This window comes from Pseudomonas mohnii (assembly GCF_900105115.1).
Taxonomy (GTDB): domain Bacteria; phylum Pseudomonadota; class Gammaproteobacteria; order Pseudomonadales; family Pseudomonadaceae; genus Aquipseudomonas; species Aquipseudomonas mohnii.
Genome location: NZ_FNRV01000001.1, coordinates 6,431,708 through 6,476,037, shown reverse-complemented (window position 1 = coordinate 6,476,037; position 44,330 = coordinate 6,431,708). Strand labels below are relative to the sequence as shown.

General features: G+C 61.0%; 31 protein-coding genes, 1 tRNA gene and 1 pseudogene (1 of these 33 cut by a window edge). 12 read left to right on the top strand and 21 right to left on the bottom strand.

Going from position 1 to position 44,330, the window contains the following annotated elements; genetic code table 11:
* The 3 genes and pseudogenes from BLV61_RS30065 to BLV61_RS30055 form a co-directional block, all read right to left on the bottom strand.
* A pseudogene (locus BLV61_RS30065) lies at positions 1-465 on the bottom strand (AI-2E family transporter); the annotation flags it as partial.
* A gap of 78 nt (positions 466-543) precedes the next feature.
* Positions 544-1,170, bottom strand: coding sequence for a response regulator transcription factor (locus BLV61_RS30060; protein ID WP_047528875.1), 627 nt, complete (start codon positions 1,168-1,170; stop codon positions 544-546).
* A 4-nt stretch (positions 1,171-1,174) separates the two neighbouring features.
* Positions 1,175-3,451 carry a PAS domain-containing sensor histidine kinase gene (locus BLV61_RS30055; RefSeq protein ID WP_090469632.1) on the bottom strand — a complete coding sequence of 759 codons (2,277 nt, stop codon included), beginning with the start codon at positions 3,449-3,451 and terminating at the stop codon, positions 1,175-1,177.
* 229 nt (positions 3,452-3,680) lie between these two features.
* Between BLV61_RS30055 and BLV61_RS30050 the strand changes: the two genes are divergently transcribed.
* The 6 genes from BLV61_RS30050 (at position 3,681) to BLV61_RS30025 (ending at position 12,135) form a co-directional block, all read left to right on the top strand.
* The gene (locus BLV61_RS30050) at positions 3,681-5,303 is read left to right on the top strand and encodes an acyl-CoA synthetase (RefSeq protein WP_047528872.1); all 1,623 of its coding nucleotides are present in this window, start codon (positions 3,681-3,683) and stop codon (positions 5,301-5,303) included.
* 125 nt (positions 5,304-5,428) lie between these two features.
* Positions 5,429-5,755, top strand: a complete 327-nt coding sequence (locus BLV61_RS30045) for a DUF485 domain-containing protein (protein ID WP_052193517.1) — start codon at positions 5,429-5,431, stop codon at positions 5,753-5,755.
* Positions 5,755-7,425: a cation acetate symporter gene (locus tag BLV61_RS30040; protein ID WP_047528870.1), complete on the top strand. Its 1,671-nt coding sequence runs from the start codon at positions 5,755-5,757 to the stop codon at positions 7,423-7,425. Before BLV61_RS30045 ends, BLV61_RS30040 begins: the two co-directional genes overlap by 1 nt.
* Positions 7,426-7,493: 68 nt before the next feature.
* Positions 7,494-9,266 carry an acyl-CoA dehydrogenase C-terminal domain-containing protein gene (locus BLV61_RS30035; protein ID WP_090469629.1) on the top strand — a complete coding sequence of 591 codons (1,773 nt, stop codon included), beginning with the start codon at positions 7,494-7,496 and terminating at the stop codon, positions 9,264-9,266.
* Between the two features lie 129 nt (positions 9,267-9,395).
* Entirely contained in the window at positions 9,396-10,664 is a 1,269-nt protein-coding gene (locus BLV61_RS30030) for an OprD family porin (RefSeq protein WP_090469626.1), read from the top strand.
* Between the two features lie 193 nt (positions 10,665-10,857).
* Positions 10,858-12,135, top strand: coding sequence for an OprD family porin (locus BLV61_RS30025; protein WP_244160002.1), 1,278 nt, complete (start codon positions 10,858-10,860; stop codon positions 12,133-12,135).
* An 8-nt stretch (positions 12,136-12,143) separates the two neighbouring features.
* Here the strand turns inward: BLV61_RS30025 and BLV61_RS30020 are convergent.
* From BLV61_RS30020 to fdnG, 7 genes are all read right to left on the bottom strand, one after another.
* Positions 12,144-12,239, bottom strand: a tRNA-Sec gene (locus tag BLV61_RS30020).
* Positions 12,240-12,250: 11 nt separating this feature from the next.
* Positions 12,251-14,152, bottom strand: a complete 1,902-nt coding sequence (gene selB, locus BLV61_RS30015; RefSeq protein ID WP_090469622.1) for a selenocysteine-specific translation elongation factor — start codon at positions 14,150-14,152, stop codon at positions 12,251-12,253.
* Positions 14,149-15,579 (bottom strand): L-seryl-tRNA(Sec) selenium transferase, encoded by a 1,431-nt coding sequence (gene selA / locus BLV61_RS30010; RefSeq protein WP_090469619.1) that lies wholly within the window; start codon positions 15,577-15,579, stop codon positions 14,149-14,151. The genes selB and selA overlap by 4 nt, the downstream gene beginning before the upstream one ends.
* Positions 15,580-15,624: 45 nt before the next feature.
* Positions 15,625-16,551: a formate dehydrogenase accessory protein FdhE gene (fdhE, locus tag BLV61_RS30005; protein WP_090469616.1), complete on the bottom strand. Its 927-nt coding sequence runs from the start codon at positions 16,549-16,551 to the stop codon at positions 15,625-15,627.
* Between the two features lie 4 nt (positions 16,552-16,555).
* Positions 16,556-17,209 carry a formate dehydrogenase subunit gamma gene (locus BLV61_RS30000; protein WP_090469614.1) on the bottom strand — a complete coding sequence of 218 codons (654 nt, stop codon included), beginning with the start codon at positions 17,207-17,209 and terminating at the stop codon, positions 16,556-16,558.
* Entirely contained in the window at positions 17,206-18,141 is a 936-nt protein-coding gene (gene fdxH, locus BLV61_RS29995; RefSeq protein WP_047528856.1) for a formate dehydrogenase subunit beta, read from the bottom strand. Before fdxH ends, BLV61_RS30000 begins: the two co-directional genes overlap by 4 nt.
* Positions 18,142-21,207 (bottom strand): formate dehydrogenase-N subunit alpha, encoded by a 3,066-nt coding sequence (gene fdnG / locus BLV61_RS29990; RefSeq protein WP_139213668.1) that lies wholly within the window; start codon positions 21,205-21,207, stop codon positions 18,142-18,144.
* A 301-nt stretch (positions 21,208-21,508) separates the two neighbouring features.
* On the opposite strand from fdnG, the gene BLV61_RS29980 reads away from it, so the two are divergent.
* The 3 genes from BLV61_RS29980 to BLV61_RS29970 all read left to right on the top strand — a co-directional run bounded on the left by BLV61_RS29980 (position 21,509) and on the right by BLV61_RS29970 (position 25,395).
* Positions 21,509-22,663 carry a MalY/PatB family protein gene (locus BLV61_RS29980; protein ID WP_090469605.1) on the top strand — a complete coding sequence of 385 codons (1,155 nt, stop codon included), beginning with the start codon at positions 21,509-21,511 and terminating at the stop codon, positions 22,661-22,663.
* 371 nt (positions 22,664-23,034) lie between these two features.
* Positions 23,035-23,892 carry an SDR family oxidoreductase gene (locus tag BLV61_RS29975; protein WP_090470054.1) on the top strand — a complete coding sequence of 286 codons (858 nt, stop codon included), beginning with the start codon at positions 23,035-23,037 and terminating at the stop codon, positions 23,890-23,892.
* Positions 23,893-24,015: 123 nt separating this feature from the next.
* Entirely contained in the window at positions 24,016-25,395 is a 1,380-nt protein-coding gene (locus BLV61_RS29970; RefSeq protein ID WP_090469602.1) for a cation:proton antiporter, read from the top strand.
* On the opposite strand, the gene BLV61_RS29965 is transcribed toward BLV61_RS29970, so the two are convergent.
* From BLV61_RS29965 to BLV61_RS29950, 4 genes are all read right to left on the bottom strand, one after another.
* A complete protein-coding gene (locus BLV61_RS29965; protein WP_090469598.1) occupies positions 25,358-27,277 on the bottom strand; it encodes a hybrid sensor histidine kinase/response regulator in 1,920 nt (639 codons plus the stop codon). The two genes, BLV61_RS29970 and BLV61_RS29965, sit on opposite strands and share 38 nt — an antisense overlap.
* Before the next feature lie 97 nt (positions 27,278-27,374).
* Positions 27,375-28,277, bottom strand: coding sequence for a zeta toxin family protein (locus tag BLV61_RS29960; protein WP_090469595.1), 903 nt, complete (start codon positions 28,275-28,277; stop codon positions 27,375-27,377).
* A gap of 125 nt (positions 28,278-28,402) precedes the next feature.
* Complete coding sequence (locus tag BLV61_RS29955) at positions 28,403-30,682, bottom strand: ATP-dependent DNA helicase (RefSeq protein ID WP_090469594.1); 2,280 nt, start codon at positions 30,680-30,682, stop codon at positions 28,403-28,405.
* Complete coding sequence (locus tag BLV61_RS29950; protein WP_090469589.1) at positions 30,679-32,346, bottom strand: VRR-NUC domain-containing protein; 1,668 nt, start codon at positions 32,344-32,346, stop codon at positions 30,679-30,681. The genes BLV61_RS29955 and BLV61_RS29950 overlap by 4 nt, the downstream gene beginning before the upstream one ends.
* A gap of 195 nt (positions 32,347-32,541) precedes the next feature.
* Here BLV61_RS29950 and BLV61_RS29945 point away from each other — a divergent pair, with 195 nt between their 5' ends.
* Entirely contained in the window at positions 32,542-32,766 is a 225-nt protein-coding gene (locus tag BLV61_RS29945) for a YgdI/YgdR family lipoprotein (RefSeq protein ID WP_047528837.1), read from the top strand.
* Between the two features lie 138 nt (positions 32,767-32,904).
* Entirely contained in the window at positions 32,905-33,564 is a 660-nt protein-coding gene (locus tag BLV61_RS29940; protein ID WP_047528835.1) for an MliC family protein, read from the top strand.
* A gap of 36 nt (positions 33,565-33,600) precedes the next feature.
* On the opposite strand, the gene BLV61_RS29935 is transcribed toward BLV61_RS29940, so the two are convergent.
* The 4 genes from BLV61_RS29935 to BLV61_RS29920 all read right to left on the bottom strand — a co-directional run bounded on the left by BLV61_RS29935 (position 33,601) and on the right by BLV61_RS29920 (position 37,416).
* Entirely contained in the window at positions 33,601-34,686 is a 1,086-nt protein-coding gene (locus BLV61_RS29935; protein ID WP_047528833.1) for a polyamine ABC transporter substrate-binding protein, read from the bottom strand.
* 63 nt (positions 34,687-34,749) lie between these two features.
* Entirely contained in the window at positions 34,750-35,100 is a 351-nt protein-coding gene (locus BLV61_RS29930; protein ID WP_090469585.1) for a cupin domain-containing protein, read from the bottom strand.
* Between the two features lie 43 nt (positions 35,101-35,143).
* Positions 35,144-36,550: an NAD(P)/FAD-dependent oxidoreductase gene (locus BLV61_RS29925; protein WP_090469584.1), complete on the bottom strand. Its 1,407-nt coding sequence runs from the start codon at positions 36,548-36,550 to the stop codon at positions 35,144-35,146.
* 50 nt (positions 36,551-36,600) lie between these two features.
* Positions 36,601-37,416, bottom strand: a complete 816-nt coding sequence (locus BLV61_RS29920; protein WP_090469581.1) for a helix-turn-helix domain-containing protein — start codon at positions 37,414-37,416, stop codon at positions 36,601-36,603.
* 264 nt (positions 37,417-37,680) lie between these two features.
* Here BLV61_RS29920 and BLV61_RS29915 point away from each other — a divergent pair, with 264 nt between their 5' ends.
* Positions 37,681-37,953 (top strand): DUF1652 domain-containing protein, encoded by a 273-nt coding sequence (locus BLV61_RS29915; RefSeq protein ID WP_047538622.1) that lies wholly within the window; start codon positions 37,681-37,683, stop codon positions 37,951-37,953.
* A gap of 56 nt (positions 37,954-38,009) precedes the next feature.
* Here BLV61_RS29915 and BLV61_RS29910 read toward each other — a convergent pair whose 3' ends face one another.
* The 3 genes in view from BLV61_RS29910 to BLV61_RS31755 are tightly spaced (each overlapping or abutting the next) and all read right to left on the bottom strand, a layout consistent with a single transcriptional unit that may run on beyond the window.
* Positions 38,010-39,242, bottom strand: coding sequence for a DUF6708 domain-containing protein (locus BLV61_RS29910; protein WP_244159949.1), 1,233 nt, complete (start codon positions 39,240-39,242; stop codon positions 38,010-38,012).
* A complete protein-coding gene (locus BLV61_RS29905) occupies positions 39,190-39,852 on the bottom strand; it encodes a hypothetical protein (protein WP_139213667.1) in 663 nt (220 codons plus the stop codon). Before BLV61_RS29905 ends, BLV61_RS29910 begins: the two co-directional genes overlap by 53 nt.
* Positions 39,849-44,330, bottom strand: partial view of a toxin VasX gene (locus BLV61_RS31755; protein WP_244159946.1) — the 3' portion only. Its footprint extends 126 nt past the window's final position; 4,482 of the gene's 4,608 nt are visible here — the last part of the coding sequence; its start codon lies off the right edge, out of view; the stop codon is at positions 39,849-39,851. The genes BLV61_RS29905 and BLV61_RS31755 overlap by 4 nt, the downstream gene beginning before the upstream one ends.

Here is a 44,330-nt window from a genome sequence, read left to right as displayed (position 1 = left end):
GCTGATGCCTTTGATTTGCGGAATGTACTTCACGGTCAGGCTTGGCAGGTCAGTGGCTGCCTGCATCCAGATGACCGATATGGGTTTACCCACCAGTGGCCAGGTGGCGACGGAATCCGTCGGTGGGGGAATATGAAAGCCTTCGGTCTTGACCAGGATAATGGTGCTCTGGACCGAATCGGCAACCGAGGCGCCCAACAGATAGACCGGCACCATGAGGATCAAAATGGCCACCAGCACGATCAGGGTCGCAATGAATCCATCTTTGTGCCCCAGCGGCCCCCTGAGCCGCGTTTGCAACGGGTAAAGCGTGATCGCCAGGATCAACGACCACAACATCAAGTCGCGAAACGGTCGGAAAATCTCGAAGCAAAACAGCACCATGACGACAATCAGTCCGGCACGGATCATTACGTCAAGCAGGCCGCGGGACAAGGTTTTCACTGTGATCGATGTGGGCACCATGGCTGTCTCCTCACGGTTCGCCGTGTAGTGGGCGAATCTGTTAGCCCAGCATAGACGCACATTGCACGGCGCGAAGGATCAACGCAGCTTCAGTGGATCGACCATGTTCGCCGCTATGGCCATGCCCACCAGGTCCGGTAACGTATTGGCCTGCATGCGTTTCATGACGCGCGAGCGATACAGATCGACGGTCTTTGCACTCACGCCCAGTTGCTCGGCGATTTCGCGGGTGGTGTAGCCCTGCACCAGAGGCAACATGACGTCGCGTTCCCGTGGAGTCAGCGTCAGCAAGCGTGCCTGCAAGGCCTGATTGCCGGACCGCTGCGTGGCGCAACTGCTCAGCGCCTGCTGCACGCTGTCGAGCAGCAACTGCTCGTTGTAGGGCTTTTCGATGAAGTCATGGGCGCCCGCCTTGAAGGCACGGACCACGATTGGCACATCGGCGTGGCCGCTGACGAAAATGATCGGCAGGTTCAGCTCACGCACGCGCATTTCTTCCTGTACGTTCAACCCCCCCATGCCGGGCATGCGTACGTCGAGAATCACGCAGGCATCGAGACTGGCGTCGCAGGCATCGAGGAACTCGACACCACTGGTAAACGGCAAGGCCTTGAGACCGACCGACTCCAATAACCACACGGTTGATTCGAGCATGCCCTGGTCATCGTCGACCACATACACCACGTGCTCCGTCGCACCTGCCATTACGTCATTCCTGTTGTTGTTTTGTTGGACCGGCAAGCGGCAGGCGGCAACACATCAGCAACCCGACAGGCTGGCGCCGGGCATGCAGTTCGCCACCGAAACCCTCGATGATGCTGCGGCTCATGGACAAGCCGAGCCCCAGGCCATCGGCCTTGCTGGTGTAGAACGGGGTAAAAATCTGCTCCAGTTCGGGCTCGCCGACCCCCGGCCCCTGGTCTCGCACACTGATTTCCAGGGTGCCACCACTGCCCTGCTCCACCGCCATCACGATCAGCGAAGGCTGGCCAGGATGTTGCTCGCGATTAGCGTCGATGGCATTGCGCAGCAAATTGAGCAACACCTGCTCAAGCAACACGCGGTCGGCATAAACGGGCGGCAGATTATCCGGCAGTCGATCCTCGATTGTCACTTGGCAATTGCTCGCCTCCCAGGCACACAAACGCACCGATTCACGGGCGACTTCAGTCAGGTTCAGCGCCTGCATGCGACGTTGCCCCTTGCGCAGAAACGCGCGCAGACGCCGGATCACTTCAGACGCATGGGTGGCGTGATGGGTAATGCGTTCCAGGCCTTGCGCCACCCTGGCGGCCGCCTGGGGATTGCTGCCCAGGGTCTGCAAATAGCGTTGGCTCGCATTGGCGTAATTCACCACGGCAGCCAGTGGCTGGTTGATTTCATGGGCAATCCCCGAGGCCAGTTCGCCCAGCGTCACCAACCGCGCGGTGTGCGCCAGCTCATCCTGATGGCGACGTTGTTGCACTTCGCGCAGCTCCCTTTCGGTCATGTCCCGTGCCACCAGCGAGTAATAGCGCTCGCCGCCGGCGGAACGGTGCGCCAGCAACACCAGCGACACGGGCACCGATGTGCCGCCGCCAGGCGGCTGCAAGCGCGCATCGGTGCTCCAGACGCCATCGCGTTCGGCGCTGCTCCAGCCGTCACGTTGCAGGCGCCCCAGGTCGCTACTGGCGAACAACTCGGCCAGGGCTGGCATCGCTTGCTGCTCATCGATGCCGAGGATGCGCCGCGCCGCCGGGTTGAGGTAAGTGACTTGGCCCTTGGGGTCGATGAACAGCACCGGATCGGTGTTGGCCTCCACCACCTCGGCCAGTCGTCGCTTGTTTTCCTCGGCCTGCACCCGCGCCGTGATGTCCCTGGAGACGCTGACCACTTCGACCACCGCTCCGGTGTAGGTCTCGCGTATCGCGCGGCAGGCGGTTTCGAACCACAGGTAATGCCCGTCGCGATGACGGATGCGATAGGTCATCGTGTGATATCCATCCTGCTCCAGCGCATCGCGCGCGCGCTGAACCAGGTTGGCCAGGTCCTGCCCATGGAACAGGCCTTGGGCCATTTGTCCGCGCAATTCCTCGGGCCAGTAGCCGAGCAAGGTCCAGGACGCGGGCGAGGCATCGAGAAAGCGCCCGTCCGGCGTGTGCCGGGAAATCAGGTCAGTGGTGTTTTCGATGATCAGCCGGTACAGCCGGCGAGCGGTGGCCGCTTCCCGCTCCGCCAGCACCTGGGTCGTGGCGTACCGGCAACGGGCGAGCACGCGGTTGTCCTGGGGATCGGGGATGAAGGTCCAGATCAGTATTTGCTCTTCGAACTGTGCCTCGACGCCTTCGATGGCACGTTGCTGATCCAGGCTCGCGCGCACCAACACCCGATGATTGACTGGTAAAAAGCCCAACACATCGGTCAACGGCTTTTCGCCAAGCAAGGCCAATAGCGCCGCGTTGAACTCCAGCGGTCGGCCCTGTGCATCGAGCAACAGGCTCGGTTGCGGATCATGGCCCAGCAACGGCGAACCGCGCAGCATGCCATTGACGCTGGTCAGCAATGTCGTCAACAAATCCTGCACCCAGCCCAGCCAGTCGAGACTCACACCCTCGCGCACTTCCACCAGCAACAACCCGGCCTGCCCCGGCTGCAAGGCCAGATCGAACACCTGTCCATGGCTGATGGCCGCTCGACGCAATCGGCCCGACAACCAGCAGTCGAGTTGACGGACTTGAGCCAGATCCAGACGCCCGGCTTCGACCAGATGCTCAAACAGCAACTGATCGCTGGCCAGCGCCGGGTCGCCCAGGCCCGGTGGAAAGTGCTGGGCCGAGCCCTCGTGACCGTAGATCCGCGCACCGGGCTGCCAACTGAGATAAACCGCACGCTGCACTTCCGGGCAATCCTGAAGGGCACGACACAACGCATCGGCGCGGGCGGACAACGCCACGCCTTCGCGCTGCAGGCGCAACCAGCTGTGCAATCGAACGGGGGTCAGGGTCATCGCGGGTCCACTTTGTCAGGAAAACCAAGCATATACCGGCTTTGGAGATGCGGCGGCATTGATTTGGATCGGAAAGAATGAAATATAGTAGAACTACTATACGCCCTAGGTTGTACTTCCATACGTATAGCTGGATGTTATATAACGTACTCCGGACATAAAGGTGCCCTCAGCGACTGCCTCGCGAGATCACCCATAGAGCTAACAATAAGCCACCGAGTACCCGAAAATGTCGATCTATGAGCAAGGGTTAGACCCTTCGGCTGTCAATCACATTGCCCTGTCTCCGCTCAGCTTCATCGAGCGCACTGCCAACGTTTATCCCCACTACCCCGCCGTCATCCACGGCTCGATCCGCCGTACCTGGGCGCAGACCTACGCCCGCTGCCGGCGACTGGCCTCTGCCCTGGCCGGTCGCGGCATCGGCAAGGACGACACGGTGGCAGTGATGCTGCCCAACATTCCCGAGATGCTTGAGGTGCATTTCGGCGTGCCGATGATCGGTGCCGTACTCAACCCGCTCAACGTTCGTCTGGATGCCGAGGCCATCGCCTTCATGCTCCAGCATGGCGAAGCCAAGGTGTTGATTACCGACCGTGAGTTCCACAACGTGATCCGCGCAGCGATCGGCATGCTCGATCACCCGCCGCTGGTAATCGACGTCAACGACCCGGAATACGGCGAAGGCCAGGCCGTCAGCGATCTGGACTACGAAGCGCTGTTGGCCGAAGGCGATCCGGATTTTGCCTGGAAATGGCCAACCGACGAGTGGCAAGCCATCTCCCTGAACTACACCTCCGGCACCACCGGTAATCCCAAGGGCGTGGTTTACCACCATCGCGGTGCCTATCTGAACTCATTGGGCAACCAGATGACCTGGGCCATGGGCAACCACCCTGTGTACCTCTGGACGTTGCCGATGTTCCATTGCAACGGCTGGTGCTACCCCTGGACCATCACCGCAATGGCCGGTGTGCATGTGTTCCTGCGCCGGGTCGACCCGCAGAAAATCCTGACGCTGATTCGCGAACATCAGATCACTCACCTGTGCGGTGCACCGATCGTGCTCAACGCCCTGGTGAACATGCCGGAATCGGCGAAAGCGGCCATCGATCATCCGGTCAACGCCATGGTTGCCGGCGCCGCGCCGCCCGCCAAAGTGATCGGTGCCGTCGAAGCGATGGGCATCAAGGTCACTCACGTGTATGGCCTGACCGAAACCTACGGCCCGGTGACGATTTGCGCCTGGCATGCCGAATGGGACGAGTTGCCCCTGGATGAGCGGGCGCAAATCAAGTCTCGTCAAGGCGTGCGCTACCCGACCCTGGAAGGCGTGATGGTCGCTGATTCGGCGACCCTGGAGCCGACCCCGCGCGATGGCCTGACCATCGGTGAGATCTTCATGCGCGGCAATACCGTGATGAAGGGCTACCTGAAGAACCCGTCCGCCACTGCCGAAGCATTCGAAGGGGGCTGGTTCCACACCGGCGACCTGGCGGTGTGTCATCCCGACGGCTACGTCGAGATCAAGGATCGCCTCAAGGACATCATCATTTCCGGCGGCGAGAACATTTCCACCATCGAACTCGAAGGTGTGCTCTACCGCCATCCGGGTGTGCTGGAAGCCGCGGTGGTTGCCCGTCCCGATGAAAAATGGGGCGAAACGCCCTGCGCCTTCATCACACTCAAGACCGATCACCAGGACGTTTGCGAGGCAGACATCATCACTTTCTGTCGCGAACACCTGGCCGGCTTCAAAGTGCCGCGCACCGTGATCTTTACCCTGTTGCCGAAGACATCCACCGGCAAGATCCAGAAGTACGTGTTGCGCGACCGGGCCGCCGCGCTCTAACCCGAAACAACGATGTACCCCACGGGCGGCAGGTGTTCAACCTGCCGCCTCGGGCTCGTGCACGCCGAATTCGGCGCTGCCGGGCCCACCACGGACCGATAACAAAAACAAAAGTGGAGCTACTGATGATCGACATCCATTCAACCGATACCCAACGTTGCGAACGCATTCGCAACAATCCCAAATTCCTTGAGCTGGTGAGCAGTCGTTCGCGCCTGGCCTGGTCGTTGAGTGCCGCCGTGCTGGGCACTTACTACCTGTTCATGCTGATTGTGGCGTTTGCCCCGCAGTGGCTGCACGCGCCGCTCGGCGAGCACCGGATGTTGACGCTCGGCATGCCGGTAGGCGCGGCAATCATCGTGTTTTCCTGGCTGCTGACCGGCTGGTATGTCTACAGCGCCAATACGCGCTTCGATGTCCTGGGCGCCGCCATTCTCGAGGAGAGCAAATGATGACCCTGTTCAACAAGCTCATCCTCGGCACTCTCGGCCTGTTGCCGGCCTCTGTCGTACTCGCCGCACCGGCCCTGGGGGCGGTGGAAAAACAGCCGCTCAACCTGAATGCGATCGGCATGTTCTTCGTCTTCGTCCTGGGCACGCTGGCCATTACCTGGTGGGCAGCGCGTCAAACCCAATCCACTTCGGACTTCTACACGGCCGGCGGCGGTATCAGCGGCTTTCAGAATGGCCTGGCGATTGCCGGTGACTACATGTCGGCAGCCACCCTGCTGGGGCTATCCAGCCTGGTGTTCGCCAAGGGCTACGACGGTTTCATTTATACCATCGGCTTCTTCGTCGGCTGGCCGATCATCACCTTCTTGATGGCCGAGCGTCTGCGCAATCTGGGGCGCTATACCTTCGCCGACATCGTTTCCTATCGGCTGGACCAGAACAAGGTGCGGATCTTCGCGGCCTTCGGTTCATTGACGGTGGTGTGCTGCTACCTGATCGTGCAGATGGTCGGTGCGGGTCAGTTGATCAAGCTGCTGTTCGGTCTCGACTACCCGGTGGCGGTGGTGATCGTCGGTGCGCTGATGCTGGTGTATGTGATCTTCGGCGGCATGATCGCCACCACCTGGGTGCAGATCATCAAGGCCGTGCTGTTGCTGGCCGGTGGCACCACCCTCGCGGTGATGGCGATGTCGCAGTTCGGTTTCAGCTACGAGACCCTGGCCGACAAAGCCGTACAGGCCCACGCCAGCGGCTGGAACATCATGGGCCCAGGCTCGATGCTCGCCGATCCGATCAACACCGCGTCGATGTCCCTGGGCCTGGTGTTCGGCATAGCCGGCCTGCCGCACATTCTCATGCGCTTCTTCACCGTGCCTAACGCCAAAGAGGCTCGTAAATCGGTGTTCTACGCCACCGGTTTCATCGGCTTCTTCTTCCTGGTGGTGTGCACCCTCGGCTTTGCCGCGATGGTGATCATCGGCACCGATCCGCAGTACTACGTCAACGGTGAAGTCGGCGGCGCCCTGATTGGCGGCGGCAACATGGTGGCCATGCACCTGGCCAAAGCGGTCGGCGGCAACCTGTTCTTCGGCTTCCTCGCGGCGGTCGCCTTCGCCACCATCCTGGCGGTGGTGTCCGGGCTGGCACTGGCCGGTGCTTCGGCGATCTCCCATGACCTCTACGCCACCGTGTTCAAGAAGGGCAAGGCCAGCGAGAAACAGGAAATGCGCGTCACGCGCATGGCCACGGTAGGCCTGGGCATCATCGCGATTCTGCTGGGCATTCTGTTCGAGAAGATGAATGTCGCGTTCCTCGTGGGCCTGACCTTCGGCATCGCCGCGTCGACCAACTTCCCGGTGCTGATCATGGCCATGTACTGGAAAGGCCTGACCACCAAAGGCGCGATCATCGGCGGTTTTGCCGGCCTGGTTTGCGCGCTGGTGCTGGTGATCCTCTCGCCAGCGGTCTGGGTCACTGTGCTCGGGCATGCTCACGCGATCTTCCCGTATGACCACCCGGCGCTGTTTTCCATGCCGCTGGCGTTCCTGGTGATCGTCGTGGTGTCCAGGCTCGACCGCAGCGTGCGCGCCGACAAGGAGCGTGATGCCTTCGCCGACCAGTTCGTCCGCGCCCAGACCGGTCTCGGTGCCGCCGCCGCTTCCAGTCACTGATCGAAAAGGCACGGCCCGCCCATGCGGCGCCGTGCCCGTTGCACAACCGTCCCAACGAGGTTCACGTTATGCCCCAATTCAATGCCCCACTGCGCGACATGCGCTTTGTGCTGCATGAAGTATTCGACGCCCCGGCCCTGTGGGCGCGCCTGCCGGCCCTGGCCGACACCGTCGACGCCGATACGGCCGACGCCATTCTTGAAGAAGCGGCGAAAGTCACCTCGCACTTGATTGCACCGCTCAATCGCAGCGGTGATGAAGAAGGCGCGCAGTGGCATGAAGGCCAAGTCACCACGCCCATCGGCTTCAAGCAGGCTTACACCACCTACATCGAAGGCGGCTGGGTGGGTTTGTCCGGTAATGCCGAGTTCGGCGGCATGGGCATGCCGAAGATGCTCGCGGTGCAGTTCGAAGAAATGCTCTACGGCGCCAACTCGAGCTTTGCGCTGTATTCGGCCTTGAGTTCCGGTGCCTGCCTGGCGCTGGATGCCCATGCCAGCGAGACCCTGAAAAACCTCTATCTGCCGCCGATGTATGAAGGTCGCTGGGCCGGTTCCATGTGCCTGACCGAAGCCCACGCCGGCACCGACCTGGGGCTCATCCGCACCCGCGCCGAGCCTCAGGCCGATGGCAGCTACACCATCACCGGCAGCAAGATTTTCATCACCGGTGGCGATCAGGACCTGACTGAAAACATCGTGCACCTGGTGCTGGCCAAGCTGCCGGATGCGCCGGCTGGCCCGAAAGGCATCTCGCTGTTTCTGGTGCCGAAAGTGCTGGTCAATGCCGACGGCTCCCTGGGCGCCGGCAATGCCGTGAGTTGTGGTTCGATCGAACACAAGATGGGCATCAAGGCGTCGGCCACCTGCGTGATGAACTTCGATGGCGCCAGCGGCTGGTTGATCGGTGAGGCGAACAAGGGCCTGGCGGCGATGTTCACCATGATGAACTACGAACGCCTGTCCATCGGCATTCAGGGCATCGGTTGTGCCGAGGCGTCCTACCAGAGCGCCGTGGCATATGCCCGCGAACGCATTCAGAGCCGCTCGCCGACCGGTGCCATGGCCCCGGGCAAAGCAGCCGACCCGATCATCGTTCACCCTGACGTGCGCCGCATGTTGCTGAGCATGAAAGCCATGACTGAAGGCGGCCGCGCGTTCGCCAGTTATGTCGGGCAGCAACTGGACCTGGCGAAGTTTTCCGACGATGCCTGGGAACGCGAAAGCGCACAGGACCTGGTCGCGTTGCTGACACCGGTGGCCAAGGCGTTTTTTACCGACACCGGGCTGGAAAGCTGTGTCAACGGCCAGCAAGTGTTCGGTGGCCATGGCTACATCCGCGAATGGGGCCAGGAGCAGTTGGTGCGTGACGTGCGCATCGCGCAGATTTATGAAGGCACCAACGGCATCCAGGCGCTGGACCTGCTCGGCCGCAAGGTGCTGGCCGACAAGGGACTGGCGCTGCGCCAATTCACCGGGGAGATTCGCCGCTTTGCCACCCAGCCGAACGCCCCCTATGCCGCTCAACTGCTCGACGCAGTGCGGTGCCTGGAGGACCTGAGCGACTGGCTGCAGGATCGCGCGGCGACCAATCGCAACGAAGTCGGTGCCGCTTCGGTGGAGTACCTGCACCTCTTCGGTTACGTCGCCTACGCCTGGCTCTGGGCGCGGATGGCTCAGGTCGCCCTGCAAAAACGCAGTGAAGACGAAGGTTTTTATGGCGCGAAAATCGCCACCGCCGACTTCTACATCCACCGCCTGCTGCCACGCATCTTGAGTCTGGAGCAATCCATTCGCGCTGGCAGTGGTCCTTTGTACGGCTTGAGCGCCGAACAGTTCTGACGTTTTCACCAACGCGGCGTCAGCTCCTCTCATTTTGGCGCCGCGTTTTTTTATTCATAAGCCCTTGCCGCCATGGCGAGGGCCGCTGTGCCCGTCCTTTCAACAATAAAAAAACAAAGGGGCTTCATCATGGACCGCAATACCTGCACTCTCTCGACCCGACTGCTGCTTGCCGGCGGTATCATCAGTCTCTCGGCTCCCGCCTCTGCTGACTTCGTCAAGGACAGCAAGGCCAGCCTCGAGCTGCGTAACTTCTACTTCAACCGGGATTACCGCCAGGACAACGCTGCGCAATCCAAACAAGAGGAATGGGCGCAAGGTTTCCTGCTGCGCTATGAGTCGGGTTTTACCGAAGGTTTGATCGGTGTCGGTTTCGATGCCATCGGCCTGTTGGGCGTCAAGCTCGATTCCAGCCCTGATCGCGCCGGCTCCGGCCTGCTCAAACGGCATAGCGACACGAGCAAAGGCGCTCAGGACGAGTACGGCGAAATGGGTGTGACGGCAAAGCTGCGTGCCTCCAAAAGCACGCTGAAACTCGGCACGTTGCTGCCCAAGGTGCCGACGGTATTGGCCAACGACTCACGGTTACTGCCACAAACGTTCGAAGGCGGTCAGTTGACCTCGATGGAAATCGAAGGCCTGACCATCGATGGTGGACGGCTGACACAGGTCAATCAGCGCGACTCTTCGAATTATGAAGACATGGGCATTACCCGAACCGGCGCCAAGGGCATCACCAGTCGCCATTTGACGAGCGACAGCTTCGACTTCGCCAGCCTGAGCTACAAGTGGTCCAGCAATCTGACCACCGGCTATGCCTACGGCCACCTCGATAACTTCTATGACCAGCACATGGTCAACCTGACTTACCTGCTGCCAGTGACCGCTGGCCAGTCATTGAAGACGGACCTGCGCTTTGCCCGTTCGACCGACGATGGCGGCAGCAATATCGACAACAATGCGTTCGGCGCCATGTTCACCTATAGCCTGGGCGGCCATGCCTTCGGCCTGGGCTATCAAGGCATGAGCGGTGACACCGGGTTTGCCTATATCAACGGAGCCGATGCATTCCTGGTGAACTTCGTCCAGATCGGCGACTTCGCCAGCAAGGACGAACAGTCCTGGCAGGCGCGCTACGACTACAACTTCGCAGCCGTCGGCGTGCCCGGCCTGACCTTCATGACCCGCTACATCAACGGTTCCAACATTGACCTGGGCAGCAATCGGCCCGAAGGCAAGGAATGGGAGCGCGATACCGACATTGGCTACGTGGTCCAGAGCGGCCCGTTGAAGAATGTCGGGGTGAAATGGCGCAACGCGACCGTGCGTTCGAGCCACTTTGGCAGCGACCTCGATGAAAACCGCTTGATCCTCAGCTACACCTTACCGATCTGGTAAACCCCGAACTGTCGTTCCCACGCTTGCGTGGGAACGACAAACGCAGCCCCCTCGAAAAACATTTCTGACACAGCACATCGATTCAATATTCCCGGCTGAATCTACGTAATCATGCACGCCTCGTTTCCCGTAAGCCCGCAAGGAAACTGCATTGCAAGATCAACGAATCGGACCGTGCTTCTGGTTTTCGCTACTGGCCACCGGCATCACCGGGACCGCCCTGGCAGACGAACCGACATCAGGCTTTCTCGACGGTGCGTCGCTGGAAGTGCTCAGTCGCAACTTCTACCTCAACAGCGACTACCGCTCGCCTTCGCCGACGGGCAAAAGCTATAAAGCCGAGTGGACTCAAGGTTTTATCAGCGCCTTTGAATCCGGATTCACGCCGGGGACCGTGGGTTTGGGCCTCGACGCCCATGCCTTCCTGGGCTTGAAGCTGGACAGCGGAAAGGGCCGTTCCGGGACCGGTTTGTTGCCAGTCGACAGCGACGGCCGCAGTGCCAGCAACTACTCCAGCGGTGGCGGTGCAATCAAACTCAAGACCTCAAACACCACGCTGTCCTTTGGTGAAATGATGGTGGAAACCCCCGTGTTCGACACGGCGGACAAGCGCCTGCAACCGGAATACGCCACGGGTTTTCTGCTCAACAGCCGCGAGCTCGACGACATTAATCTGGTTGCCGGCCACTTCACCGCCTTCAAGAACCAGGACAGCTCTTCAAGCAAGGGCAATTTTTCCGGTTACGGGGCCAATACCGACGCGGGCGGGATCTCGTTCGCCGGCGCCGACCTGTTCACACAGAGCCCTGTCGGCGGCGCACTGTACGCTTCAGAGCTGACGGACACCTGGTACCAGTACTACGGCAACCTGCACCTGAAACAGTCGGGGATTTTCCTCGACGGGAACATCTACCACACCCGGCAAACCGGTCAGGCGCTGGCCGGCGCCATCGACAACACCGCCTACAGCCTGTCGGGCAAATATACGGTCGGCGCCCACGGTTTCACCCTGGCGTACCAAAAAGTCCAGGGCGACACACCGTTCGATTTCGTCGGTGGCGATTCGATCTACCTCGCCAACTCGATCAAGTACGCCGACTTCAACGGCGCGGGTGAACGCTCGTGGCAGGCACGTTACGACCTCGACTTGAGCACCTTTGGCGTGCCCGGCCTGAACTTCATGACGCGCTACGTCAAAGGCACCGGCATCGATGGCACCCATGCGCCCCAGGGCGGCGCTTACAATCCGTTCGACCCGTCGCTGGGGGAGTACGTGCCGCAACAGGGGGATGGCGGACGCCACTGGGAACGCGACATCGACCTGCGCTATATCGTGCAGTCCGGTGCCGCCAAGGGGTTGAGCCTGCAGGTGTCCCAAGTGTCGCACCGCGCCAACGCTGCCCAGGGCGGCGATGACATCGACAGGCTTTACGTGGTCATCCAGTACCCGCTGAATTTCGGGCCCTTCTGAGTGGAAAATGGCGGAAGGTAGCCGGAGTCGAACCTGCCCGGGAACGGATGCCGTCCCCCACCGGGTTTGAAGCCCGGCCGCGCCACCGGGCGCGATTACCTTCCTTGAAACCTGGCTATGGGCGCCGGGCCAACACGTTGTCGGGACGAATCTGGCGGCGATCGCCAACCCGTCGGGTCAGCCCCAGGCGGTCGAAGTATTCGAGAATCTGGATACTGCGCTTGCGCCCCAGGCCCACCGCGTCGCGAAACGCCGACACCTGGATCACCGGGTTGTCGTCGGCCAGTTGCAACAGCATAGCCGCCAATCGGCGGATCATCGCATCGGTGTAGAAGAGGTCGCGGACCACCTGGTGCAGCAACCCCAACCGGGCCATTTTGCGCAGGAGCAACCGCACGGTGGCTTCGTCATGCGGCAAGTCGCGCACCCACGGCGGCTCGAAACCGGCCGTTTCGAACACTGGCTGCAACACTTGCCACAGGGCTTCGTCCGCCTCGCTCAAACGTACTTGATGGCCAGGCAGATGCAGCCACGGCCCGCTGCTGGCGATCGCGCCACTGGCCAGCAATTCGTCGAGCAGGCAGATGAACGTCGGGCGATCGAGCGCCGTGGCACTGAATCGACGCAGGCGATCGCGGTCCGGGCCCATCTGGTCCGGTTCCAGTTCGTGAAAGCGCGCCAGTTGTTCCCGCAAGCGTGTTTTCGCCCCTTCCCAGCGCGCCACGCTGAACAGCAACGATCCTTGGCGGGTGTCGATCAGGCGCACGTCCGCAGGTAACACCCAGGTGTCGCGGGGGCGATTGAATTGACGCTCCAGCCGCACCGAGTCGAGCCCGGTTTCGCCGTGGGCCAGTAATGCCGGCAGGCAGTGTTCCAACTCGTCGTGCGTAGCCAGGGCGTGTAACTGCGCCAGACGTTCGGGGCTGCGTCGTTGTCGGGTTGGCGCGAACGGATCGAGCACCCGGCCACCGCCGAGGGTGCGTTGCGCGCTCTGGTCACGCAGGATCAGTGGATCGCCCTTGACCGCCTGCACCGGCGCATTCAGCAGCAGTTGCGCGAACATCCGTGCGCCCGGCGCCAGGCGGGTGCCCTCCAGCAACGCCACGCGCCCGGTTACGTCCTGGGTGCCGAGATGAACGTGCACCGGTTGGAAGTGCTCGAAAGCGCGTGGTTCGCCGGGCAACAGACGCAGGTCGATATCGATTCGCTGGGTCGGGGCATACAGCCATTCGGCGCACAGCCACTGACCTCGGTGAATCTGCTCCAGCGCCAAGCGTTCGGCACTGATGTTCAAGGCAACACGCTGGCCGGCCATGGCGACCTCGGCGACTTGATTCTGCGCATGCAGGCCGCGCACCCGCACCGACTTGCCGAGGGGGCCGAGCATCAACGTATCGCCCACCGCCACCTGCCCGGACAGCGCCGTGCCGGTGACCACGATACCCGCGCCCGCCACGCTGAACGCCCGATCGATCCACAGGCGAAAACCGCCTTTCTGGCGGCGTTGAACGACCTCGCGTTGCGCCTTGATCAAGGCCTGACGCAGGGTGTCGATGCCCTGCCCGGTCACGCTCGACAACACAATCTGCGGCGCATCGGCATAAGGGCCGGGCGCCAGCAAGGCGTTGACCTGCTCGCAAACGGCCTGTAGCCGAGCCGTATCGACCCGGTCGCATTTGCTGATCGCCACCAGTGCCTTGGGGATGCCCAGCAGTTCGACGATGGCCAGGTGCTCGCGGGTTTGCGGCATCACGCCGTCGTCGGCAGCCACCACCAGCAGCACCAGATCGATGCCCTGCGCCCCGGCCAGCATGTTATGGGTGAAGCGCTCGTGACCGGGTACGTCGATAAAACCGGTGAGGCCGGCGCCCGGCTCCAGCGCGGCATAGAGGTAACCGAGGTCGATGGTCATGCCACGCTCACGTTCTTCCCGGCGTCGGTCGCCGGCCTGCCCGGTCAGTGCCTGGAGCAATGCGGTCTTGCCGTGATCGATGTGCCCTGCGGTACTGACGATCACTCTGCTGCGTCCCCTGCCTGCAACTGACCGAGTTGCGCCAGCCACGCCGGCTCGTCGTCCAGTTGCCGCAAGTCCAGCCACAAGGCGTCGTCGTCGATGCGCCCGAGCACCGGAACCGGCAGGCTCCGCAGTTTCTCTTCCAGGCCGTGCAGCCAACGACCGCGCAGACGTTTGGAGCAGTTCGGCCGCAGGCACAACGCCGCACTCGGCAAGCGCGCCACAGGCTGGCTGCCGCTGCCGATCATGCCCAGCGCCAGCTCTGCGCTGACGTTCCAGGCAGCGCCGAGCGCCTGCGCCAATGACGGCAACAGGCGTTGGGCCTGGGCGAAGATGTCCGCCTGGGGTCGGGTCAGCAGCCGCAGACTCGGCAGCCGCTCGGCCAGGCGATCCGGGTTGCGGTACAGGCCGAGCACCGCTTCGAGGGCGGCGAGGGTCAGTTTGTCGACGCGCAGCGCACGTTTCAGCGGGTTTTTCTTGATCCGCGCGATCAATTCTTTGCGGCCGACGATCAAGCCGGCCTGGGGACCGCCGAGCAGTTTGTCGCCGCTGAAGGTGACGATGTCTGCGCCGTCGAGCAGCGCCTGTCGCACCGTCGGCTCGGCAGGCAGCCCCCAGCGCGTGAGGTCCAGCAAACTGCCGCTGCCCAGATCTTCCAGCAGCGGCAAGCCATGCCGGTGTGCCAGTTGCGCCAGCTCTGCGGTCGGCACGCGGGTGGTGAAGCCCTGGATGTTGTAGTTGCTCGCATGCACGCGCATCACCAGACCACTGCGCGGGCCGATGGCGGCTTCATAGTCACGGGCGTGGGTGCGGTTGGTGGTGCCGACTTCATGCAGTTTGACCCCGGCGCGGGCCATGATGTCCGGGATGCGAAAAGCGCCGCCGATTTCGATCAACTCGCCCCGGGAAATGATGCCTTCCTTGCGCGCACCCAGGCTGTTGAGGGTGAGCAACACGGCGGCGGCATTATTGTTGACCACGGTCACCGCTTCCGCGCCGGTCAGCTCGCGGATCAGGCCTTCGATCAGATCGTCGCGGTCGCCGCGCTTGCCGCTGTGCAGGTCAAACTCCAGATTCAGCGGATAACGCGCGGCCATTTGCACTGCGTCTATGGCTTCTTCGGGCAGCAAGGCGCGCCCCAGGTTGGTGTGCAGCACCGTGCCGGTGAGGTTGAACACCCGGCGTACATGGCTTCGATGCTGGCTGGCCAGTCTCTCACCCGCCCTGCCCGCCAGCACTGGCGGGGCGAGTTCAATGGCGTCGAGTTGTCCGGCCAGCACCGGCTCGCGCAAGTCGTCGAGCAACTGCCGCAGGCTGGCGAGCAAGGCATCGCGCCCATAGCGTTCGGCCAAAGGCTGACATGCCGGGTCGCGTAACAAGCTGTCGATGGAGGGCAGGCGCAAGGCTGGGCTGGCGGATCTGGCAGACATCAGGCGCTCCGGCAAAGGTGGACCGCCTGAGTGTAGACGCTAGCGTCAGTCGCCTCCGGGGGCCAGCAGCAGATTGGGCGCCGGACGCTGAAAGCCTTCCTGCTCCAGGCGCATGTCGAGCATCAGGCTGCTCAGGTCGGCGGACAGCGCTTCGCCTTCGGCGTCACACTCCAGATAGATTTGCTTGAGGTAGCTCTGGCAGCCGGGGCAGGTTTCGGCGCGCAACGGCGCTTTGTCGGCGGCATGCCGGTCGCTGTCGAAGCTGACGTATTGCAGGCCCTTGCTTTGCTCGCAATACACGCACTTGACCCGCACCACATGCCATTCGCAGGCGCACAGCGAGCACACCAGATAGCGCAGGCCGTTGTATTTGCCGCGATGGCGAATCACCCCGGCCATGGCCGGTGATCCACAGGCCGGGCACTGGTTGAGGCTGGTGCCGGGTTTCAGGGCGAGGTCCGGCGTCGTCAGCAACCAATGACTCCACGCGACCTGCAATGCCGAACCGAGAAACGGCACCAGGGCCGCCGGCAACAAGCTGAACTGGCCGCTGACCAAAGCCAGCGCCCAGGTCTTGAGCTGCCCGGCGCTGGCGTTGCGCAATGTCGTCACGGCCTGCTCCACCGGTGATTGCGCTGCGGGTTGATAGCCCTGCAACAAACCGTTCAGCCAGGGCAACCAGGCGTCTTCGCGCACCAGGCTGTCGGCGGCGAACGGTGGCAGGCCGTGCTCCAGGCAGCGCTGGATACGTTGCGGGTCGGGCACGGCCGCATCCGGTGGATCATCCATCAGTCGCTGTTGTTGCTGACACAACCCGGCGATGAGACGAAGGTAATCGGCCAATGGATGCCCTTCGGCCAGGCGCTCCAGGCGCAGCGCGCGCAAGGTGAACAGGTTGGACGGTGGCAGGTGCAGAAACGGCGGTGCCGTGGCCGCCGCTTCGATCTCTCCTGGCTCCAGAATGGTGGCCAAATCGTTATCCTTTTTTGCTCAAGGGCGGGTCGGGACGCTCGTCACGCGTCACCTCGCGATACCACAGTTCATGGTGTTTCTTCGCCCAGGCGCGGCTGACCCAGCCATGCAGCATGGCGCTGATCGAGCCCTTGATCCAGATCCCGGCATAGATGTGCACGATGATGCTCAGGATCAGCACGAACCCGGCCAGTGCATGCAGCAACATCGCCCAACGGATCAGGGTGATGCCGAAGTAGTCGCTGAAATACGCGCGCCAGATCACCAGACCGGTCAACAGCAGCCCGAGCATGCACAGCAGTAAAGTCCAGAACAGCAGCTTCTGCCCGGGGTTGTACTTGCCGACGGGCGGCACGCCCTCCTCTTGGTTTTTTATCACCCGGTCAATGCGCTTGAGCCACAAACGGTCATTGGCAATGAAGTAATTGGCGCGCCAGAAGCGCACCACCAACCCGAGGAACAACAGGAACATCAACACGCCCATGAACGGGTGCAGGATGCGTGTCCACGGGCCGCCGCCGAACAGGTTGCTGAGCCAGAACAGCGCCGGGTGAAACAACGCCAGCCCGGACAGCCCGGCCATGAAAAACAGGATCGCCACCAGCCAGTGGTTGGTGCGCTGGTTGGCGGTATAGCGAAGGATCTCTTTGCGGATCATGGCCTGTTCTCCCGCTTCGGATCGTAGGTGTGCACCGACGGATCGACCTCATGCACCGCCGGGTCAGTGTGTGGCGGCAATTCATCTTCTTCCACGATCTGCGGACCGACGCGCACGTAGTGGAAGAAGCCGGCCAGCACCGCCGCGCCCATCGCCAGCAGCGCCAGGGGTTTGCTCACGCCTTTCCACAGGCCCACCAACGGACTGATCGCCGGATCGGCGGGCAAGCCGGCGTAGAGCTTCGGCGTGTCGGCATGGTGCAGCACGTACATCACATGGGTGCCGCCGACGCCTGCGGGGTCGTACAGACCGGCCTGGTCAAAACCGCGACTCTTGAGGTCGACGATGCGCTCGGCGGCGTGCTCCTTCATGTCTTCCTTGGTGCCGAAGACGATGGCCCCGGTCGGACAGGTTTTCACGCAGGCCGGCTCCAGCCCTACGGCCACCCGGTCCGAACACAAGGTGCATTTGTAGGCCTTGTGATCCTTTTGCGAGATGCGCGGAATGTTGAACGGGCAACCGGTGATGCAATAGCCGCAACCGATGCAGTGGTCCTGGTTGAAATCGACGATGCCGTTGGCGTGCTTGATGATCGCACCGGGGCTGGGGCATGCCGCCAGGCAACCGGGCTCGGCGCAGTGCATGCAGCCGTCCTTGCGAATCAGCCATTCGAGGTTGCCGGCGTCGGTTTCGTGCTCGGTGAAGCGCATCAGGGTCCAGGTTTCGGCGCTCAGATCCTGCGGGTTGTCATAGGTGCCGTGGTTGTGGCCGACCTCGTCGCGCAGCTCGTTCCATTCAGAACAGGCGACCTGGCAGGCCTTGCAACCGATGCACTTGGTGGTGTCGATCAGCTTGGCGACTTCCTCCTGATTGCGCACCGAGGACGGCACGGTGGTGGTGGCCGAGCGGGCAATGATGTCTTGGCTGGCCATTTAGATTTTCTCCACATTGACCAGGAATGACTTGGATTCCGGGGTCTGGGTGTTGCCATCGCCGAGGAACGGCACCAGGGTGTTGGTCAGGTAACCGTGGCGCGTCAGGCCGGTGAACCCCCAGTGCAGCGGGATACCGATTTGGTGCACCACTTGATTGTTGACCTGCAACGGCCGAATCCGCTTGGTCACCACCGCCACCGCCTCGATATGCCCGCGCTTGCAACTGACGCGCACACGGTCGCCGGCGACGATGCCTTTCTCCCTGGCCAACACTTCGCCGATCTCGACGAACTGCTCGGGCTGGGCAATCGCATTGAGCTTGCAGTGCTTGCTCCAGAAGTGGAAATGCTCGGTCAGCCGGTAGCTGGTGGCGGCATACGGATAATCCTTGGCCACACCGAGCGAATCCCACACCGAATCAAAGATCCGCGCCGCCGGGTTGCTGGTGGCTTTCTTGTTGTCCGGGTGCATCGGGTTGATGCCGATGGGCGTTTCGAACGGTTCATAGTGTTCGGGGAACGGCCCCTCGTTCATCTTGTCGACGGCGAAGAACCGCGCCACGCCTTCGGGATTCATGATGAACGGGTTCATCCCGGCTTCCGGCGGCACATCGGCCTTGTAGTCAGGCACGTCGGTGCCGCCCCAGGCTTTGCCGTTCCACCACACCAGGCGTTTTTTCGGATCCCACGGTTTGCCTTGCACGTCGGCCGAGGCACGGTTGTAGAGAATCCGCCGGTTGGCCGGCCAGGCCCAGGCCCAGCCCTGATGTTGATGCATGCCATACGGATCGCTGTTATCGCGGCGGGCCATCTGATTGCCCGCCTCGGTCCAGCTGCCGCAGAAAATCCAGCAACCGGACGCCGTGCTGCCATCGTCCTTGAGCTGACTGAACGCCGCCAGTTGGGTATTGGCCTTGACCGCCGCGCCAGTGGCATCGGTGAAGTCGGCGGTGGCGCAGCCGTTGATTTCCTTGGCCAGTTCTTCTGGCGAAGGTTCATCCGGGACCTTGTAGGGCCACGACAATTTCAGGATCGGATCGGCATAGGCACCACCATTGGCCTGGTAGCGCTCGCGCAAGCGCAGGAACAGTTCGCTCATGATCCGGATGTCGGTTTGCGCTTCACCAGGGCCATCGGCGCCTTTCCAGTGCCATTGCAGCCAGCGGCTGCTGTTGACCAGCGAGCCGTCTTCTTCGGCGAAACAGGTGGTGGGCAGGCGAATCACTTCGGTCTGGATGTCGGCGCTCTTCACATCGTTGAACGGCCCGACGTTGCGCCAGAACTCCGAGGTTTCGGTGGCCAGCGGGTCCATCACCACCAGCCACTTGAGTCTGGCCAGCGCCGCCATCACCCGGTTCTTGTCGGGCAACGCGGCGATCGGGTTGAAGCCCTGGCACATGTAGCCATTGACCTTGCCCTGGCCCATCAGGTCGAACACCTTGAGGATGTCGTAGTTGGGAATGTCCAGTTTCGGCAGGTACTCGTAGCACCAGTTGTTCTCGGCCGTGGCGTTGGCGCCGTACCAGGCTTTCATCAGGCTGACGTGGAACTTGCCGTAGTTCTGCCAATAGGACAACTGCCCCGGCCGCAGCGGTTTCTGCGTGCGTTTGACGATGTAGGCGTTGTAATCCTGCTCGGCGTCGCCCGGCAGCGTCAGGTAACCGGGCAACGAGTTGGACAACAGCCCCAGGTCGGTCAGCCCCTGGATGTTGGAGTGGCCGCGCAGGGCATTCACGCCCCCGCCCGGCATGCCGACGTTGCCCAGCAGCAATTGCACCATGGCGGCGCTGCGGATGATCTGCGACCCGATGGAGTGCTGGGTCCAGCCCAGGGCATAGAGAATCGTCATGGTCTTGCCCGGTTGCGAGCACGTGGCGATTTCTTCCCATATTTTCTGCATGGCATCGACCGGCATGCCGCACACCTGGCTCGCCAAGTCGATGTTGTAGCGGCTGTAGTGCTGCTTCATCAGCTGATACACGCAATGCGGGTCTTGCAGGGTCGGGTCGGTTTTGACGAAGCCATCCTCTCCGAGCTCGTACCCCCAGCCGGACTTGTCGGTATAGGCGCGTTTGGCGACGTCGTAGCCGCTGAAAATCCCGTCTTCGAAGCCGTAGCCGGCTTTGACGATGAACGACACATCGGTGTAATTGCGCACGTATTCGTGCTGGATCTTGTCCTCGGTCAGCAGGTAGTTGATCAGCCCGCCCATGAAGGCGATGTCGGTGCCGGTGCGGATCGGCGCGTAATAGTCGGCCACCGAGGCGGTCCGGGTGAATCGCGGATCGACCACGATCAGCCGCGCCTTGTTGTGCGCCTTGGCTTCCGTCACCCATTTGAAACCACAAGGGTGAGCTTCTGCTGCGTTGCCGCCCATCACCAGAACCAGGTTCGCGTTGGCGATATCGGTCCAGGTATTGGTCATGGCACCACGGCCGTACGTCGGGGCAAGACTTGCCACCGTCGGGCCGTGTCAGACACGCGCCTGGTTATCAAACCCCAGCATGCCGAGACTGCGAATGACCTTGTGGGTGATGTAGCCCGCTTCGTTGGACGCCGCCGAGGCCGCGAGGAAACCGGTGGTCAGCCAGCGATTCACCGTTTGCCCCTGGGCGTTTTTCTCGATGAAGTTGGCGTCGCGGTCGGCCTTCATCAGGTCGGCGATGCGATTGAGTGCGTCATCCCACGAAACCCGCGTCCATTCGTCGCTGCCGGGCTTGCGAACCTGCGGGTACTGCAGGCGGCCGGGGCTGTGAATGAAGTCCAGCAGGCCTGCGCCTTTGGGGCACAGGGTGCCGCGGTTGACCGGGTGGTCGGCGTCACCTTCGATGTGGATGATGCTTTGCGCGACGTTCTTCGCCGCATCGCCCTGGCTGTACATGATCACCCCACAGCCGACCGAGCAGTACGGGCAGGTGTTGCGGGTTTCATGGGTCTGGGCGAGCTTGAAGTGGCGCACCTGTTCGGCAAAGGCAGGCGTCGGGGCCATGCCCAGCGCGCCCAGGCTAGAGCCTGCAAGGCCGATACCGGCGACCTTGAAGAACTGACGACGGCTGAGGTCCATCGTGCACTCCTGATCAGGTGAAGACCCGGTACTTTTCCCGGATTTTCATGGACAAACACGCTTGCGGCAGACGGGCTGCCGACACTTAAACTCTAGTCAAGGCTGTCGAAACCGCGATGGAACCCGACCGTCGGGCATTCCCGGGCGCGAGACGGTCACCTGTAGGAGCGAGCCGGCTCGCGATGGCGTGTCAGTCGCAACTTGCTCAGCTGACACAGCGCTTTCGCGAGCAGGCTCGCTCCTACAGGGGCTTGGCGCTTATCATGGCGCCATATCCAACCCAGCCTTCACGAGACCCCGCATGACTTTCGATTTTGATCAGGTGTTCGACCGCCACAACACCGGCAGTACCAAATGGAGCCGCTACCCGGCCGACGTGTTGCCGATGTGGGTCGCCGACATGGATTTCGCCGCGCCGCCGGTGATCATCCAGGCCCTGCAAAAACGCATGGAACACCCGATGGTCGGTTATAGCGTGGCCTCGGACGACTTGCGCGAAGCCATTGTTGCCGATCTGTGGAACAAGTACGCCTGGCGCGTGGAGCCGCAGGAACTGATTTTTCTGCCGGGCGTCGAGTCGGGCTTCAACATGGCGCTGAAGGCGCTGGTACAACCGCAACAGAATGTCGTGGTGCAGGTGCCGAACTACCCGCCGCTGCGCCATGCCCCGGGCCACTGGGGGCTGAACAAGGTCGAACTGGGCTTCGAGGCGCAGCCTGACGGCACCTACACCACGCCGCTGGCGACCTTGAGCCAGTCGCTGCAAGGTGGCGGCGCGCTGCTGTTGAGCAACCCGCACAACCCGCTGGGCAAAGCCTTCCCGCGTGCCGAGCTGCAGGCCATTGCAGATATCTGCCTGGAGCACGACGCCTGGATCATCTCCGACGAAATCCATGCCGAGCTGTGTTTCGACGGTCGCCAGCACATTCCGATGGCGACATTGGGCCCGCAAGTCGCCCAGCGCACCATCACCCTGATGTCGGCCAGCAAGGCCTACAACATCGCCGGGCTGAAAACCTCGTTCATGATCATTCAGGACCGTCACCTGCGCGAGCGCGTCAACCAGGCCCGTTGCGGTATGGTCGACAGCGTCAACCCCCTGGGCCTGGAAGCCACCCGCGTCGCTTATAGTGAAGCCGCGCCCTGGCTGAACGAACTCAAGGCCTACCTGCAAGGCAACCGTGATTACCTGGTCGAGGCCGTGCGCAGCCGCCTGCCGGGCATCAGCATGAACGTGCCGCAAAGCACCTACCTGGCCTGGCTCGACTGCTCGGCGCTGGGACTGGACAACCCGCAGCAGTTTTTCCTCGAACAGGCCAAAGTCGGTTTGAGCGCCGGCCTGGACTTCGGCGATGACTGCCAACAGTTCGTGCGCCTTAACTTCGGCTGCCCGCGCTCGTTGCTGGAAGAAGGCATCGCGCGGATGGAACGCAGTTTGCGCAACCTCCACGCCTGATACCGGCTCCACAGGAATCGCGTACCTGGGCACGACCCATTGCAGGAGCGAGCTTGCTCGCGATGGACGTGAACGATAACGCGTGTAACCAGACTGAACGCTGCGCACTGGAGACCATCGCCAGCAGGCTGGCTCCTACGGGTATTGCATGACCGACACGCTCCCCCGTAGGAGCTGGCTTGCCAGCGATGGTCGTGAACGATAACTCGCGAGTGATGGATAAACACGGCGCGCTCAAGTCCTTCGCCGGCAAGCCGGCTCAAGGATTGCGTCGTTTCCATCCGTTGTATCCGATCTGAAATCCAACCGAACTCAGCGCAAAACACCGGGGTCAACCCTTTGACTCCCAGCCTTGAGATCGGAGATTGATGATGGCCACCTACCCAAAACCACCCTTCCCCAAACAACAGCAACCCGTCCCTGGCTCCCAGCGCAAAATGGACCCCTATCCCGACTGTGGCGAGCAAAGCTACAAGGGTTCGGGTCGTCTGCAGGGCAAGATCGCCTTGATTACCGGTGGTGACAGCGGAATTGGCCGAGCCGTGGCGATCGCCTTCGCTCGTGAAGGCGCCGATGTGGCCGTTGCGTATCTGGATGAGCAGGAAGACGCCGAAGAAACCGCACGCTGGATCGAACAGGCCGGGCGCCAATGCCTGCTGTTACCGGGCGATCTTGCGCGCAAGGTGCATTGCCGAGCGCTGGTGGAGAAAACCGTTGAGCGTTTCGGCCGCATCGATGTGCTAGTCAACAACGCTGCGTTTCAGATGACCCACGAAACCCTCGAAGAAATCCCCGACGAAGAGTGGTTGATGACCTTCGACGTCAACATCACCGCGATGTTCAGGATTTGTCAGGCGGCGTTGAAGCACATGAAACCCGGCAGTTCGATCATTAACACCAGTTCAGTCAACTCCGACATGCCCAACCCCACCCTGCTCGCCTACGCCACGACCAAAGGGGCAATCGCCAACTTCACCGCCGGCCTGGCGCAGATGCTCGGACCGAGGAACATCCGCGTGAACAGCGTGGCGCCGGGGCCGATCTGGACGCCGCTGATCGTCTCGACCATGCCGGAAGAAACGGTGCAGCACTTCGGCGCCAACACCCCGCTCGGTCGACCCGGTCAACCGGTCGAAGTGGCGCCGATCTATGTGCTGCTGGCCTCGGACGAAGGCAGCTACATCAGCGGCCAGCGCTTTGGCGTGACGGGCGGCAAGCCGATTCTTTGACGAATCGGGTGACGCAAAGATTGAACCTGCCGACCACTCTGGTGCTCCACCCTTCATAGGCCCTGCACTGACGGGCCTTTGATTTTTGGAGGTCGCCATGTCCGCACCTGATGCCCCGAGGCTATGAGCTTCATTGCCTGGGTCGCCGTGCTGGGTGCCGTGCTGCTGGTATTGGCACTCGCCTCGTCCTACCTGCGCTGGATGCCGGTGACCACCTCGGCGGTGTGCCTGCTGCTGGGGGTGGGTATCGGCCCGGCCGGCCTGGGTTGGCTGCGGCTGGATATCAAGGACGCTGCTGACTGGATGGAGCACCTGACGGAAGTCGCGGTGCTTTTTTCGTTGTTTGTCTGCGGGCTCAAGCTTCGCTTGCCACTCAGCGACCGCAAGTGGCGCGTGGCCTTCGGGCTGGCGGGACCGGTGATGCTGCTGAGCATTACCGGCGTCTGTCTGCTTCTGCATTTTGCCTTCGCGCTGCCCTGGGGAGCCTCACTGCTGATTGGCGCCATCCTGGCCCCGACCGATCCGGTGTTGGCCTCGCTGGTGCAGGTCAACGATGCCAAGGATTCCGACCCGGTGCGGTTCGGGCTGTCCGGCGAGGCCGGCCTGAATGACGGTATCGCCTTCCCGTTTGTGATTCTGGGCTTGCTGTTTCTGCAACACGGTGGCGGATCGTCTGGCGCCTGGCTCGATGACTGGGCACTCAAGCGGCTGCTATGGGCCGTGCCCGCCGGCTTGCTGATCGGCTACGGCATGGGCCGTGGTATCGGGCGTCTGACCCTGTCCATGCGCATCCGCAATGCCGATAGCACCCTCTCGCCCAATGACTACCTGACCTTCGCCCTGATTGCACTGGCGTATGTCGCGGCGGAATCGGTGCACGGCTATGGCTTTCTCTCGGTATTTGCCGCGGGGCTGGGATTGCGCCGGGCCGAAGTCCAATCAGCGGGTGATTCACGGACACCGGCCGAGCATCTGGTGCAACCGGTGGTCGGTCATCAGAACGTCGAACCGGACGCCGCCGTGCACGGCGATGTGGAACATCTGGAAGACACGCAGGTAGCGGCCGGAATCATGATCGGCGACATGCTGTCGTTTGGCAGCCTGGTCGAACGGGCCATGGAAGTGTTTCTGGTGACCTTGCTCGGCGTGGTGCTGGTGGGGCACTGGGACTGGCGTGCGCTGGTGGTCGCGCTAATGCTGTTCTGCGTGATTCGCCCGCTGAGTGTCGGGCTGATGCCCTGGGGCACTTTGCTCAGCGTCCGGCAACGAATGTTGGTGGGCTGGTTCGGCATTCGCGGCATCGGCAGCTTTTACTACCTGTTCTATGCCTTGAACCATGGCCTCGGCGCGTCAGTCGCCACCCTGTGCACGGATCTGACCCTGTCGGTGGTGGCCCTGAGCATTGTGCTGCACGGCATCAGCACGCAACCGCTGTTGGCGCGTTATGAGCAGTACACCCGGTCGCTCACTTCATCGCCGAAGCAATCACTTCCACCAGGCTGAGTTGAGTAAAGGGTTTCGGCAGCCTCGGCAGTTTGGCGGCGAAGCCTTCCAGTCGCTCGGCATAACCGGTGGCCAGAATAATCGGTACGGTGGGGTTCAGTATGCGGATCGCATCCGCCAGTTGCGCACCATTCATTTGCGGCATGGCCATGTCGGTGATCACCAGGTCAATGTCCTGTTGCCCGACAAATATTTCCAGTGCATGGAAAGCGGATGTTGCGCTGACGACTCGATGACCAAGGTCTTCCAGCAACAGACAGGTACTGGTCAGCACCAGGCTGTCGTCATCAACCACCAGGACGCACAGGCGAGGCACATCCGGTGCCACGGGTTCGTCGGCAACGAGCGCAGCCGTGCACTCGGTAGCGACGGGCAACCACAGTTCCGCCGTGGTGCCCTGGTTTTTCTGGCTCTTGAGTACGAACCGTCCGCCCAATTGCGCGATAAAGCCGTGGACCATCGACAACCCCAACCCGGTGCCTTTGCCCAGTCCTTTGGTGGTGAAGAACGGGTCCATCGCCGACGCCAGCGTCGCCTCATCCATCCCCTCCCCGGTGTCGCTGACACTCAGGCACACATAACGGCCAGCAACCAGTGCCGGGCGGTCGCCCTTCTGAAACTCTTCGCTTCGCGTGCTGATGACGATTTTGCCGCCATGGGGCATGGCGTCACGGGCGTTGGTGGCCAGATTCAACAAGGCCAGTTCAAGTTGGTTGACGTCGGCCATCACCGGTTCGACATCCGCGGGAAAACGCGTTTCCAATACCACTGAAGGTCCCAACGAACTGCGCAACAGCCCAGAGATTCCCTGCACCAGGGCCGGTATATCGACCGGTTCGGACTTCAGCTCCTGGCGCCGTGCAAAAGCCAGCATGCGCTGGGTGAGGGAAACACCGCGCAAGGCTCCCTGGGTGGCGTTGTCGAGCAAACGCACGATTTTTGGGTCATCCGCCAGACGTTTGCGGACGATTTCCAGATTGCCGAGAATGACGGTCAGCAAATTATTGAAGTCGTGGGCGATCCCGCCGCTGAGTTGGCCGATGGCCTGCATTTTCTGCGCCTGGAACAAGGCTTCGCGGGTTTGCTCCAGCGTCTGCTGGGCCTGGGTCGCTTCGGTGATGTCGCGGGTGATCTTGGCGAATCCGAGCAAGGTGCCGGTGTCGCCCCGGATCGGATCGACCACGACATGCGCAAGGAACTGCGTACCGTCCTTGCGCACACGCCAGCCCTTGCTTTCGAATCGCCCTTCACGGGTCGCCGTATCCAGCGTTCGCTGCGGCTCACCCGCCTCGCGGTCTTGCGGGGTATAGAACATCGAGAAATGCTCGCCGATCACTTCCTGGGGCAAATAGCCCTTGATGCGCTGCGCACCAAGATTCCAGTTGGTCACGCGTCCATCCGCAGCGAGCATGTAGATGGCGTAATCCGTGACGCTTTGCACCAGCAAGCGAAACTGCTGCTCACTCTGCTTGAGGACTTCTTCGGCCATTTTACGATCGGTCAAATCACGGGTGATCTTGGCAAATCCCAGCAATTTTCCCGAAGGGTCGATAATCGGATCAATCACCACGTGGGACCAGAAGTGCGTGCCGTCCTTGCGTACGCGCCAGCCTTCGCCTTCGAATCGCCCTTCGTGAATCGCCGTGTCCAGCGCCCGTTGGGGCAAACCGGCACGGCGGTCCTCATTGGTGTAGAAACGCGAGAAATGCTGGCCGAGAATTTCCGCCTCCTCATACCCCTTGAAACGCTTGGCGCCAGCGTTCCAGCTGGTGATGATGCCGTCGGGGTCAATCATGTAGATCGCGTAGTCAATCACCGCATCGATCAAGAGGCGAAAACGCTTGTCCTCAACGGCATTCGGCCTGCTTCGATCCTCGCTCATTGAGTTCTCGCATCATCATTGATTTCTGGAGTATGAGACAAACCGCATTTGGAAAGCCATGATTCCGGCAGTTTGCTTCAAAGCCTGCAATCCCGGCTTAGCGATAGACGTATTTGGTGATATAGGAATAAAGGTCGTTGTAGACGAAATCAGGAACCTGTTTGTCATATTGGCTGGTTTTAAGCAGCTGTAGATGACATTCCTTGACCATCTCGTCACGCTCCTCCATCGAATAGACGGACCTCCTGAGGATTGTGTCATAGGCGCTGTACACATATGGCTGCAACGTTGAAGCTTCGTTCAGGTTCCCGTTTGCGTCCAGGGTATAGCGGCTGTGAGCACGCAGTACCCGTTCGCTCAGTGTTCCCAGGCCACGCTCGTACAAGAAGATCTGCGAGCCACTTACCGTCTTTGCGATGAACTCGAACGCAACGAGAACCGCCGGGGCGTTACTGATGCTCGACTCGAGTCTCGAATAGCTGACAAACCGCTCCATCTCCTGCTTTTGCAGGCTGGAGAATGCTCTTTTGATGCTGGACAGATGGGCGAACGCGTGATTACAACCCACGACATGGACTTCGAGTTGATAACCAGGAACAAATTTTGCCAATCCGGCAAAACCGATGTCATCGAACGCGCACTCCATGATGATGTTGTATCCATAAGAAAGCGCGTTGGCGAAGATTTTCGAACCAAGCTCCCTGGCAAACGCTTCTGAATGTTCGTAGGCGTGCAAAACGCCTAACTCGATCATGTCGTCGTAACGCGGGTGTTTTTTTCGATATTCGGGCAGATACAGTCGAATGTAGTTCCCGTAATTCCCGGATGGCAGCAAGCTCTTTTCCAGCAGGTAAGTCTTGCCCGAGCCCTCCACTCCGGCGGTGATCAGCAACTTCGGGATGGTTTCAGCAGTTTTGTCGGCAAAGAGCGTCGGGTAGATCTCGTCGAACGCCTTGATCACGTCGTCTGAGGAGTAACTGTATTTCGGTACATCTGACATACCTTGATTTCCTTATCAAAGAATTGAGTTGTGATATCCAGCCCTTCCAATAAAGCGTGCTGGCCCCAATTATTCAAATCGTTGTTTTAATCAAGGTATGTATTTGTTATTTAACGTAAAAACTCCTACGGCGCAGAACGCAAATTCGTTGGGGCAATCGACCACCAGCGCGGCAGTAATTGCCTGACCTTATGCTCGCCAAAACGGTCATCGATCAACATCACCACCCCTTCATCCTGCTCGTTGCGGATCACTCGTCCCGCGGCCTGAACCACTTTCTGCACGCCGGGAAAGAGGTAGGTGTAATCGTAGCCAGCGCCGAAAATCGCGGCCATGCGCTGTTTCAATTGCTCGTTGACCGGGTTCAGTTGTGCCAGCCCCAGGGTGGCGATGAACGCACCAATCAACCGCGCGCCGGGCAAATCGATGCCTTCGCCGAACGCACCGCCGAGTACCGCAAAGCCGACACCCTCGCCGTCTTCGGTGAATCTGTCGAGGAAGTCCTGGCGTTGTGCCTCGCCCATGCCTCGGGATTGTGACCACAATTTGATCTGCGGGTGCCGCTCGGCCAACAACTGCGCCACTTGCTGCAAATAGTCGAAACTGCTGAAGAACGCCAGGTAATTGCCGGGACGCTGGGTGAACTGGTTGGCGATCAGCTCGACTATCGGCGCCAGCGAGGCTTCCCGATGCACGAACCGCGTGGAGATCTGATTGACGATGTGCACTTGCAACTGGTCGGCATGAAACGGCGATTCGACGTCGATGCACACGGTGTTGGCCGGTGTGCCCAATAGATCGGCGTAATAGTGGCGAGGGCTGAGCGTCGCGGAAAACAGCACGGTGGTGCGTGCGGCGGTCAGGCGTGGCCCGATGAAACCGGCGGGCACCACGTTACGCAGGCACAGTTGCGAAAGACATCGTTTGCGGTCGAGGTCGCGCTTGCTGATGTCGAACAGAAACTGTTCATCGAAGAGTTCGGCCACTCGGCAGAACTGCAGCATCTCGAAGTAGAAACTCTGTAACGCACTGTCCAGCCCTTGCGGGTGATCGTTCAGGTAATCACCGATGCTGGCACCGCAGGATGACAACGCCTGGAGCAATTTTTCCGGGGCCTTGTCATAGGCCTGGTAGGCGCCCGATTGCAGGTTATGCAGGGCGTTCCATTCACGATTGACCCGTTGTAGCGGTTTTTTCAGCGCTTCGGGCGCGGTTTTTCGTACGCCGTTGAGGGTCGATTGATCGAGGCTGGCGCTATACATCTGACGGCCACGCTCCACCAGGTTGTGCGCTTCGTCCACCAGCACCGCGACAGTCCAGTGGTTGGCCTGGGCCAGGCCGAACAGCAAGGCGCTGAAATCGAAGTAATAGTTGTAGTCCGCAACCACCACGTCCGCCCAGCGGGCCATTTCCTGGCTCAGGTAATACGGGCAGACCATGTGTTCCAACGCAACCTGACGCAAGGCGCCCTGATTCAACAGGTTGAGCCCGCTGGCGGCCTGGCGTGCCGCCGGCAAACGGTCATAGAAGCCCTGGGCCAACGGGCAGGACTCACCGTGGCAGGCCTTGTCCGGGTGTTCGCAGGCCTTGTCCCGGGCGACCATTTCCAGCACCCGCAAGGGTGGCGCATCGGCGCTGTCGAGGATCACCTGGGCGGCGTCCAGAGCCAGTTTGCGCCCCGGCGTTTTCGCCGTCAGAAAAAACACCTTGTCCAGTTGTTGGGGTGCCAGGGCCTTGAGCATTGGAAACAGCGTACCGACTGTCTTGCCAATCCCCGTCGGCGCCTGGGCCATCAGGCAGCGGCCCGTGCTCACCGCCTTGAACACCGACTCGGCCAGATGACGCTGGCCCGGTCGAAAACCGGCATGGGGGAACGCCAGCTGCTGCGCCGCCCGATTGCGCGCCTCGCGATGAGTCATTTCCTGCTCGGCCCAGTGCAGGAACCGTTCGCAATGTTCCTCGAAGAACGGCTTCAGCTGTGCGGCGCTGAACGCTTCGAGCAGACAGGTTTCCTTTTCGCTGACGATGTCGAAGTACACCAGCGCCAGGTTGATCTGCTCAAGGTCGAGCTTGCAGCACATCAACCAGCCGTAGACTTTCGCCTGGGCCCAGTGCAGTTGACGGTGGTTGGCGGGTTGCTTGCTCAAGTCGCCACGGTAGGTTTTGACTTCTTCGAGGCAGTTTTGCCCGGGGTCGTAGCCATCCGCCCTGCCCTTGACGGTCAGGTTCTGATATTGCCCTGCGAGCGCGACTTCACTCTGGTAGCCCTCGTTGCGCCGGGATGCCACGGTGCGATGACCGACGATGCCTTCCAGCGCGGTCGGCGACGGCGTGAAGCGCAGGTCGAGATCACCGACCTTGGCGGTGAACTCACACAGCGCCCGCACCGCGATGCTATAGCTCAAGCGTCTTGCTCCGCCCATTGCACGTAGCACACGGCAATCGGCATCTGGTGCTCATGGCAGAACTCCAGCCAGCGCAGCTGGTTATCCTGCAGACGATCGCCGGGGCCTTTAACTTCGATCATGCGGTAGGTCTTCTGCTGCGGCCAAAACTGGATCAAATCCGGCATGCCGGCGCGATTGGCCTTGATGTCCAGCAGCAAGCGATTGAACCAATGCTTGAGGTGCTCGGCCGGCAGGCAGTCGAGGGCCTGTTCCAGCAGCTCCTCGCTGAGCACGCCCCAGAACACGAAGGGCGACTGCACGCCCCACTTTTGCGCGTAGCGTTCACCAATGGTCCGCCGGTAACGCCCGTCATCGAGTTCGGCCAGGCATCCCTGGAACAGGTCGGCACGTCGACTGTGGAAATCCTCACTCAGCAGATCCACCGGGCCGCGTTGGAACGGGTGGAAAAACGCCCCTGGCAACGGCGCGAAGATCGCTGGCCAGCACAACAGGCCGAACAGCGAATTGATCAAGCTGTTTTCAACGTAATGGACCGGCGCCGCCTCTTCAGACAAGTGCGCCTGGACGTGGTACTCCACCGACAAGGCCGGATCGACCCTGGGCAATTGCAGGTCCAGGCGCACCATTTCCCGAGGGGATGCACGCTTCGTCGCCGGCCCGCCGAGTTTGCGCCGCAGCCTGGGCAGCACACGAAGCAATTGTTGCTGTTCGGCAGCGCTTTGCGGGGATTGCCCTGCCTGAGTCGCGAGGTCCAGCGCCAGTTCATACTCCTCGCAGCGCTCCAGTACGCGAATCAGACGCAGGCGCGCACCGGGATAGGCGCACTGGCGGTACAGGGCCAACGCGGTGGAAAAGTCGGCAATCCGCTCGCAGTGTTGACCGATCTGGAACAGCAGCTTGTCTCGACGTCTGTGCAGCCAGGGATTGCTCAGTGTCAGGCCGTTGATCCGCTCGACGACCTCCGCCAGCGCCTCACCGGCCTCGAATTGCTGCTGTTGCTCATGCATGAACAGGCAGGCGTCCACGTCCTCACGGCTGCGCAAACCGCGGGAGTCGGCGCTGAACTCGACTTTTTCGTAGGTGAAGATGCCCAGATCGGCGAGCACGAATTCGGACCAGTCCTGGTAAAGATTGCCGAAAAACATCAAGCGCAGTCGATCGCACAGGCCCATGATGGTCAGACTGTAGAGGCAATCGTCCAGTGCCGGGCACCAGTCGCGGAAGCTTTGCGTTTCTGGATAGCGCTCGCTCAGCGCCGGCAACCAGTCGGCTTTTTTGCCCTTGGGTTGATTGATGGCGCTGCCCAGGCATTGCACGATCTCGGCCTTGAGCAAGACCTCGAACAGCGTTTCGAGCGCCAACGGCGCCTGTGAATCGATCCAGCCCAGCGCCAGTAACGGGCCGGCAGCGCTGGCGATGTCGCCGATCTCGACGTAATGCAGCTTGCCGGCCCTGAAGTGAATGCCCTTGCGCATGACCATTCTGACCAGAAGGCCCCGGGACTCACGCGGCAGGCCATTGAATTCACGAATGAAGCGCTGCTCCTCGAGGCTCAGTACATCGGCATAGCGATGCTCAAGCCAATCAAGCACTTGCATGAAGTTATTGAGGTAATAGAACGGGTCGTCGAGAGGGTTTTCAGTCACAGGAAAAAGGGCCATGGCAAGCGAATACTGGTTATGCGTACAGATACCAGTTACGCCCTGCCCGATGCAAACGAAAAGGGATAAAAGGCGGCACCGCCCGGTAATTTTCAGCGGATATCGAACTTTCTGCCTTTGCGCGGCACCAACCGCGTTAGAGCTGAGGTCGTTTGCGGCCATGGCAGCTTTTTTTTTGAAGAATGAGAGGTGGATATGAACATCAAGACTTTCGGCCTGCCCCTGGCAATCGCGGCCTTTTTGGCACTGGCCGGTTGCTCGACGCCAACGGTAGTGACGTTGCAGAACGGCACACAGTATCTGACCAAGGACATGCCTAAAACCAAGACCAAGGACGGCTTCTTCGAGTTCGAGGACATTTCCGGAGCCAAGGTCAGAGTCAACGCCAATGACGTGTCCACGATCCGTCGCGAAGACTGAGTAGCGCGTTTTCCTTGATCACGCCCCCCTGCTTGTCCCCCGGGTGTGGCAGGTTTCGATACCTGCCTTACACTGCGATACACCCAGTGCGAGCGAATGTTTGCGCAGGCATGACGTCATGATTCAGGTGAAGCCGGAATGAAAACGCTCACACCCCTTTTGGCCTCTCTCCTCGCCGCCGGCGCGTGCGCGGCAACGAGCCTGTGCGCCGGTGCCGCCACGTCTTCACGAGAGTTCAAGACCAGCTTCGATTGCGCCTCGACCAGGGCATCCATCGAAAAACTGATCTGTCGCGACCCGCAGCTGGCGCAAATGGACATCGAACTGCAGCGCCTCTATCTACTGGTGCTGACGGATGACCACGCCGTACCGCCTCGGAACAAGGTCGAAATCGACCAGCAGTTCTGGCTCGACGCCCGTAATCAGTGCGCCACGGATCGCGAACCCAAGGCATGCACGATCCGTAGTTATGCCGAGCGCGCCTATCAACTGCGCCAGGGCTCAGCCATTGCCAGGACCAAAGATCCCAGCCGCCTGACTGAAGGCCCCGTGGCGTTTCGATGCGCGGGATTGAACGCGTTGGTCGCGGCCACCTTTTTTACGGTCAACCCGGCTGTCGTGTACCTGAAGTGGGCGAACACCTCCGTCACCCTGAATCAGCAGCCGAGCACTATCGGCACCCGATACGGCGGCAAGGATTTCAGGGGCAGCTACAGCTTCTGGTACGAAGGCGACGACGCCTTGTTGCAGATGCCGGGCTCGGCGGAAATGAGTTGCAAGGCCGAGCCGGTCGGCTGACGCAACGGGACGTCCTGTCCCGAGGGTCTGAACCGCTTAGCTACCGGTGCGAATCTTGTTCCACACGCGGGTGCGAATCCGGTCGATGTCCAGCGGCATGGCTTCCAGCGCGAACAATTTGCCCATCATTTCCGGGCTCGGATAGACCTTGGTGTCGTTCTTGATGGCCGGCTCGATCAAGCTGTCGGCCTGTTCGTTGCCATTGGCGTAATGCACGTAGTTACTGATATCGGCCATGACGTCCGGGCGCAGCAGGTAGTTCATGAAGGCGTACCCGGCCTTTTCGTCCGGGGCGTCGACGGGCATGGCCACCATATCGAACCAGATCGCGGCACCTTCCTTGGGAATCGAATAACCGATGTCGATACCGTTCTTGGCTTCCCTGGCGCGGTTTTCCGCTTGCAGGATGTCGCCGGAGAAGCCGACGGCCACGCAGATGTCGCCGTTGGCCAGGTCACTGGTGTATTTGGACGAGTGGAAATAGCTGACATACGGCCGGACTTTCAACAGCAACGCTTCAGCCTTCTTGTAGTCTTCCGGTTTTTTACTGTGAGGCGGCAGGCCCAGATAGTTCAGGGCGGCGGGCAGCAACTCCGGGCCATTGTCGAGAATGGCCACGCCACACTTCTGCAGTTTTTGCATGTTCTCGGGTTTGAAGATCAGGTCCCAGGAATCCACGGGGGCGTTGTCGCCCAGTACCGCTTTGACTTTGGCAATGTTGTAGCCGATCCCGGTACTGCCCCAGAGATACGGAAAGCCATGCTCGTTACCCGGATCGTTGGATTGCAAGGCCTTGAGCAGCACCGGATTGAGGTTTTTCCAGTTCGGCAACTGACTCTTGTCGAGTTTTTTCAGCGCCTTGCCTTCAATTTGCCGCGCCATGAAGTGGTTGGACGGAAACACCACGTCGTAACCGGATTTGCCGGTCATCAGCTTGCCATCGAGGGTTTCATTGCTGTCGTAGACGTCGTAAGTGAAGGCGATGCCGGTGTCTTTCTGGAAGTTTTTGGTGGTATCCGGTGCGATGTAATCCGACCAGTTGTAGATCTTGACGGTGTCGGCGGCCTGACTGATTGAAGCGACGAGCATCAGCGGAGCAAGGATCAGTGTCTTTCGGATCATGAGTCGATTCCTGTAGAGGCTGTTTTTGTTTGGCAGGCAATCAAGCAATCAGTTTTCAACTTTCTATTTTCGAAAAATCAAAACATAGGTCTTGCGCACGGTTTCCTGGATATCCCAGATGCCGAGGGTGTTGGCGGGCAACATCAGTGCGTCGCCGGCTTCTATGTGCAGGGGTTCGCCGCCGTCGTCCGGGGTGAAAGTGCAGCGGCCCTGGATGAAGTGACAGAACTCTTGGGCGACGATCTGCCGCCGCCAGCGACCGGGCGTGCATTCCCACACCCCGGTTTCGACGCCGTCGTCGCGCTCGACGCTGGTGGTCGATGCGACCGCCACGGGCAAGCCCAGCGGCACGGCGACCGGGTTCGACTCTTGCAGTGTCAGGGTTGCGGTGTTCTTGAATTGCGTGATGCTCATGGGAGTACCTGTCGATGAAGCCTATGGATGAAGAGCGCGTCGGTCAGTGCATGAAACCTTCCATGAACCCCGCGACCCCGCTGGCAAGCTTGCGCCGCCAGCGCGCGGTGGCCGGGTTGGCCAGGGTCTGGTCTTCGTGGACGAAGCTGCGGATGATCGCGTTGTAGCCGAGCCAGCGGCAGGGTTCGGGCTCCCAGGCCCTGAGTGCATCGAGTCCGCGCCGGGGGATGACCCATGGCTGGTGAACCAGCTCGGTGTCGCGCTGCAGGATCAAGTCGGCGAGGGTTCGCCCGCCCAGGTTGCTGGCGCCCACGCCCTCCCCGCCATAACCGCCGGACAAGGCGATGCCACTGGCGTGGTCGCAGAGCATGTGCGGTTTGAAACGCCGCGACATGCCCAGATTGCCGCCCCAGCCATGGGTGATCTGCACGTTCTTGAGCTGCGGGAACAATTCGCCGAACAGATAGCGGCGCAGCTCGATTTCGCTGCGGGTCAGGTTGAAGTCATGGCGCAGCTTGCCGGCAAACTGGTAGCCGCCGCGCGCGCCGAAGATCAAACGGTTGTCAGCCGTGCGCTGGCCATAAGTGACCTGACGGCTGCTTTCGCTGAACGCCTGGCCGTTGCTCAGGCCAATTTCATCCCAAATAGCTGCGGATAAAGGTTCGGTCGCGACGATCAGGCTCTGTACCGGCAATTGGTAACGCCCGAGCGGCGGCAGCGTGACCGAATAACCTTCCACCGCCGGCACCACCCAGCGGCTGCGAACCGAGGCTTGCGCCGTGCGCAGGCTACCTGCCTGCCAGTGGGTGACCGGACTGTTTTCATAAATCCGCACGCCCATGCGCTCCACGGTGCGCGCCAAGCCGCGTACCAGTTTGGCCGGGTGCAGGGTCGCGACGTGAGGTGCGTAGATCCCGCCATAGGGCTTGGCGATGCGGATTTGCTGCGCCAACTGCCCTGGGTTGAGCCAGCGGTAATCGTTTTCGTTGAGGCCCTGCTTATATAGCGAGTCCAGATACTGGCGAAGACTTGTTTCCTGTTCGGGGTAACGGGCGGCGCAGTACAGCACCCCGCCTTTGCGGTAATCGCAGGCGATGCCTTCGCGTTCGAGGACGATTTCTACTTCGCCGGGAATGTTGTGCAGCAGGTCATAGGACGCCCGGCGCTGCCCGGGCGGCAAATCGGCGAGTAGCCGGTCTTCCCCCAACAGATTGCCCATCAGCCAGCCGCCATTTCGCCCCGAAGCGCCAAACCCGGCGGTGTGCGCCTCGATAATGGCAATCTTCAGCCCCGGTGCCTGAAGTTTCAGGTAGTACGCCGTCCAGAGCCCGGTGTAGCCCGCGCCAATAATGGCCACGTCGACATCCAGATCCTCGGCCAGCGCCGGACGAGCCAACAGTGGCTCGTCGAGTTGGTCCATCCACAAACTGATAGTGCGCCACGCCGGCATGCAGGACTCCGCCACTCAAACTTCGATGGCGGTGATCCTAGTGCGTGGGCTCAGAGACTGTCTTGCGCGCGTGCACGCAAAGAAATTTGTTTGGCATAGGCTTTGGGCGACTGGCCGGTGTGCTGACGGAAACAGCTGTAGAACGCCGATAACGAATTGAAACCGGCGGCAAAGGCCAGTTCGTCGATGCGCAGCGGCTGCGTGGCGTTATCCAGTGCGGCGAGCAGGTGTCGCAGGCGTGCCTGGTTGACGTAGCGATAGAAGCTCTGGCCCAACACCTGATTGAGCAGATAGGAAATCTGATTGCGGCTGTAGCCGCACTCCTTCGCTACCCGCTGCAGATCGAGCTCTGGATCGAGGTAAGGCTGCTGGCGCTGGAAATATTGCAGCAAGTCCTCGGCCATGAAGCTCAACTGACGCGGCGACAATCCGAGCCGACTCACCGCCGGACGCTGGTTGTTGGCGACCTTGCTGGGGGGCTGCTCATGCACCAGTGACGCGTATTCGTTGACCCGCCAGATCAACCCGTCCTTGACCGTGATCGCCTCACTGGCGCGGAACGACACCAGGCCGTCCCCGCCGCGCAGGGTAATGCGGTACTGAATGAATGCCGTGTTGCCATCAAGGCGGATACGGTCGGAATGCTCGAGCGCCTCATCCGGATCCCTCGGCATGCTGCTGCGCACGTATTCACGCAATTCGGCCAGGCCCATCACCCGATTCTGGAAAAAATCGCTGTACAGGACGTCCGGGTGATACAGCGCCATGACCCCATCCAGGTCCCGGTGTTTCCAGCGCAAGTGGTAGCGCATGACCGTTTCGCCCGTGGCCTGGGTTTGCTGCGGGCCATCATCCTCGACGTGCATAAGGGTCTCGAAGAAAAGAGCCGACTTTGCCGAACTTCTGCCGTCGCTTCAATGGTCAACCGCTGGCAACCTTTTATCGGAAAATTCGCCGACTCGTGCGCTGGATCAAGAAAGCGCGAGGCAATCGCCAAACGGACTGAAAAAAACCACATGATTTTCACATCCGGGTGCTACTTTTAAAGTCTGTCACCGGTTGAACCAATGAAGGTTCTTCCCTCCTACCATGAGCTAATGGAAGCGCTCGATGAAGAAGGCGGGCAACATATGAATAAAGGGTTCAGTAAGGTTACGTTTCCAAACGCCTGTCAGCTGATGCGCTGGCATTTTCATCCCATGGGTTTCGAGGCGAGCATGGACGCCCCGGGCAGCATGATTGCCCGTCTGTTCGATCGCGCCACTGGCGAGACCATGATCGCCATTGCCGGTATTCCTTGTGCAACGGTCATGAATGCAGCCGATGTAGAGCGAATAATCGAAGCCGTGGAGGATGAGCTCGAAACGTTCATTCCCCCGGTGGCCCTCAGAAGTTATGCCTGAAGGTCGAAAAAACACAAAAGCCCACTTTACGTGGGCTTTTTGTTGGGCAAGCGCGCTCAATGCAGCCCCGCCGCTTTGCAGGCATCGATGAAGTTCGCCCCCTTCTTGTCCATGGCAGTTTTCACCAGTGCGTTGGCTTTCTGCAGCGCCGGGCTGGGCTGGGCCCATTGCTCGGGGGGCAGTGGTCGGGACCAGGCTTGCACGCTTTGCGGCAGGATCGGGCGGCCCTTGCGGTGGGCCCACTCGGCGATCAGGTAGGGCATTTTCCAGAAGGTCAGGACGCGGCGGACGTACCACCAGCGCAGGGGCCATGGGGAACGCTTGGAGTATCCCCACCGCTTTCGCTCTTCGGCCGTCAGGTGGCCACCACCATCGTCCAATCGCCCCAGAGCCCTGGCATCAAGCCGCTCGATTTCAAACGTGTGCAACCCTTCATAGGGTTTGAGCTCGTCTTCGCTCAGGGTGATACCCAACGCAGCGAGCATGGGGTTGGGCGTATCGACCAACTCCCCTTCTTCCATGTAGTTGCGTATGGCCGTCCACATGCCCAGGGCATGGGCATCGCTGGGCTGGGCCGACAGGATGAATTGCACGGTGTCGTGCGCTTCGTCCTCCAGGCCCATGCCGAAGGTGTAATCGCGCATCGCGCCGTAGCTGGTGACGCCCTGACTGCGAGCGACCCAGGCCACCACGCTTTCCCAGGGCACGATCAGCACGCGGTGGGTGGTGTCGTCGATGTAGCAGACTTCGCGGCGCTGGCGGTTGAAGCGGACCGGGTAGCTTTTGGCCAGGGTACGGACGTTGGAGAGCATGCCGTAGACCATTGCTCCAATTGGTAATACGGACAAAAGCGCATAACTGGAAAACACCTTGATTGCGTTAATAAGTTCGTTTAACGGCTCACGAATGTTTTCTGGATAAAAAAGCACCCAATGCAAAACCACTAAACAGGGAGCTAGAAAAGCCATAAACAAGATCATCAGAATAAACACTGCCAATCTCTTTCCCTGTTCAACCATCCCGTAGTTGCTCCCCCCCAACTCCAGATAGGTCTCATTCATCGCCGAAAAATTACGCCGAGAGACCGGCACCTGCCCGGTGTAAACCGGCAATGGCGCCAGAAACAGCGTTTCATTCAAGCCCCGAACCCGCAGCTCCCCGGCGCTGGGCCGTTGGCTGCGAATGTCCAGTGCCTGCTTGGTGGTTTCCGGTTTGTTTTTGCGTTTGAACAGTTGGCTAAACATCGCCTGTCGCCATCTCGTCTCGGGTGAACCACCAGTAAGGGGCATCGCCCGTACCGCGGGGCAAGCTGTCCACGGCCTCGAGCTTGAATCGGCCCTCGGCCGGCAAACGTACCCCCTGCACTGTGGCGATGCGCAGGTCGCTCAGGACGAAGCAGGTGCGGTGAAGCAAGTCGCGCCCGGGCTCCAGTTGGTAACCGATGTTGATCGCCAGGGCGAAATCCCATTTTTGCAGGCCTTTGCCGATGGGCAGGTGTAGGGTCAGGGCCTCCTCTTCCTGGCTGGCAACCACGGCAACCGCCGCCCATGCCGCGCTGCATTCCTGCCAGCGGGCCGGCGGTAACTGCCGACTGTGGGGCCGAGGGCGATTCAGATCGCGGGTTTGACGATAAGCCTGCAAATGCAGTTGACGACTGTCCATTTCCTGGGTGCGCACGCCGGGCAGTCGCAGTTGCACATAAGTGCGCTCACCCTCGCGCACCAGCTCACAGGTGGGCTGTTGCACCACCCGCGCCAACGCGCTCCAGTCCTCGGCCAGGCTGCGTTGCAGACTGGCCTTGCCCCAGGCGTGTTTGGCGCCCCAGGTATGGGTGCCCGCGAGAATGGCGTTGCCAGCGAACAGTCTGCCGCCGGGCCACATGCGCAGCGCAGGGTTCAATGCAGCCCCGCCGCTTTGCAGGCATCGATGAAGTTCGACCCCTTCTTGTCCATGGCAGTTTTCACCAGTGCGTTGGCTTTCTGCAGCGCCGGGCTGGGCTGGGCCCATTGCTCGGGGGGTAGTGGTCGGGACCAGGCTTGCACGCTTTGCGGCAGGGTCGGGCGGCCCTTGCGGTGGGCCCACTCGGCGATCAGGTAGGGCATTTTCCAGAAGGTCAGGACGCGGCGGACGTACCACCAGCGCAGGGGCCATGGCGTGCGCTTGCCATAACCGTAACGGTGACGCTGTTCGGCGCTCAGGTGCTCGGCGCCATCGTCTAATGAGCCCATGAAACGTGCCCCTTTACGCTCTATCTCAAACGTATGTAGGCCTTCATAAGGCTTGAGCTCGTCCTCGGTTGGCGTCAGGCCCAGAACAACGAGCATGGGGTTGGGCGTATCGACCAACTCCCCTTCTTCCATGTAGTTGCGAATGGCCGTCCACATGCCCAGGGCATGGGCATCGCTGGGCTGGGCCGACAGGATGAATTGCACGGTGTCGTGCGCTTCGTCCTCCAGGCCCATGCCGAAGGTGTAATCGCGCATCGCGCCGTAGCTGGTGACGCCCTGGCTGCGAGCGACCCAGGCCACCACGCTTTCCCAGGGCACGATCAGCACGCGGTGGGTGGTGTCGTCGATGTAGCAGACTTCGCGGCGCTGGCGGTTGAAACGCACCGGGTAGCTTTTGGCCAGGGTGCGGACGTTGGAGAGCATGCCGTAGATGAAGGCGCCGATGGGGAGTATGAAAGGGAGAGAGACTTTGGTCGTAACCTCGAAGAACATGACCAGTTCTTGCAATGGGTTCTTGAAGTTTTCCGGATAAAAAAGCACCCCGTACAGAATGAGTAGGCTTGGAGCTATGAAAGCTACAAACATCGGCATCCAAAACATAAACGCCAGTCTTTTCCCCAGCTCCACCATCCCGTAGTTGCTCCCCCCCAACTCCAGATAAGTCTCATTCATCGCCGAAAAGTTACGCCGAGAGACCGGCGCCTGCCCGGTGTAAACGGGCAATGGCGCCAGAAACAGCGTTTCATTCAAGCCCCGAACCCGCAGCTCCCCGGCGCTGGGCCGCTGACTGCGAATGTCCGGTGCCGGCTTGGTGGTTTCCGGTTTGTTTTTGCGTTTGAACAGTTGGCTAAACATCGCCTGTCGCCATCTCGTCTCGGGTGAACCACCAGTAAAGGCATCGCCCGTACCGCGGGGCAAGCTGTCCACGGCCTCGAGCTTGAATCGGCCCTCGGCCGGCAAACGTACCCCCTGCACTGTGGCGATGCGCAGGTCGCTCAGGACGAAGCAGGTGCGGTGAAGCAAGTCGCGCCCGGGCTCCAGTTGGTAACCGATGTTGATCGCCAGGGCGAAATCCCATTTTTGCAGGCCTTTGCCGATGGGCAGGTGTAGGGTCAGGGCCTCCTCTTCCTGGCTGGCAACCACGGCAACCGCCGCCCATGCCGCGCTGCATTCCTGCCAGCGGGCCGGCGGTAACTGCCGACTGTGGGGCCGAGGGCGATTCAGATCGCGGGTTTGACGATAAGCCTGCAAATGCAGTTGACGACTGTCCATTTCCCGGGTGCGCACGCCGGGCAGTCGCAGTTGCACATAGGTGCGTTCACCCTCGCGCACCAGCTCACAGGTGGGCTGTTGCACCACCCGGGCCAACGCGCTCCAGTCCTCGGCCAGGCTGCGTTGCAGGTTGGCCTTGCCCCAGGCGCTGGCTTGCAGCCATTTTTGCAGTTCGTCCAGGTTGAAGTAGTTGTACAAACCTTCGCCCACCAGTTGCAGGGCCGTGCCGATCAGCCCCACCAGGTTGGCCCTGGCAGCGATGCTCAGCAGCCGTGGACTGGCTTCGGCCCAGGCCAGCGCCCGCAGTTCGGCGGGATTTTTGAGGATCTGGTTGATGATCGACGTCGTGTGTTTGGCGCCCCAGGTGTTGGTGCCCACGAGGATGCCGTCGCCAGCGATTTGCAGGGTCGTGGCCGCCAGGGCCTGGTGATTGCCTTGGGCCAGAGCTTTAGCCCATTGTCGGGAATGCTTGCCTAGATCGATTGCCGCAGCCGCAGCACCAAATCCAAAGGCACCCAACCCAGCGATACCACTCCAGCGTCCTAGACGGCTCATGGTGTTGAGCTTGCCTGCAACACTGTCCATCCGCACGATATGTGCCTGAAGGACCGTCACCGACAGGCCCTGTACAGCGGCAAAACCTGCCGCCGAGATTCCAATCAAGGACTCAGCGAAAGCCGCTTTATCAGAGAAAGAACGGTCATTGTTTTTAATGATCGCACTCAACACCTCCACAAACTTCTGCCCCTGATAAACAAACAGCAACAACGCAATCCCGTCGCCCCCGGACTTCAACGCACTCATCAGAGGCTGGCCAAACGTCCCCGTGGCGCGAAAATCACGCACGGTGCGCAACATTTCGTCACGCAGCGCCGGGGCCATGCCATCGATCACGGTGCCGATTTGCCAGGGCCCACCCGCGCCGACCGTCAGGGCCCGGCTCAGCTGGTCTTCCAGCGGCACCAACGCGGTCTTGAGACTGATGATCCGCTGGTTAAGCCTCTGCTCGCCGCCGGGCTCGGTCAGGCCATAGATTTGCCGCGCCAGCTCGCGATGGCGCTGTTTGTAGGTGTCCTTGAGCTGCCGGCGCAGGTCGAGCGCAGCATCGCGGGTCTGGTTGAACGCCTGGATTTCCGCCGCCGACGCCGCCCGCAGGGACAAGCCGCTGCGGGAAAACTCGCGTAGAAGTTGCAGGCGTGCCGGCGCGCCCAGGTCACGAATGAAACTGTTGGGGTCGATTGGCTGATGTCGCTTGAATTCCGTGTGTGCCCGCTCCAACTGATCCGCTGCGATCAATTGATGCGCTGGCATGTAGGCCCCATCCAACAAACTCTGCAGCCCCCTGAACCGCGTATTTAGGTCCTCAAAATTCGGCAACCGCTCGTTCATCAGGCTTCTGAACTGATTGCTCAGCACCTGCACGTTGGCAAGGTTTTCCGGCGCCGTGCCGAGGGTGATCGAGAAGCTGCTCAGATCCATGAGTTTCTTGCTCACGTCGAGCTGATCGGCCTGGGTCAGGGTGTCCAGCCCCGGCACGACGGTGAGCAGGTTGCTTTGCAGGTAGGCGGCCAGTTTTTCGGTGGCTTCGCGGTTCCCGCACAGGGCCGCCACGCAGACGAATTCGGTTTCCAGGCGATGGCGGATCTGGGCATCGTTGCGGAAGTCGTAATACCAGGCGGCACGGTGAAAATGGCCGGCGACGATCATGTTCAAGCGGTCTTCGCGAATGACCTGCAGACGCTTGTGCCAGTGGCTGAGCAGCGTTTGCTGCCGGCGGACGGATGCTTCCATCTCCGCCCGATTGACCAGATGATCAATGCCACGCTGGCCGATAGCCTCGCCGTGCAATGCTTCCCAGGTTTGCCCGTGGAGTCTGGCAATGGTGCTCTGATGTTTTTGCCACAGCACTGCGCCCAAGGCGTCCTGCAGGTTGACGGCGGCTCGCGCATAGGGATCGCTTGTCGCGGCCTTGCGCCAATGGGCCTCATCGCCATGGATCGGCGGTCCGTCATGGTCACGCCGGATGCGCAGATACTCTTCAAGGGCGGCCTGCTGCGCAGCGTCGGTGTCTTCTATCAGGGCTTTGACATCGGCATCGCGGGTGGCCAGCGCCTCAAGGCGCGCCGGTGTCACCTCGTACAAGGACTGGATGTAGGCACCGGTGAGGTACTGGCGCTGGGCCGCGTCGTCGGCGCTCCACTGCTCGATCCAGTCCGCGACGTTCAGTTGGGCGCTGGCCAGATCGCGCATCACGCCAAAGTCATCGCGCAAGACCAGGAACAGGCAGTCGTTCTGATAACTCCCCAGTACCTGACTGGTGAGTGCTTCGATCACCGTGGCCTTGAACAGCGGCCTGTCTTCCCAAACGTAAGGCTGGCGCTCTTGCGGATGGGCGCCCTCAGGCAATGACTCGTGGCCCTGGGCGGGCGCGTCCGCTTCCGCAACCTCGGCCAGCCAGGTTTGGGCCTGGCGCCGGCTCAGCAAATCGGCGCCGCCCCGGTCCGGACAGGCTTTGGCCAGCTCGATGCGTTGCATCAAGCGCTCACGCTCGGCGGCGTTCTTGAGCACTTGCGAACACTTGTAGGCCGTCCATTGGATTTCCGAATAGCTGGCAAACAAGGTGTGTTGCCGGGAGAAGACCAAATGAGGCTCGCCAACCGACGTGGTGCGCATATCGCCCGCCACTTCCGGGCCCTGCCACAACAGCTTGCTGATCTGACCCTGCTCAACGCGGTATTCATGCAGGTAGCCGGTGCCGTTGTCGATGATGTACAGGTAACCGTCGCGCAGCAGGCGTATGCCCAGTGGCTGGCTGTTCAGCTTGAACGGCAGGGTCAGTTCGGATGAGGGGTCAAGGTGCTCGACCAGTCCATAGCG

What these genes read in the sequence shown, in the direction of transcription:
- BLV61_RS29925 (WP_090469584.1), bottom strand. Translation starts at nt 36,550, where the DNA reads ATGCCGGCGTGGCGCACTATCAGTTTGTGGATGGACCAACTCGACGAG.
- BLV61_RS29965 (WP_090469598.1), bottom strand. Translation starts at nt 27,277, where the DNA reads ATGAGCGAGGATCGAAGCAGGCCGAATGCCGTTGAGGACAAGCGTTTT.
- BLV61_RS30050 (WP_047528872.1), top strand. Translation starts at nt 3,681, where the DNA reads ATGTCGATCTATGAGCAAGGGTTAGACCCTTCGGCTGTCAATCACATT.
- BLV61_RS30030 (WP_090469626.1), top strand. Translation starts at nt 9,396, where the DNA reads ATGGACCGCAATACCTGCACTCTCTCGACCCGACTGCTGCTTGCCGGC.
- BLV61_RS29930 (WP_090469585.1), bottom strand. Translation starts at nt 35,100, where the DNA reads ATGAGCATCACGCAATTCAAGAACACCGCAACCCTGACACTGCAAGAG.
- BLV61_RS30035 (WP_090469629.1), top strand. Translation starts at nt 7,494, where the DNA reads ATGCCCCAATTCAATGCCCCACTGCGCGACATGCGCTTTGTGCTGCAT.
- BLV61_RS29950 (WP_090469589.1), bottom strand. Translation starts at nt 32,346, where the DNA reads ATGGCCCTTTTTCCTGTGACTGAAAACCCTCTCGACGACCCGTTCTAT.
- BLV61_RS30045 (WP_052193517.1), top strand. Translation starts at nt 5,429, where the DNA reads ATGATCGACATCCATTCAACCGATACCCAACGTTGCGAACGCATTCGC.
- BLV61_RS29970 (WP_090469602.1), top strand. Translation starts at nt 24,016, where the DNA reads ATGAGCTTCATTGCCTGGGTCGCCGTGCTGGGTGCCGTGCTGCTGGTA.
- BLV61_RS30055 (WP_090469632.1), bottom strand. Translation starts at nt 3,451, where the DNA reads ATGACCCTGACCCCCGTTCGATTGCACAGCTGGTTGCGCCTGCAGCGC.
- BLV61_RS29980 (WP_090469605.1), top strand. Translation starts at nt 21,509, where the DNA reads ATGACTTTCGATTTTGATCAGGTGTTCGACCGCCACAACACCGGCAGT.
- BLV61_RS29960 (WP_090469595.1), bottom strand. Translation starts at nt 28,277, where the DNA reads ATGTCAGATGTACCGAAATACAGTTACTCCTCAGACGACGTGATCAAG.
- BLV61_RS29910 (WP_244159949.1), bottom strand. Translation starts at nt 39,242, where the DNA reads ATGCCCCTTACTGGTGGTTCACCCGAGACGAGATGGCGACAGGCGATG.
- BLV61_RS29975 (WP_090470054.1), top strand. Translation starts at nt 23,035, where the DNA reads ATGGCCACCTACCCAAAACCACCCTTCCCCAAACAACAGCAACCCGTC.
- BLV61_RS29920 (WP_090469581.1), bottom strand. Translation starts at nt 37,416, where the DNA reads ATGCACGTCGAGGATGATGGCCCGCAGCAAACCCAGGCCACGGGCGAA.
- BLV61_RS30060 (WP_047528875.1), bottom strand. Translation starts at nt 1,170, where the DNA reads ATGGCAGGTGCGACGGAGCACGTGGTGTATGTGGTCGACGATGACCAG.
- BLV61_RS29945 (WP_047528837.1), top strand. Translation starts at nt 32,542, where the DNA reads ATGAACATCAAGACTTTCGGCCTGCCCCTGGCAATCGCGGCCTTTTTG.
- BLV61_RS30000 (WP_090469614.1), bottom strand. Translation starts at nt 17,209, where the DNA reads ATGATCCGCAAAGAGATCCTTCGCTATACCGCCAACCAGCGCACCAAC.
- fdxH (WP_047528856.1), bottom strand. Translation starts at nt 18,141, where the DNA reads ATGGCCAGCCAAGACATCATTGCCCGCTCGGCCACCACCACCGTGCCG.
- BLV61_RS29940 (WP_047528835.1), top strand. Translation starts at nt 32,905, where the DNA reads ATGAAAACGCTCACACCCCTTTTGGCCTCTCTCCTCGCCGCCGGCGCG.
- BLV61_RS29935 (WP_047528833.1), bottom strand. Translation starts at nt 34,686, where the DNA reads ATGATCCGAAAGACACTGATCCTTGCTCCGCTGATGCTCGTCGCTTCA.
- selA (WP_090469619.1), bottom strand. Translation starts at nt 15,579, where the DNA reads ATGTCTGCCAGATCCGCCAGCCCAGCCTTGCGCCTGCCCTCCATCGAC.
- BLV61_RS30040 (WP_047528870.1), top strand. Translation starts at nt 5,755, where the DNA reads ATGACCCTGTTCAACAAGCTCATCCTCGGCACTCTCGGCCTGTTGCCG.
- BLV61_RS29915 (WP_047538622.1), top strand. Translation starts at nt 37,681, where the DNA reads ATGAATAAAGGGTTCAGTAAGGTTACGTTTCCAAACGCCTGTCAGCTG.